The organism is Bacteroides sp. ET489, assembly GCF_030518095.1.
GTDB classification, from domain to species: domain Bacteria; phylum Bacteroidota; class Bacteroidia; order Bacteroidales; family Bacteroidaceae; genus Bacteroides; species Bacteroides ndongoniae.
This window is the reverse complement of sequence record NZ_JAULLJ010000007.1, coordinates 1-57,671: the sequence shown is the minus strand read 5'-3', so window position 1 is coordinate 57,671 and position 57,671 is coordinate 1. Positions and strand designations below refer to the sequence as shown.

Genomic DNA, 57,671 nt, shown 5'->3' with positions numbered 1-57,671 from the left:
GTACTCCAAATGTTTCCTGCGAATAGGGGAGAGTGACCGTAAGTTCATTCTCTTCGCCAATTCTTTTGTCGGCCTCCAACAAAGTAATCAATTCTCCGAATATTTTGGAGATATTGCCGCGGTTGATTTCGTCGATGATGAGAAGGTAGGGTCGAATTTGATTATTTGTTCTTTCTACTCTATCTTTTTTTATATCTGAAATAAATCGTTGTATCAGATTCTCTTGTTCGTCTTCTTTTAAATTTTTAATATCAATATCAAATGATTGTACTGATGAATTATGGGAAAAAAGGTAATTCAATATAGCCCAATAACCAGAACAATTACATCCTCCAATAATATCTCTAAATTCATTGTTAATATTCTTTATTTGATAGAATGCGTCAGGCGTTTTATAATGGTCATAAAGTTTAGTTAGCCTTTCTTTTGAAATGATATATTGTTTATTACAACCTTTGTGCCTGAATATAATATTTTTATTTTTTGATATATTTATAACTTCTATTGGAGTTGATGTCGATTTTTGTTGGAATTCTGTTATTTTTCCTGTTTTAATGGCAGAAATTAGTAATTCATAATTGTCTTCAAATTCTAATTCTGTATAGCAATTTGGAGTTAACTTGATGTTTTCTAGAAGGGCTTTTTGAGAAATATCTTTGAATATACCTTTACTTATTATATATTCTGTTTGTTTTTCAAAATTGACTATAGGTTTGATGCCTTCTACGAACTCTTCATAGTCCATGGACTGGTGAAACGTAGTAAAGCTAACTCTACCTTCATCATATAGTTCACGATAACGTTCCATGATTTTTTCTCTATTCATGGAAAGTGTATCTACACCATCACAAAGAGCAACAGCTAATTCTGCCGTTTTATATGTTTTACCTGTTCCGGGAGCACCTTGCAAGATGATTTGCTTCTTTTGTTTAAGAAGTTTTATTTGTTTCATATCAACAGGAGCATTATTGTTATCTGTATCTATACCAAGTAATTTTTTCATTTTATCCACATAATTGGCATATGGAGTTATGTTTGTTAAAGTCTTTAGAACAATAGAACCCATTTCGTCGTGACTCTTTGTTTCTGTATCAATCCACTTAACATTTCTCAATGATGGATATTCTGGATATTTGCTAGAGTCATAATAATAATCGGAAGTTATTACTCCCCAACCCAATATGCTATTTCGTCCTTGTTTTGCAATAACAATATCCCCAATATTCATTTCATTGCAGAATTCCCAATTTGCTTTTGTATCGTTTGTCGGATTATTCGTTTTATTATACGTTTTTTTTATAGCTTCTTTTATTTCAGAGGCCGTTTTATATTGTTTTAAATCACCTATATCCCAACCCAGTCCCATAACATGATTGTTATAGAATGTTGGCCACATATTGGCATTCTCACCAGGAGCATATAACCAATATTTTATGGAAGGAGTATTGTAAATTCTCTCACAAAAACTAAATACGTCTTCTCCCACTTTTCTTTTTTCTAAGATTTTAGCTTGAAATAGAGTCGTGGAAGCTTTATGGTTTAATTCCGGACATATATTAAATAATAGTTCTCGTTTAAAAAAATGTGCAATAATAGGATTAGCTATATCTGATTGATAATGAAAAGCTATTTTCCATTTATAGGCATGCCCTAAGTCCGCTTCTTCAATAGCTTTTAAATCTCCTCTATTTGCACTTTCTGCAACTTTTATAATTATACTTCTGATTTGATCAAAGGCTTGAGATTCATTACTCCCATATTTAGAGTTCCATGCGTATTTATCTGAATAACAAGCACCAGTATCTTTTCTTTTAGGCGTTTGTTCATTTCGATTGAATATTCCAAATTTAAATGAAGACCCTCCCCATATTGAGCCTAATTGGTCGAGACGGGATTCAAGCCAATAAGTAAAAGTGTGTTTATCCCCAATCTTAGAATATTCATCTAAAGTCATAGTGTATAAACGACTTATTGGCCATTCTTGTCTGAATGAATTGTATAATTCAATTTTTTCTTGGATATTCATTTTCAAAGTATAAATATGTATTCCTTATTTTATTACCCCTTCCGGATACTGCATCGTCACACAGTGTAGCGACCCGTGCTGGCGGATGAGTGCCTGGCAGTCGATGCCTACGATTTCGTAGCCGGGGAAGGCTTCTTGCAAGACCTCGGCGGCACGGCGGTCGTTGGCCGGTTGGTTGTAGGTAGGGTAGAGCACAGCATCGTTCATGATGAGGAAGTTGGCATAAGTGGCAGGCAGGCGTTCGCCGTCGTCAATAACGGCATCGGCCATGGGCAAAGGAAGCAGGCGGTAAGGCTTTCCTTGCAGGGTGCGGAACGTCTTCAGCTGTTCTTCCATCAGGCGGAGGGCTTCGTAGTGCTCGTCCTGAGAGTCGGTGCAACGTACATAGGCAATGGTATCGTTCGGACAGAGACGGGCTAGGGTATCAATGTGGCTGTCGGTGTCGTCGCCAGCCAAGTAGCCGTGGTCGAGCCAGAGAACCTGTTGCACGTGGAAGGTGTTGCGGAGGTATTCCTCTATCTCCGTTTGCGACATCTGCCCGTTGCGGTTGGGCGAAAGCAGGCACTCGGAGGTAGTGAGCAGTGTGCCACAACCGTCGCTTTCGATGGAACCACCTTCGAGGACGAAGCCCAGACGATTGACGTACTTGCCGCAGAGTGCTCCGGCTTCTGTCAGACGGCGGGTAATAAGATTGTCTTTGTCCGATGCAAACTTCAGACCCCAACCGTTGAACTTGAAGTCGAGCAGGGCAGGACCGTCTGTGTCGAGCAAGGTGATGGCACCGTGGTCGCGTGCCCACGTATCGTTGGTAGGGCACTGCACCAGACGAACATTGTTCATGTTGACACGGTCGGCTATCTGTTTGCTGACGGCTTCGGGTTCGGGGGTGACAATCAGCAACTGTTCGCGGGCTGCTATTTCGCGGGCGATGCAGATGAAGCATTCCTGTACTTCGTCGAGCATGTATGCCCAGTCGGTAGCAGCGTGTGGCCAAGTCAGTTGTACACCGCTTTGCGGAGCCCATTCGGCAGGCAGATATGGTTTCTGTATTTTAGAGTGATTGGTTTCGGATTTCATACTGTTTTCAGTTGACATGTAGTGATGGATAATGATGAATGGATGCACGACAGGGGAACCCGTGTGAATCCTGCATGATACGCGTTATGCCTTCGGCTTGCGGTCGAAGAACGGATTTTTGGACGATGCGCTGACGGGGATGGCGAACACGGTGGCACAATCTTTCAGCCATCCCAGCTGCTGGGCGGCCAGACCGGCAGAGAACATGACACGTGTATCGACCCGCAAATCGGCGGCTGTGGCACAAGCCGATCCGACGGCAATGCCTACGTCTACCGTATTCAGGGCACAGGGTACGCCTTCGGGGCGCGAAGCACAGGTCGGAAATCCGCAGTGACCACAGTTAAGTCCTTGCGCGCACGCGCGCGTACCTATTATTATTATACACTCGGCTTGCAGGATATTGTCGGCATCGCGCAGGAAGAACTTCATACCGTTCTCTTCGGCCATGGCAATCATCTTGTCGGAAAGTTTCCGGATGTCATCGTCGGTAACCAAAGCTATTTCGATAACGTCGATGCCTTTCCCTTTAGGGGCGGTGCGGGCGGCGGTCATCATCTGTCGGGCCACGTGGAGTATGTGTTCGTGGCGGCAGTCACGTTCGTTCTGTATCATAATCTGTTGTTTGTTGAATTAATTAGTTCAGGACAAAGATAGCATAAAAAAATATTAGTATTATCTTTGTGCAATAAGAAAGATGAGTTTAGAACATGTTACAGATCGAAAATGCCAGCATAGCTTATGGTGACAGAGTGCTCTTTTCAGGTTTCAACTTGGAGTTGGGTTGTGGAGAAATGGCAAGTATTTCAGGACCTTCGGGTTGTGGGAAAACGTCGTTGCTGAATGCTGTGCTGGGTTTCGTACCCTTGCGGGAAGGGCGTATAACGGTGAATGGCATGCTGCTGGAGAGAAATACGATCGATCATATCCGTAAGCATACGGCATGGATTCCGCAAGAACTGGCTCTGCCGTCAGAATGGGTCAGGGAGATGGTGAGGCTGCCGTTCGATTTGAAGGCAAACCGGGTGGCACCTTTCTCGGAAGAACGTCTGTTTGCCTGCTTTGAGGAACTGGGACTGGAACGCAGACTGTACGAAAAACGGGTGAACGAGATATCGGGCGGACAACGGCAACGGATGATGATAGCTGTAGCCGCCCTGATGAACAAGCCGCTGATGGTGGTGGATGAACCGACGTCGGCTCTTGATGCGGAAGCAACAGGCAGAGTGCTCGGTTTTCTGCATCGGCAGGCAGAGAAGGGAAGTGCTATATTGGCAGTTTCGCACGATGAAGTGTTTACGGCCGGATGTCAGAAACAGATAGTAATGAAGTAAAAAGATAGTGAAGAAAAAGAAATGATGGAAGTAGGGACGATTGATATTTCATATTCCAGTCTGTGTATCGGGCTTTTGCTGCTTTTGATTCCTTTGTTTTATATCTGGAAATTCAAGACGGGACTGTTGCGTGCTACTGTTGTAGGTACGGCACGGATGATTGTGCAGCTGTTTCTTATTGGCATGTATCTGAAATATCTTTTTTTATGGGATAATCCGTGGATTAATTTCTTGTGGGCTGTTGTCATGATTCTGGTGGCATCGCAAACAGCCTTGGCACGTACCGGGCTGAAGAAAAAAGTTCTGTTGATGCCTATATCCGTAGGGTTTCTGTGTAGCGTAGTGTGCGTAGGCATGTACTTCATCTGTATCGTTCTGCGTCCGGACAATGTGTTCAGCGCCCGTTATTTTGTTCCGATATTCGGAATATTGATGGGCAACATGCTGTCGAGCAATGTAATAGCTTTGAATACTTATTATAGCGGACTGAAACGGGAGGAGCAGTTGTACCGCTATCTGCTGGGCAATGGCGCTACCCGGGCCGAGGCACAGGCTCCGTTTATCCGTCAGGCCATAATCAAGTCGTTCAGTCCGCTGATTGCCAACATTGCCGTGATGGGACTGGTGGCCTTTCCGGGAACGATGAGCGGACAGATTCTGGGAGGAAGCAGTCCGAACGTAGCCATTAAATATCAGATGATGATTATGGTGATCACTTTCACTGCTTCGATGCTTTCGCTGATGATTACTGTTTCGCTGGCTTCACGCAGATCGTTCGACGCATACGGCAAACTGCTGGACGTGATGAACCGGAAGTGAAATGCTTACCAGTTACGGATTTATCTTCCTTCTCTTTTGACTTTGGACTGTGCTGGTGCAACGGCCGGTATGGCAATGGAATCGTTTGTCGCCTGCTTTTTCTGTTTTCTTCTTTGCAGCCATTTGTTCCAGAAGAAAAGTTCGTTCCATTTATTGAAGTCCTTTTTGAAGATGATGCCGATGCCCTGTGTTGTCAGGTTGGTTTTGGTGTAATAACGGTCGTTTGTCTCGTTGTAGGCTTTCAGACGGATATCGCCTGAACGGTTGACAAGCCATTCGGCATCAAAGTCGCCGACAAAGTTGGTATTGGCCAAAGGATTGTCGCGATAACCGAAGTTACCGTTGATGAGCAACCGGTTATTCAGCAATTGTCCCGAAAGCATGGTTTCGAACTCAACATCCGTCCAGCCCTTTTCTCCGGTACTGAAGTTGGTACCGAAGTTCCAGTTGTTGCTGTTGATGATGTGTGACAGGGCATTGTTCAGCTGTCCCGACAGGGTTGAGGAGAGCACACTGGACATCATATCGGAATTCTGGGTTCCATCGACATTTTCAGGAGAAAACTTTCCGATGCTGAGAAGATAAAGAATCTGCATGTTCATTTGTTCGTCGGTAGGAATGTAGTTGCGTACCAATGCCTGGACTTCGTCGCGTTCGTTGGGCAACTCCAGTCCCAGTTTGATGTCGGGAGAAGTAAGCTGGCCGGTCAGGTTCATGAGGCAGTTTACTTTGACATTGGTCTGGTCGACATAGGCACTTGCGTTTGAAATCAGATCGTTCAGTGAAGCAGAGTTGACAGTATAGCTGGCGCTGATGTCAAGCGTCGCATTCAGCGGTGAACCGTTGAAAGTGATGGTGCTTCCGTCTTTAATGATAAAGTCTTTTCGGATGACTTCCTGAAGACTGAACTTATATATTCCCTGATTGATCCGGTAACTGCCAAACATCCGGACATCGCCTTTATTATAGAATTCGGTCCGTATGTTTCCACTTCCTCTGCCACTGATGTAATCTCCGGCAACCGGGTCCATAATAATTTTCATAGTGGCTTCCGGAGTCGCGTCTACCAGAAGGTTCAAGTGAATATCGGTTTCGTTTTCTTCCTCTTCCTGCTCCATTTCTTTTTGAGCCAGTTCGTAGGCCGAAAGAAGCAGGGTATCCTGCAAAACAGCACGCCGTGGAGTTTTGTCCACAAACTTGATGAACTGGCTGCTGGCAGCAGACGAAACATAGTCCTTTATGTAGGTAAAGCTGGAATTCCGGTTGGTAGTCATGGCTACGTCAATATTGACTCCGTCCAGCTGATTGCCCGATATGGTAGCGTTGCCGGTTCCATAAATAGTACCATAGAAAGGAAAGTCATGCGATTCACGCGTATTCATGACCAGCATGTTGTTGACAGAAAAATTGAACCTGTATCTCAGATTCTTGAAATGCTCGTAGCGCAACTCTCCACTCATGCGACCTTCATGTCCCTGAGTATCGTAAATCCGGTTGTTGTTGAAAGTCAATCCGTCGGGAGTGATCAGAATACTGTCTTTCAGCGAGAATGTAGTATTAAGAACTTCTACCTTCATGGATGCGTCGCCAGTCACACGGCCGTCCATCGTGAGAGCCTTGAATTTCCCATAGAAATGCACGTTTCCGCTGACACGTCCGTTGAATTCGGGCGTAATGCTATTCATATAATGATGGACGAACTTCAGGTTTGTGTTATGAGCTTCTATTTGGAGGTCAAGGGCACTAGTAGGCTTTAGCGGATATATGAATCCGTATACATGGCTTTGTGCTATCTCTTGTTCGCGGATATGTGCATCCAGATAAATACCCTTTATGTCGTGGTGCCATTTGCCCTGAATATCAGCATCTCCAAGCAGACCGTCGTTTAATCCGAAATTTCGGATATGAAGGTTGGTACTCATAACCGGCTGTTTCAGTACGCCATTGGCGTAAGCCTGGCCAGTGGCTTCTCCTTTGAAGTTGACGTTCAGTGCGGCAATGTCGAAGACATAGCCAATATTGATTTTCTTCAGGTCGAGGCGGACGGTATCCTGAGGCGAGTCGGACAGTATGCCATTGATGCGCAGATAGCGTTCTTTATGGGTGAAGCGGAATTCGTTGATGTGCACTTTCCCTGAATCAACTACAATCTGTGACGGATGTATTTTCCAAAGTGTATCGTTGAGAATGATATCAGTGGGCTGTACATTTATAATAGTAGTAAGAGGCGATGCAGCTTGAGGCTTTCTTGACCTGGAACGGCGCTGTTTAGTGCTTGCAGGAGTTTCGCTTTTTTGCTGTCGGATGAATTGGGCTATGGCTGAAAGTTGTCCACTGTAAGTCACTTTGCTGCTGTTTCCCCAATTTAAAATAGCTTGTATACTATCGTTTTGGGCTTTGGCGTCGACAGACAGATTGACCGAGCCGGCAGACTTACGATTGGTAAACCTGATTCTGGTGTGGAACTGGTCGCCTGGGTTTTCACACAATATCATACCCGATTCGAAGAACTTGTCTTCATAGCGAAAGCGTGGGAAATAGCCTTCTATACGTATGCGTTGTGCTTTGTCGTTAAAATACCCTTTTAATGTAGAGTGCGTATATAGTTTTAGGGGGATTTGAAATACAGTAGATAATAGCTCGGTATCGAACAGATGCAGATCGAAATAGAAATTGTTTTCGGTTTCAATCGTTTTTCTGTCAGGCAGAATAAGAGCTGGTACATACTTGCGCATGATGTTGAGCACACTGGCCGGTAGTGTGCGATATGAGTAATCGCCTTCAATGTTGCCTTTGAGGAAACTGGATGTTATGTTTAGACTTTTGTTATGTTCGTCTTTTTGAGTAGCTGTCAGTTTCAGGTTTTGCATGAAATAGTTTTTGTCAGGACTGACAAAAGTCAAGCTGTCTACATTGATTTCTCCCTTCATTTCATCGATAGATCCTCCCGTAAAATCAGCTTTTACCTTTACGGCAACTTCAGTGTCCTTATATTTCGAGGTTAAATGAAGGTTGTTGGGACGGAAGTTGCTGATATCTGCACTGAAGTTGAATGTTGGATTTTTGCTGGCAATATTGACATTTCCGTTTAGTTGGAGAAATATGTTAGGGTCGTCCAACGCAATTTTACCATTAAATCCTCCTTGTTTGTATTCTCCGTCTAATGTTATATTTTCGTAGGTATATCCGCTATAATCGGCAGATGCGATCAGCCCTTGCATATTGACAGACGGATAGAGCTGGTTACGGTGATTACCATTAACTTTTAAGTCGAGAGTAATTTTTCCCATTTTATTATTTCCTATCATTTTGCCGAGTTCGAAATTTTTTGTTTTTACAGAACCGGAATAGGAAATGTTGTTTTGTTCTTTATTGAGTGTAAGTTTTAAGTCGCTGTGGATGGTACCTAAATTGGTCCGTACTTGTCCGTAGGTTACTAGGTCTGTAAAGTAGCCGGATATTTCGCCTTGAAATGCAACAAACCCCATGTTTTTGAATATAGGACTGAGATTGAGCTCTTTCTTATTAAAATTTCTGGTGAAAAAGTTGAGTCCCTCTGAATCGGCATATAGGTTGGTAAGATGACCGAAAACTAATGCATTGTGTGGCTGAGACAGGTTTTGTAATGACAAGTCTCCTTTAAGGTAGAAATGATTGCCCGATGAAATAGATATATATGGACACTCTAATTGATTGATACTCCCGTTAATATCTAATTCTAACTGAAGCTTTTCTTTAAACTCTTTAAACGCTGGAACAAAAGGTGCGATATCTTGCAATGTTATGCTAGAAGGCAGAATACGAAAAGAGAAATCAACTTCATCCGCAAAGTTTTTAAATGCACTGAGACTATCGTATTGCATTTGTATGGTGTCCATGGCCAAGGCTGTGTTAGGCAAATCGACATGAAAATCTTCAATGCTCATTTTATGGTCATTGGCAATCAACTTCAGACTTAACTTTTTCAATTCGAAGCCAGAGTTGGCTTCTTCTACACTCATGCGCTTGATTGCGGCATTGATAGAATCGTTCTGTATGGCTTTTAATGAAATATTGGCTATGATATTTTGCAATTGGATACGTTGTGGATTAAATTTTCCCGGTGTGTCCTGTGCGGAAAGTACATTATAGGATAATTTCCCTCGCCGTATCAGCACTGAGTTGATACGAAGGTTCAAGTTGGATTCTTTTTTGATACTGTCCTTGGGGGCAAAAGCATCTAATACAAACTGAAAATTAGGTTTGGCATCAGGGGTTTCTTTTTCCAAGGAAATGTTGAATCCAAAGAGTTGTACGTTGCTGATGGATATTTTCCCTTTCAGCAAAGGAATTATGTCGAATTTGGCGGAAAGACGTGCCACTTTTAACATTTCCTTTCCAGATTGGTCATTTAAAAGAAGATCTTCGATAATGATACGATTAAGTAGTCCGATGTCTATCTTCTTGATAGTCATTTTACTACCCAATTGGGACGAAAGCTCTTTTGCAACAATAGACGACAACTCCTGCTGAATAGAAGGCAGATTCAGCAAGAGAATAGTCCCGATATACAAAGTTAATATGATACCAAGAACCCAACGTACTATCCTTTTAACTTTCTTGATGAGCGGTTAATTTTTCTGTTCGGCCAACAAAAATATAAAATAAAACGTTATCCTTCCTACTTTTATCATTACTTTTGCAAGGTTTAAACGTAAATAAACACTATGAGTACAGTAATTTTAGGAATAGAATCTTCGTGTGACGATACATCGGCTGCGGTTATCAAAGATGGTTATTTACTTTCGAATGTAATAGCCAGTCAGGCTGTCCATGAAGCTTATGGAGGAGTAGTTCCGGAATTGGCTTCGCGCGCACATCAGCAAAATATTGTTCCAGTGGTGCATGAGGCATTAAAGCGGGCTGGAGTGACAAAAGAAGAATTAAGTGCTATCGCCTTTACGAGAGGGCCGGGCTTGATGGGCTCTTTATTGGTGGGGGTATCTTTTGCAAAAGGATTTGCCGCTTCGTTAGGAATTCCAATGATAGATGTTAATCATTTGACAGGACATGTTTTGGCTCATTTTATTAAAGTTGAAGGTGAAGAATCGGAGCAACCTGATTATCCCTTCTTGTGCTTGTTGGTATCTGGAGGAAACTCGCAGATTATTTTAGTAAAAGCCTATAATGACATGGAAATATTGGGGCAGACTATTGACGATGCTGCCGGTGAAGCTATTGATAAATGTTCGAAAGTGATGGGTCTGGGTTATCCGGGCGGTCCTATTATTGATAAACTGGCACGCCAAGGAAATCCGAAAGCATTTAGTTTCAGCAAACCTCATATACCAGGGTTGGATTACAGTTTCAGCGGACTGAAAACGTCTTTCCTCTATTCTTTGCGCGACTGGATTAAGGATGATCCGGATTTTATAGAACATCATAAGACAGACCTGGCCGCTTCATTGGAGGCTACTATTGTAGATATATTGATGGATAAGTTGCGTAAGGCTGCTAAACAATATAATATAAAGGAAGTTGCTGTTGCCGGTGGAGTGTCGGCTAATAATGGTTTGCGGAATGCTTTTCGTGAACATGCTTCAAAATATGGATGGAAGATATTTATTCCAAAATTCAGTTATACGACAGATAATGCAGCGATGATTGCCATTACAGGCTATTTTAAATACCAGGATAAGGATTTCTGTCCGATGGAAGCGCCTGCATATTCGCGTGTAACATTGAAATGACAAGAAAAAGAACTGTATAATTAGTAAGATATGAAACTGGAGGAGGAAATAGGAAAGCTGTTGATTGCGAATAATCTCTCCCTTTCCACCGCAGAAAGTTGTACGGGAGGAGGAGTTGCGGCACTGATCACATCAGTACCAGGCAGTTCTGGATATTTTAAAGGAGGTATTGTGGCTTATGACAATGAGGTAAAAAAGAATCTGCTTGGAGTATCTCCTGAGACATTGTCTGCGTATGGTGCAGTAAGTCGTGAAACAGTGATTGAAATGGCAAAAGGTGCGATGAATAGGCTGAAAACTGACTGTGCAATTGCTACTTCGGGGATTGCCGGTCCGGGAGGCGGAACCTTAGAAAAGCCTGTTGGTACGGTGTGGATAGCAGTTGCATATAAAAATGAAATTGTTACCATGAAACAGGAAGGCGACGATGGAAGAGCGGGAAATGTGGAAAAAGCCATTAAAAATGCCCTTATCATGCTTAGAAACGGTTTGGAATAAAGAAAAATACTATTAGACAGTGAATTATTTTAAGAAATACTTGTTTTGTAACGATAAAAGTGCTTACTTTGCGCTCTGTTTGAAATAAGCAAGATAAAAACTATAAAAATAGAGATAGAAATGTCGAAGATTTGTCAAATTACCGGAAAGAAAGCCATGATTGGCAACAATGTTTCACACTCAAAAAGAAGAACTAAAAGAACTTTTGACGTGAACTTGTTTAACAAAAAGTTCTATTATGTAGAACAAGATTGTTGGATCAGCCTTAGTATTTGTGCTAACGGGCTGCGTATTATTAATAAAAAAGGATTGGATGCTGCTTTGACCGAAGCTGTTGCTAAGGGATATTGCGATTGGAAAAGCATCAAGGTTATTGGCTAAAAAGTAAGAGGAGATACTGATTATGGCAAAGAAAACAAAAGGTAACAGAGTGCAAGTAATTTTGGAATGCACAGAGCAGAAGGATAGCGGTATGCCGGGTACTTCTCGCTATATTACAACAAAAAATAGAAAGAATACTACTGAAAGATTGGAGTTGAAAAAATATAACCCCATTCTGAAAAGAGTAACAGTTCATAAGGAAATTAAATAAAATAGTATAATCCATGGCAAAGAAAACAGTAGCAAGTTTGCACGAAGGTTCTAAAGAAGGTCGTGCTTATACGAAAGTTATTAAAATGGTGAAGTCTCCGAAGACGGGTGCTTACATCTTTGATGAACAAATGGTTCCTAACGAGAAAGTACAGGATTTCTTTAAGAAATAAGTATAAGAGTGCTTAGTTTTGTTGGAGCGCTGATAAAGAATAAAAATCCTCTCATTGATTTTTTCGATGAGAGGATTTCTTTTTTTAAAAAAGGGTGGAAGTGTTTATTATTTGTCAGTTTTATTATATCTTTGTAGCATAATGTTGTCGTACAAATATTTAAATTATGGGATTTTTTAGTTTTTTCTCAAAGGAAAAGAAAGAAACCTTGGATAAGGGTTTGTCTAAAACCAAAGAAAGTGTGTTTGGAAAAATAGCCCGTGCTGTGGCTGGAAAATCGAAGGTTGATGATGAAGTTTTAGATAATCTGGAAGAAGTTCTGATAACATCGGATGTGGGAGTGGAAACTACGTTGAAGATTATAGAACGTATTGAGAAGCGTGCTGCAACCGATAAATATATGAATGCGACAGAATTGAACCATATTTTGCGCGATGAAATTGCAGCTTTGCTGACAGAAAATAATTCGGATGATGTGGACGACTTCGAAGCTCCTATTTCGAATAAGCCATACGTTATTATGGTAGTAGGAGTAAACGGAGTGGGTAAGACTACGACAATTGGAAAATTGGCTTATCAGTTTAAAAAAGCTGGTAAAACTGTATATCTCGGGGCCGCTGATACATTTAGAGCTGCTGCTGTAGAACAACTGGTGATCTGGGGAGAACGTGTGGGAGTGCCTGTCGTCAAACAAAAAATGGGTGCTGATCCGGCCTCAGTTGCTTTTGATACACTAAGCTCTGCCGTTGCCAATCATGCAGATGTGGTGATTATTGATACGGCAGGACGTCTTCATAACAAAGTTGGTTTGATGAATGAATTGACCAAGATAAAGAATGTTATGAAAAAAGTTGTTGCTGATGCTCCGAATGAAGTCTTATTGGTTTTGGACGGATCTACAGGACAAAATGCTTTTGAACAGGCCAAGCAATTTACATTGGCTACTGAGGTAACTGCTATGGCTGTTACAAAGTTGGATGGTACAGCTAAGGGTGGTGTTGTTATTGGTATTTCAGATCAGTTTAAAATCCCCGTAAAATATATTGGATTAGGAGAGGGAATGGAAGATTTGCAGGTTTTCCGTAAAAAGGAATTTGTAGATTCTTTGTTTGGAGGAAATGCATGAGACGGAAAACAATAGATATTATTACGTTAGGATGTTCTAAAAACCTGGTGGATTCGGAACATTTAATGCGTCAGTTAGAAGCTGTTGGTTATAAGGTTACTCATGATGCCGAACATCCGAATGGGCAGATTGCTGTTATTAATACGTGCGGCTTTATTGGCGATGCAAAAGAAGAGTCTATCAATATGATTCTTGAATTTGCCCAAGCCAAAGAGCAGGGAGACCTTGAACGGTTGTATGTTATGGGATGTCTTTCGGAACGTTATCTGAAAGAACTTTCTGTGGAAATTCCACAAGTAGATAAGTTCTATGGTAAATTTGACTGGAAAAATCTGCTTGCTGATTTAGGAAAGGTGTACCATGAAGAGTTGCGGAATGAGCGAACCCTTACAACCCCGAAACATTATGCATATCTGAAAATCTCCGAAGGATGTGATCGTAAATGTTCCTATTGTGCAATACCTATAATAACAGGACGTCATGTATCACGTCCGATGGAAGAAATATTGGACGAAGTTAAATATCTTGTAGCAAAAGGAGTAAAGGAATTACAGATAATTGCTCAGGAATTGACGTATTATGGGGTTGATTTGTACAAAAAGCAAATGCTTCCTGAATTGATTGAGCGTATTGCAGAGATTGACGGTGTCGAATGGATCCGTCTGCATTATGCATATCCGGCTCATTTCCCTAAGGAACTGTTTAGGGTTATGCGTGAACATGATAATGTCTGTAAATATATGGATATTGCTTTGCAGCATATTAGCGATAATATGTTGGAAAAGATGCGGCGTCATGTTACAAAAGAAGATACTTATAAGTTAATAGAAGAATTTCGAAAAGAAGTGCCTGGCATTCACTTGCGTACGACACTTATGGTCGGGCACCCAGGAGAAACGGAAGCGGATTTTGAAGAACTGAAGGATTTTGTCCGTAAGGCTCGTTTTGACAGAATGGGGGCTTTTGCCTATTCGGAAGAAGAAGGGACATATTCGGCTGCGAATTACGAGGATTCCATTCCACAGGAAGTGAAGGAAAAACGTTTGGACGAACTGATGGCTATTCAGCAGGGAATATCTGCAGAGTTGAGTGCAGCCAAAGTCGGGCAAATAATGAAGGTTATAATCGATCGCATTGAAGGTGATTATTATATAGGAAGAACGGAATTTGATTCACCTGAAGTGGATCCGGAGGTTTTGATTGAAAAGCAAGATAGAGAATTAGAAATCGGATGTTTTTATAATGTTCGTATTTTAAGCTCAGATGATTTTGACCTTTTTGGAGAAATTGTTTAGGGTATAAGTGGGTGTGGATATTATTATGTGATATTTAAAAGTAGAAGCTTTGAATAATAAAGAGTTTGTAACAGAATTGTCTTCTAGACTGGGATATACATTAAAAGATACTTCGGAATTGGTATCTTCGCTGTTATCGTCAATGTCACAACAGTGGCAGGAGGGAAATGTTATTTCTATACAAGGCTTCGGTACATTTGAAGTAAAAAAGAAAATAGAACGTATTTCTGTGAATCCTGTAACTAAACAACGTATGTTGATACCTCCCAAGCTGATATTGACTTACAAACCAAGTTCTTCTTTAAAGGATAAATTCAAATAATAATTCCCTTCTATCATAAAATATGTCGGATAAACTGAATATACAGGATTTGATTGATCTGCTGGCTGAAAAACATAGTATGAACAGATCGGATGCAGAAAGTTTTGTGAGGGAGTTTTTTGCTTTGATTGAAGAATCTTTGGAGAAAGATAAATATGTGAAAATAAGGGGATTGGGAACCTTTAAATTGATAAATGTAGAAAGTCGGGAAAGCATCAATATTAATACGGGTGAACGTTTTGAGATTCTGGGGCATGCCAAAATATCATTTACTCCTGAAACCTTGCTAAAGGAGGCTATTAATAAACCTTTTGCTCATTTTGAATCGGTTTTATTGAATGACAATGTGGTGTTTGATGATATGTCTGCGACAGACAGTAGTACAGATGATGATGACAATGAGAGTAAAACGGTAACAGAGGATTCTGTTATGCAATGTCAGGAGGAGGAGACTGCAACTGTGGTTTCAACTAATAATATTTCTGAACCAGAAAGAACGTTGGTGGAATCGGAGGAAGAAAATCATTCAATAAGTATAGAACAAACAGAATTGCCTGAAGAAGAGAAGATGCCTGTGGAGGAAGAGGACATAGAGGAAAATATTGAAAATCTGAAAAACGAGACCTCTTCTGAACATCAAGAAGGAGGAGGTACGGCGTTTATGAAGTATTTGGTGAGCACGGCTATTATTGTTGTATTAATATGTATAGCTGTTGTGGGGGCGATGTACTGGCCAGACCTGATGCAACATAAAGAAAATGAGGTAAGAATATCGGATAGAGATACAATTCGGGTAGAGGATACGGATAAAAATAGGTCTCAGTTAGATTCTACGACTTCGGTTGTCTTAGGAAATAATGAAGATTGCAGAAAAGCTATTGCTGATACAATCAAAGCAACAACTCAGGACACAGTTAATTCGGAAACACTAAAAAAGAAGGTTGCGCCGAAGGCTTCATCTACACCTCAAAAAGATGTAAAGAAGGCTGTTAAAGCCTCTAAAGACTTGTTTATTCCAGATTCTACAGATTATGAGATTGTTGGTACAAAAGCCACTTATACGATGAAAGAGGGGGAAACATTAACAAAAATATCCCTGCGATTCTACGGGACAAAAGCTTTATGGCCTTATATAGTGAAATATAATCGGGAACTTATTAAGAATCCGGACAACGTGCCTTCGGGAGTAACAATAAAAATACCAGATTTGATCAGGAAATAGTAAAAAAGTGCTGTTTTTTTGTGTTAAATACTAAACTCTATGAAAGTAGTTTAATCTGAAGACTGCACAATGCTTTTTTAATAAAAATTAATTGGTATGGTTGATTTATTCCCGTACTTTTGAAAGCGGAAAGAAAAATACCGGTTGATTCCGGATTATAATGAATGAATGTGAAAATATAAAAATAGCTTAATTTATGACTGGAACAGTTGATATTCGCGAGTTGAACGAGCGAATTGAAAGACAAAGTGCTTTCATTACTAATCTTACTACGGGTATGGACCAAGTGATTGTTGGTCAGAAACATTTGATAGAGTCATTGTTAATAGGTTTGTTGTCTGATGGACATGTATTGTTGGAAGGTGTCCCTGGACTTGCAAAAACTTTGGCCATAAAGACATTGGCTTCTTTGATTGATGCCCAATATAGCCGTATTCAGTTTACGCCAGACTTATTGCCGGCGGATGTAATCGGTACCATGGTATATAGCCAGAAAGATGAAGCTTTCCAAGTTAAAAAAGGTCCGGTATTTGCTAATTTTGTATTGGCTGATGAAATTAACCGTGCACCAGCCAAAGTACAAAGTGCTTTGTTGGAAGCAATGCAGGAACGTCAAGTTACTATAGGTAAGGATACATTTAGACTGCCAGAGCCTTTTTTGGTGCTTGCAACACAGAATCCTATAGAACAGGAAGGTACTTATCCATTGCCTGAAGCTCAGGTAGACCGTTTTATGCTGAAAGTGATTATTGATTATCCAAAACTGGAGGAAGAAAAATTAATAATCCGTCAGAATATTAGTGGGGATAAAGTTTCTGTTAAACCTATTCTGAAGGCGGAAGAAATAATCGAGGCACGTAAAGTAGTGCGTCAGGTATATCTGGATGAGAAAATCGAAAAATATATTGTAGACATTGTCTTTGCTACACGTTATCCTGAGAAATATGATTTGAAGGAATTGAAAGAAATGATTGGTTTTGGTGGCTCTCCGCGTGCTTCTATTAATTTGGCATTGGCTGCAAGAAGTTATGCCTTTATTAAGCGCCGTGGATATGTGATTCCTGAGGATGTACGTGCTGTAGCACATGATGTATTGCGTCACCGTATAGGATTGACTTATGAAGCAGAGGCAAGTAATTTAACATCGGATGAGATTGTAAGCAAGATCTTGAATAAAGTAGAAGTACCCTAATGAATGTAACAGGTATTATGCTTTAGAAAGAAAATGATTGTTTAGATTGGATCAATGGAAACAACAGATATATTAAAGAAAGTTCGTCAGATTGAAATCAAGACCCGAGGATTGTCCAATAATATCTTTGCAGGCCAGTATCATTCGGCTTTTAAAGGTAGAGGTATGGCCTTTTCGGAAGTCCGTGAATATCAGTTTGGTGACGATATTCGCGACATCGATTGGAATGTTACTGCTCGTTTCAATAAACCTTTTGTGAAGGTTTTTGAAGAAGAGCGTGAACTTACAGTGATGTTGTTGGTTGATGTTTCCGGAAGTTTGGAATTTGGTACGGTAAAGCAAATGAAGAAAGATATGGTAACAGAAATAGCTGCAACTTTGGCTTTCTCAGCCATACAAAATAATGATAAAATTGGAGTCATTTTCTTTTCGGATCAGATAGAAAAATTTATCCCTCCTAAAAAGGGACGTAAGCATATACTTTACATCATTCGTGAACTGATAGATTTTCATGCCGAAAGTAGAAGAACTAATATCAGGCTTGGGTTGGAATATCTGACAAATGTGATGAAACGTCGTTGCACAGCTTTTATCCTATCTGATTTTATTGATCAGGAGAGTTTTAGAAATGCAATGACAATTGCTAACCGGAAGCATGATGTGGTAGCTATACAAGTGTATGATAAACGTGTTGAAGAATTACCGGCGATAGGAATGATGAAAATAAAGGATGCAGAAACCGGACATGAACAATGGATTGATACTTCTTCGCGTGCGGTTCGCCGTGCTCATCATGACTGGTGGGTAAATAGGCAGGCTGAACTGAATGAAACATTTACTAAAAGCAATGTGGACAACGTGTCAGTGCGGACTGATCAGGATTATGTCAAGGCATTGATGAGTTTATTCGCAAAACGAAATTGATCGGGAAATGAGAAAAATTATATTTCTGATAACGCTGTTAGGACTGTTGACTGGCAGAATGGCAGCTCAGTCGGTGACGGTAGATGCCAAAATAGATTCTTTGCAGATTCTTATAGGAGAGCAGACTAAAATCACTTTAGAGGTTTCGACGGATGCCGATAAACGTGCGATTTTTCCAGTTTATACAGATACAATTGTAAAAGGAGTTGAAATTATAGACATAGCTAAACCGGATACTCAATACCTGAATGACAGGAAACGTTTGTTGATAAAGCAGGAATATACCATTACTTCTTTTGATTCCGCTCTTTATTATTTGCCTCCAATGCAGGTTTTGGTTGACAATAAACCGTACCTGTCAAAAGCATTGGCTTTGAAAGTATATTCCGTTCCATTGGATACATTACGTTTTTATGGTCCGAAGCCTGTAATGGCTGCACCTTTTGTTTGGAAAGACTGGTATGGAGTTATGGCATGTGGTATTTTGCTGATTCCGTTCGGTTTTCTCCTTGTATACTTAATCATGCGAATTTTTGATAATAAACCAATTATTCGAAAAGTGAAGGTAGAGCCTAAATTGCCTCCACATCAGTTGGCTTTGCAAGAGATTGAACGAATCAAGGCCGAGAAGGTTTGGCAGAAAGGTATGCAGAAGGAGTATTATACAGAGTTGACAGATGCACTTCGTGGATATATAAAAGATCGTTTTGGATTTAATGCATTGGAAATGACTTCTTCGGAAATCATTGCTAAATTATTGGAAGTTAATGATAAAGATGCAATTGCAGATTTGCGCTCTTTATTTGAAACAGCTGATTTGGTGAAATTTGCCAAGCATAATCCGTTAATGAATGAAAACGATGCAAATCTGATTAATGCTATAGATTTTATTAATGAAACAAAGGTTCAGGAGGATGATAATGCTAAGCCGCAACCTACAGAGATTACGGTTATTGAAAAACGTTCATTGCGTATGAAAATATTGCTTGGCGCTGGAATTGTAGTATTGTCGATTGCTGTTATTGCTTCATTAATATATATAGGTACAGAATTGTATTCATATTTTGCATGAAGATCATTGTAGAGGTTGAATTTTGTAATTTGTAAAAGTTATAAGTATCATGGTTTTTGCCAATATTGAATATTTATTTTTATTGATACTGATTATACCTTATGTGTTATGGTATATTATAAAGAGGAAGAAATCTGAGGCTACGCTTCAGATTTCAGATGCTCATGTCTATGCTCATACACCTAAGAGTTATAAGAATTATTTGTTGCACGTTCCATTTGTGCTTCGGATCATTTCTTTGGTATTGATTATTCTTGTTTTAGCACGTCCACAAACAACTAATAGTTGGCAAAATAGTGAAATAGAGGGTATCGATATAATGTTGGCTATTGATGTGTCTACCAGTATGTTGGCTGAAGACTTGAAGCCGAATCGTCTGGAAGCAGCAAAAGATGTAGCTGCTGAATTCATTAACGGACGTCCTAATGACAATATCGGTATAACTTTGTTCGCAGGTGAGAGTTTTACACAATGTCCGTTGACGGTTGATCATGCAGTGTTGCTAAATTTGATCAAGGATGTGAAATGTGGGCTTATAGAGGATGGAACGGCAGTCGGAATGGGAATTGCCAATGCGGTTACTCGCTTGAAAGACAGCAAGGCAAAATCAAAAGTTGTTATATTGTTGACGGATGGAACAAATAATAGAGGAGAAATTTCTCCGTTGACTGCTGCTGAAATAGCAAAAAGTTTTGGAATTAGGGTTTATACCATTGGTGTAGGTACTAATGGAATGGCACCTTATCCTTATCCGGTAGGAGGAACAGTGCAATATGTGAATATGCCTGTAGAAATTGATGAAAAGACATTGACGCAAATTGCTGGAACAACCGATGGTAACTATTTTCGCGCAACGAGTAATTCAAAGTTGAAGGAAGTATATGAAGAAATCGATAAGTTGGAGAAGACAAAACTTAATGTAAAAGAGTATAGTAAACGACAAGAAGAATACCGTTGGTTTGCGTTGGCAGCTTTCTTATGTGTATTATTGGAGGTACTGTTAAGAAATACCATTCTAAAGAAAATTCCATAGGTTTGTTTTTGGGATGTGTATTTTGTATGTTGTAGAATTTAAATCTTAGTAAAAATGTTTCGATTTGAAGAGCCTGCATATTTATATTTACTGTTATTGTTGCCTGTTTTAGCACTGCTTTATTGGTATTCCAATTATAGGAGAAGACGAGCTATACGTAAATTTGGTGATCCAGAACTGATGGCAATGTTGATGCCAGATGTCTCAAAGTATCGTCCAGATGTGAAATTCGGAATAATATGGCTTGTGGTAGCTTTATTTTCTTTGTTATTGGCACGCCCGCAGTTTGGTTCAAAACTTGAAACGGTAAAACGGCAGGGAGTAGAAGTAATGATTGCGTTGGACATATCTAATTCGATGTTGGCTCAAGATGTGCAGCCTAGTCGTTTGGCTAAAGCAAAGCGATTGGTTGCTCAGTTGGTTGATAAAATGGAAAATGACAAAGTTGGTATGATTGTTTTTGCGGGAGATGCTTTTACACAGCTGCCTATTACCAGCGATTATATTTCTGCAAAAATGTTTTTGGAATCTATCGACCCGTCATTGATATCGAAGCAAGGAACAGCTATTGGTGCTGCCATAAACTTGGCTACGCGTAGTTTTACTCCGCAAGAAGGAGTTGGGCGTGCGGTAATTGTGATTACAGATGGTGAAAACCATGAAGGAGGTGCTGTGGAAGCTGCGACAGAAGCTGCCAAAAAAGGAATTCAGGTAAATGTGCTTGGTGTAGGATTGCCTGATGGAGCACCAATACCTATGGAGGGTACCAATGATTATCGTAAAGACCGTGAAGGTAATGTGATTGTGACACGTCTCAATGAAGCAATGTGCCAGGAAATCGCAAAAGCAGGAAATGGACTTTATGTACGTGTTGATAATACCAACAATGCACAAAAGGCTATTGGACAGGAAATTAATAAAATGGCTAAGGCTGATGTCGAGACTCAAGTTTACACGGAATTTAATGAGCAGTTTCAGGCTGTAGCGTGGTTTATATTGATATTATTATTGGTTGAAATGTTGATTTTGGAACGTAAAAATTTATTGTTCCGAAATATTCATCTATTTTCAAATAAGAAATGATTATTATGTTACAGAAAAGATGCATAGGGCTAGTTCTGATGATGTTTGCAGCTATATTTTCTGCTTCAGCCCAAAAAGCTGAACGTGATTATATACGTAAAGGAAATCGGGCTTTTAAAGACAGTGTATTTGTTGATGCTGAAGTAAATTATAGAAAAGCGTTGGAAGTAAATCCAAAATCTTCTATATCAATGTATAATTTGGGAAATACGTTGGTCAGACAAAATAAGGTGCAGGAGGCTATGGAACAGTATAGTGCTGCTGCAAAAATAGAAAAGGATAAATCAAAACTGGCCTATATATTTCATAATATAGGGGATATCTTTCAGACACAAAAAGATTATGCAAAAGCAGTGGAAGCTTATAAAGAATCATTGCGCAATAATCCCAAAGATGATGAAACTCGTTATAATCTGGCTTTAGCACAGAAACTATTAAAAGACCAAGAGCAAAATCAGCAGAATCAGGACCAAAATCAAGATCAAAATAAGGAACAAGAGAAAAAGGAACAGGAAAAGAAAGATCAGGAGAATAAGCAGGATCAACAGAATAATCAACAACAGCAACCTCCACAGTCACAGAAACAAAATGAACAGATGTCTAAAGAAAATGCAGAACAATTATTGAAGTCTGTGATGCAGGACGAGAAAGATGTTCAGGACAAAGTAAAGAAGCAGCAACAAGTCATCCAAGGAGGACGTTTAGAGAAAGATTGGTAATAAAAAAGAGATGATATATGAGAAAATTTGTTTTTATATGGATAGCTTTAATGGCTGTTTTTGTACATACTGCTATTGCCGATGACAAAATTACTTTTTCGGCATCAGCACCGGAGGCAGTGGCTGTAGGAGACCAATTTAGGCTATCTTATACAGTGAATACACAAGATGTAAGAGATTTCCGGGTGCCTTCTATTAAGGATTTCGAAGTACTTATGGGACCGAGCCGTTCTTATAGCATGCAGAGCATTAACGGGAAAAGAAGTGAAAATCTGACTTTTACTTATATATTAATGGCGAATAAGGAAGGTACATTCACTATTCCAGGTGCTTCTATTACCGCAGGGGGCAACCAAATGATTTCTAATTCTGTAAAAGTCAAGGTTTTGCCAGCTGATCAGCAGTCATCTTCTGGAAATCAAAGTAGAGGTGGTAGATCTGGACAGGCATCTTCCGGCTCTTCTGTTTCAAAGGATGATTTAATTATAACGGCTACGGCCAGTAAAGTGAATGTGTATGAGCAGGAAGCCTTTTTGCTGACTTATAAAATATATACATTAGTTGATTTACGTGGCTTTGATAATGTAAAACTGCCAGATTTTAAAGGCTTTCATTCCCAAGAAGTAGAATTGCCCAACGATCGCCGATGGAGTTTGGAACATTATAAAGGCCGGAATTATCAGACAACTGTTTATCGTCAGTTTGTACTTTTCCCCCAACAATCTGGTAAATTGACGATAGAACCGGCTCGTTTTGATGCATCAATAGCTAAAGCAGTGCAGGTGAACGATCCGTTTGAAGCATTTTTGAATGGGGGTAGCAACTATGTAGAAGTGAAGAAAACGCTGATAACACCTCAAGTAACGATTAATGCAAAGCCTCTGCCTTCGGGTAAACCTGAAGGTTTTTCTGGCGGGGTAGGTGAATTTAGTATTTCTTCTTCTATCAATGAAACCAAATTGAAGACTAATGATGCCGTTACCTTAAAAGTGGTTATTTCTGGAACGGGAAATCTGAAATTGCTTTCTACTCCAGAAGTGAAATTTCCTGAAGATTTTGAGGTCTATGATCCGAAGGTTGAAAATAATTTCCGTTTGACTAATGCCGGACTGTCTGGAAGTCAGGTTATTGAATATTTGGCTATTCCGCGTAATGCGGGTACTTTTAAGATTCCATCTATAAAGTTTAGTTATTTTGATATTCATTCTCAGTCTTATAAAGTGTTGACTACGGATGAATATACGTTACAAGTTGAGAAGGGAGCTGGTAATGCGGCACAGACGATAGCTAACTTTACCAATAAGGAAGACTTGAAAGTTTTGAATGAAGATATTCGTTTTATCAAGCAGAACGATGTTGTATTAACTCCAAAAGGAGATTTCTTCTTTGGTTCAATGGGATATTATTTGTTCTATTTGGTACCGGGAATAGCATTTATAGTATTCTTTATTGTGTATCGTAAGCAAATAGCTGCTAATGCCAATGTAGCTAAAATGCGTACCAAGAAGGCAAATAAAGTAGCTGTAAAACGAATGAAGCTGGCAGGTAAGTTATTGCAGGAGAATAAGAAAGAGGATTTCTATGATGAGGTTTTAAAGGCACTTTGGGGTTATATAAGTGATAAGTTGAGTATTCCTGTATCGCGTTTGTCAAAAGATAATATAGAGGAAGAACTTCGCAAGTATGGTGTTGATGATACTCTGATAAAAGACTTTTTAGATGCATTGAATGATTGTGAGTTTGCACGTTTTGCTCCAGGAAGTGATAATCAAGCAATGGATAAGGTCTATACTGCATCTTTGAACGTGATTACCAAAATGGAAAATTCAATTAAACATTAATCAAGGAGGAAAGAGTAATGAAAAAGATCTTGTTTTTTGCCTTTAACTTATTAATTGCAATGTCTTTATGGGCAGAAGAAATTTCCTTGGATTCAATACAGTCAGGGAAAGATTCTGTTTCAATAGGATCGCATACCGAATTTTCTACAGAAAAGAGCGGTAAAAACATAACCAAATCAGGAGGTGATAGTGCCTATATCAAGAATGATTATAAATCAGCCATTCAGATATACGAAGCGCTTTTGGAAAAAGGAGAAGCAGCTGAGGTATATTATAATTTAGGTAATTGCTATTATAAGACCAATGATATTGCAAAGTCTATATTAAATTATGAGCGTGCTTTGTTACTTGATCCAGGAAATACAGATATACGTGTGAATTTGGAAATGGCTCGTGCTAAGACTGTTGATAAAATAACTTCCATTCCTGATATTTTCTTTGTTGCTTGGATTAAGTCATTGATTAATTGTTTAAGTGTGGATGCATGGGCCAAATGCGGTATATTATTCTTTATACTTTTTTTGGTTGCTGTTGCTCTTTTCTTTTTCTCAAAACAGGCAAGTCTGAAAAAGGGAGGATTTATTGGCGGTATTGTATTTTTAATATTAGTGGTATTAAGTAATGTTTTTGCATCTCAGCAAAAGGCTGTACTAGTGAATCGTAATGCGGCTATTGTCCTTGTGCCAAGTGTCACGGTACGAAGTACTCCCAGTGAAAGTGGAACAAGCTTATTTATCCTCCATGAAGGTAGTAAGGTAGAACTTAAAGACAATTCTATGCGTGAATGGAAGGAAATACGTTTGGAGGATGGTAAAGTAGGATGGGTACCTACTTCTTCTATTGAAGTTATTTAATTTTTTGAGAAATAAACTTGAGGAATAGTTCGTGTAGGAGAAAGCTTACACGAACTATTTTTTTGCAAAAAGATAGGGATTTTGTTTGTTTTCTCTTATTTTTTCCTTAAGTTTATACCGCGATATTAAATAAAACAGAGTATTAACCATTAAATTTATGAATATGAGAACAATAACATTTAATGAACTTCGTAAAATAAAAGACTCATTGCCCAATGGCAGTATGCATCGTATTGCAGATGAATTAGGATTGAATGTTGATACGGTGCGTAATTTCTTTGGAGGACATAATTTTAAAGAAGGAAAAAGTGTAGGTATTCATTTAGAGCCGGGTCCTGATGGTGGTTTAGTGATGATTGATGATACAACGGTTTTGGATCGAGCTTTAAAGATCCTAGATGAAATAGCTAATAATAGTAATTCAACACCTGAGGAATCTTGAATTTGCGAGTAGAGATTTGTTGATCACTAGTTTTTAGAAGCACAAATTTCACGGATTTTTGCGGAATAGTATTTCCGTGAAATCGTTATCTATGAAATTTGTGCTTTTTGTTCTTTTATTTTCAATAAAATACTTGAATTATGGAGGATAAGTTAGTAACATTAGCTATTTTGACATACGCAAAGGCCCAAATACTAAAAACTATTTTAGAAGATGAAGGTATTGAAACCTATATACATAATGTCAATCAGATACAACCTGTTATTTCTTCTGGAGTACGTGTGCGTATAAAAGAAAGCGATTTGCCTCATGCTTTGAAAATTATAGAAAGTTCAGCTTGGCTATCAGAAGATGTAGTAGGAGGGAAGTTTTCTCAGACTAAATCTACAAGCAATAAAGTCTTAATACCGGTAGATTTCTCAGGGTATTCGATGAAAGCCTGTGAATTTGGCTTTAATTATGCTCAAAATACAGGTGCAGAGGTTGTTTTATTGCATGTGTATTTTACACCTATTTATTCAACATCATTACCGTATGGCGATATATTCAATTATCAGCTTTCAGATGATGAAAATGTAAAAACAATCTTGCAAAAGGTACATGCAGAGCTTAATGGCTTATTGGATAAGGTAAAAGAGAAGATTGCTTCTGGACAATTTCCAAATGTCAAGTATATGTGCGTGCTTCGTGAGGGTATTCCAGAGGAAGAGATCTTACGTTATGTGAAGGATTGCTGTCCGCGTATTGTTATTATGGGTACACGAGGTAAGAATCAAAAGGATTTGGATTTAATAGGTAGTGTAACGGCTGAAGTTATTGAACGGAGCCGAGTGCCGGTTTTAGCTATTCCAGAAAATACTCCTTTCCGACAATTCTCTGAAGTTAAGCACATTGCATTTATTACAAATTTTGATCAACGTGACTTAATAGCTTTTGATTCTTTGATTGCTAGTTTTAAATCCTTCCGGTTTTCTGTTTCGTTAATTCATCTTTCTGGGATTAAGGACACTTGGGATGAAATTAAGTTAGGAGGGATTAAAGAATATTTTCATAAGCAATATCCTCAACTAGACATTCATTATGATGTTGTACAGGATGATGATTTATTAAATAATCTGGAGCAGTATATCGAAAAGGAAAATATTGATATTATTGCTTTGACGTCGTATAGACGTAACATATTTTATAGGCTTTTTAATCCGAGTATTGCACGGAAAATGATTTTTCATTCAGATACACCAATGTTGGTTCTTACTAATAGATCCTAATAACATTTGTTGCAAGCTTTTTTCTAGGCAATAAGGCGTGTGAAATGATAGAAAGGGGATTGCTTTCAATTCTATATTAAACATAATACTGATATTAAAGTTTAATATTCCGTGTATAATGTGCCAATTTTAAGTATGTAAATACAAGAATCTAGAGTATTATTAAAAATATAGCCCAAGAAAATATTTCCTGGGCTATATTGTATGATTGTTATTTCAATTCTATGATTACGGCATCATATCTTCGATTTCTTTGAATTCCGGTCCCATATCCAAGTTATAGTATACGCGATACAAACCGTTCAACCATAAGTCTTTTTGGTCAGGTTTCAAAGCTCTTGCTTTTTCGTAGCAAGGTCTTGCTTTTTCATAGAATGTTTTCAGTGTTTCCTGATCTTCTTTGTATTTCGGATCGTTAACATCTGTAGTTGTCTTTTCTGAGAAGTCTTGAGCTTGCAGACAGTAAATCAGACCTAAATTAGAATATGCTTCTGCATAATTAGGATCTACTTCTACTGTTTTTTGGTAGTATTCGATTCCTTTATTCAGGGCATCGCTAGCTTCTTGATCTTTTTTCTGCTCTTTGAGGACATTGTACATATTATGATACAAATACCCTTTCACATACAGATAGAATGTATTATTAGGATCTTTAGCCAACATTTCATCTGCAAATTGCATTGCTTCATCGTACTTGTTATGACTGCTGTAATAATCAATCAAATGGCCGAAAAAGAACGGATGATCAGGATATTTTTGTATACCTTCTTTCAGTGATGCTACCCATTTTACAGTATCTCCTTGAGCTTTCAAAGCTGTAGAAATGAACTCCATAGCATATTTACCTACTTCTTTGTCATCCTGAGCATACGGTGCATATTTTAATACGCTCGGATAATCTTCGTTCTTTGTTGCAGCCAAACTTGCATAATATGCGATTTGAGGCAGAACGGTATCTGTCTGAAGAAGGTTTTCTTTTTCAAACATCGGGCTGGCTGCAAGATCAATATAGGTGGCAAAGAAATCTAATGCTTTTTGATTGTATTCCTTTGCTTCAGCTCCTTCTTTTCCTGTTGCCATGTTGAAGTATTGAATACCACCATTGATCAGGTTGTTTCTTTCAGTCAACATAGTAGCGGCATTCGATTTTCTATACTTGTTCTTGATCTTTCCTTTTTCGTTAGGAATCTGAGCAAGTTCGTCGCATTTGAAGAAGTATCTGCACATATTCAATGCGCTATTGTAGATTTGGAGTGTGTCGTATGGCTTTCTCAAATAGGCATTCTCCATTTCTTTTTCACTTCTCCGGCGTTGGATGAATCCAGCAACGTTCCATGTTTCGGGATCGTCTTTGGTTTCCGGATTGGTCAAAGCTCCCTGAATCAGCTGTTCAGCTTTAGCAAAATCGGGGTTTGTTCCATTAGCGATGCTTTTGGCTTCTTTCACGGCTTTTTCCTGTGCGAAAGCTGAGCCAGCGGCAAGCAATAAAACCACTGAAAATAAAACTTTTTTCATGATTGTAGAAAAATTAAAATTAATATTATGTCTATTCTTCATTTTCATCGGTTGTTGGTTCGTTATCGTTTTGCTCCTCCTGAAGACCGTTTTCAAAAAGATCTCCATTATTAGCTATTCTGTTTTCCTCTATATTTTCACCTTCCAGCGTTTCTGCTACGTTGGTTTCTTCACTTTCGGAAGTAACCTTACATACCGAACCTATCTCGTCGTTGCGTTTTTCGAGGTTAATCAGACGGACTCCTTGTGTGGCACGTCCCATGATACGTACATCGGCGACTTTCAGACGAATAGTGATACCGGATTTGTTGATAATCATCAGGTCGTTTTCATCAGTTACCGACTTGATAGCTACCAGCTTACCAGTCTTTTCGGTGATGTTCAGTGTTTTTACACCTTTTCCTCCACGGTTGGTCTTGCGGTAGTCTTCGATATCGGAGCGCTTGCCGTAACCTTGTTCGGATACTACCATAATGGTTTCTTCTTCCGGGTTCTTGATGCAAATCATACCGATAACTTCGTCCTGGCCGTCTTCATCAAGCGTGATGCCTCGTACGCCAGTAGCTGTACGTCCCATGACTCTGACTGCACTTTCGTGGAAGCGGATGGCACGTCCGTTACGGTTGGCTATGATAATTTCGTTGTTGCCATTGGTCATACGTACTTCGATGACGCGGTCGTCTTCGCGAATGGTGATGGCATTGACACCGTTCTGACGCGGACGCGAATATTGTTCGAGCAACGTCTTCTTGATGACACCTTTCTTGGTGCAGAACAGCACGTAATGACTGTTTATAAACTCCTGATCGTTCAGGTTCTTGACACGCAGGTATGCATTTACCGCATCGTCGGCATCGATGTTCAGCAAGTTCTGGATGGCGCGACCCTTGGAATTCTTCGTTCCTTCGGGGATTTCGTACACTTTCAGCCAATAGCACTTACCTTTTTGGGTAAAGAACATCATGGTGTTGTGCATCGTAGCCGGATAGATGTGCTCTACAAAGTCTTCGTCGCGGGTTTCTGTTCCCTTGGAACCTACCCCACCGCGGTTTTGTGCACGGAATTCGCTCAATGGTGTACGTTTGATGTAGCCCAAGTGCGAGATGGTGATAATCATCGAATCGTCGGCATAGAAGTCTTCAGGATTGAATTCTTCGGATGAGTAAACGATTTCTGAACGTCGTTCGTCACCGTATTTCTCTTTAACTTCGAGCAATTCATCTTTGATAACTTTGCGGCATAGCTCGTCGTTTACGAGGATTTCTTCCAGATAGGCTATCTGTTTCTTGATTTCTTCGTATTCAGTGTGGAGTTGGTCTTGCATAAGTCCGGTCAGCTGGCGCAGACGCATTTCGACGATGGCTCGGCTCTGAATTTCAGTCAGTTGGAAGCGATCCATCAATCCTGTGATGGCATCAGCCGGTGTTTTGGCAGCACGGATAATGCGGATAACTTCGTCGATGTTATCCGAAGCAATGATCAGACCTTCCAGGATGTGTGCGCGTTCTTTGGCTTTGCGCAGGTCGTATTGTGTACGGCGTATAACTACCTCGTGGCGATGCTCGATGAAGTACTTGATAAGGTCTTTCAGGTTGAGCAGGCGCGGGCGTCCGTGAACAAGTGCTACGTTGTTTACTCCGAACGAGGTCTGCAGCTGAGTCATCTTGTACAACTTGTTCAGTACTACGCTGGCATTGGCGTCGCGTTTCACATCGATGACGATGCGCATGCCTTCGCGGTCGGATTCGTCGTTGGCGTTGGAGATGCCGTCTATTTTCTTTTCGTTGGCCAGGTCGGCAATCGATTTGATGAGTTCGGCTTTGTTTACTCCGTAAGGAATTTCGGTTACAACGATTTTATCGTGAGTCGAGCCGGTTTCTATCTCAGCTTTGGCACGCATAACTACGCGTCCGCGTCCGGTTAAGTAGGCTTCGCGTACGCCGCTCATGCCGTAGATGTATCCGCCAGTAGGGAAATCGGGGGCTTTGACATAGTTCATCAGCTCTTCGATTTCGATGTCGTTGTTGTCAATGTAAGCCACGCAAGCATCGATTACTTCCGACAGGTTGTGGGTAGGCATATTGGTTGCCATACCTACGGCGATACCCGACGCACCATTCACCAGCAAGTTAGGAATGCGTGTAGGCATGACGGTAGGTTCCTGCAAGGAGTCGTCGAAGTTGTTCTGCATGTCGACAGTTTCCTTGTCGATGTCCTGCATCATGTCTTCGCCGATCTTCTGAAGGCGGCATTCGGTGTAACGCATAGCTGCTGCGCTATCGCCGTCTACCGAACCGTAGTTTCCTTGTCCGTCCACCAGCATGTAGCGCATGGCCCACGGCTGTGCCATACGGACGAGTGCTCCGTAAACGGACGAGTCACCGTGCGGGTGGTACTTACCTAATACTTCACCCACGACTCTGGCTGATTTCTTATAAGGTTTGTCTGATGTATTTCCTAAGCCCATCATACCGAAAAGAATTCTTCGGTGAACGGGCTTAAAACCGTCTCTAACATCCGGAAGGGCACGCGAAACAATGACCGACATGGAGTAGTCAATGTACGATGACTTCATTTCCTCCTCGATGTTAATCTTTATAATTCTGTCTTGTTCAAGCATTTAAAAAGATTATTAATTATACATTGCGTGGTTTGTGAAAAACCACGCTAAAGTACTGCTTTTTTACGACATACGAAAACATTTCGAAAAGAAAGTTTCGGCGAGAAAGTTGGCAGGAAGCAAGCGGAGTGAATATTACTATATAAATAAAGGTATACTCCCCTCTTCGAAAAAGGAATCTGTCCGTTAGCAAAATGACACTTTGCTTTTCTGACTGCCTGAGAATCGCGTATTTCGGACGGATGTTGGGAGTGATGGAAAAAAATGAAGCGGTAAACGTCTTACTATCTTGTATTCAGTGGAATAGCGAAATGTTTACATTTGAAATAGAAGAGAATTAGACCGAAAACGGTGTTTTCGGAGGGTTTTCTTATTCGTTTGAGGGTTTTCTTCCCTCTTTTGCTCGACGAAAGTGCCTCTTTGCGGTGAGAAAGTCGATGTTTGGGTGCGCCAAAAGCAATGTTTTTCTGTCCGAAAAGTAATGTTATCCTTTGCAAGAAGCAATCTGAAGCCGGCTTACATACGTTTTTCTCCTCTGCGAGGATGCTTTTCCTCTTCTTTTTCATTCTATTTGGCGAGTTATGAATAATACTCATGATGGCTAAAGTAGAAAATCTGTGCCCAAATGAAATCAATTCTTTCGTTTTGGTGACACCTTGTCTGGTGGTTCTCCGTGAGACTGTTTGTCACACAATTCTTGGCATGAGATTTGTAGAATATTAAGCAACGGCGATGTGCACACGCTAAAAATGTGTATCTTTGTCCCGGATATAACCTAATATAAAGGAGATAATCAATGAACAGTCAATTTTCACAAAGAGTTTCAGACGTACTGACTTATAGCAAAGAAGAAGCCAATCGGCTGGGAAACAGCATCATCGGACCCGAACATCTGCTGCTCGGCATCTTGCGTGACGGCGGCGGAAAGGCTGTAGAAGTGCTGGAGAAACTCGATGCAAATCTGAATCAAATCAAGAAGCGTCTCGAAGACGAACTGAGAGATGTCGAAGACGATAATTTGCTGTCCGAAGGCGATATGTCCTTTTCGCCCACAGCAACACGCATACTTAAGATGAGTATGCTCGAAGCCCGTCTGCTGAAAAGCGAACAGGCCGATACGGAGCACTTGTTGCTGGCTATCCTGAAAGACGAGAGCAACATGGCTGCGACGGTGCTTAATGACGACTATGTAAGCTACCAGTCAGTATACGAAGTGCTTACTAAGAAGTCGACCAACCCTAATGCGGGTATGGGCTTTACCGAAGACGACGATGATGAGGAAGAAATGGACATGCCCCGTTCCGGACAAGACAACGGTCGCAATGCAGGTAGTTCGTCGTCGACGGCGCAAACCACGGCACGGAAGTCGGCTAACGATACTCCCGTACTTGATAATTTTGGTACGGACATTACCCGTGCTGCTGCCGAAGGCAAACTCGATCCCGTCGTAGGTCGTGAGCGCGAGATTGAACGTCTGGCCCAGATTTTAAGCCGTCGTAAGAAAAACAATCCCGTGCTGATAGGCGAACCAGGTGTGGGCAAGTCGGCCATTGTCGAAGGCCTGGCGTTGCGCATCAATCAGAAGAAGGTGTCGCGTGTCCTCTTCGATAAGCGTGTCGTTATGCTCGACATGTCTAGCGTGGTGGCCGGTACCAAATACCGCGGTCAGTTTGAAGAGCGCATCCGTTCCATTATCAACGAGTTGCAGAAGAATCCGGATGTCATCCTCTTCATCGACGAGATCCACACCATTGTCGGTGCGGGAGCTGCCGCAGGAAGCATGGATGCCGCCAATATGCTGAAGCCGGCACTGGCTCGTGGCGAGATACAGTGCATCGGCGCTACTACGTTGGACGAATACCGCAAGAGCATCGAGAAAGACGGAGCTTTGGAGCGTCGTTTCCAGAAAGTAATGGTAGAGCCTACCACAGCCGAGGAAACCCTTCAGATATTGAAGAACATCAAGGATAAGTACGAAGACCATCACAACGTCACCTATACTGACGAAGCCTTGGAAGCATGTGTCAAGTTGACAGCCCGCTATATCAGCGACCGCAATTTCCCTGACAAGGCCATCGATGCCCTCGACGAAGCCGGTTCGCGTGTGCATCTGACCAATATCAACGCTCCAAAGGAGATTGAAGAACAGGAAAAACTGATAGAAGAAGCCCGCATACAGAAAGGCGAAGCCGTGAAGTCGCAGAACTTTGAGCTGGCTGCCAGCTATCGCGATCGCGAGAAAGAGCTTTCGGCTCAACTGGAGTCGATGAAAGCCGACTGGGAAGCTCATCTGAAAGATCACCGTCAGACGGTGGGCGAAGAAGAGATAGCCAACGTCGTGTCAATGATGTCGGGCGTGCCCGTGCAACGTATGGCGCAGGCCGAAGGATTGAAACTGGCTGGTATGAAGGAAGCTCTTCAGTCGAAAGTCATTGCGCAAGACGTCGCCATCGACAAACTGGTGAAGGCTATCCTGCGTAGCCGTGTAGGCCTGAAAGATCCTAACCGTCCCATTGGTACCTTCATGTTCCTAGGACCTACAGGTGTGGGTAAAACTCACTTGGCCAAGCAGTTGGCACGTTATATGTTCGGCTCGGACGATGCACTGATACGTATCGACATGAGCGAATATATGGAGAAGTATACCGTGTCGCGCATGATTGGTGCCGCTCCCGGATATGTAGGCTACGAGGAAGGCGGGCAGCTGACCGAAAAGGTGCGTCGCAAACCCTACTCCATCATCCTGCTGGATGAAATCGAGAAGGCACATCCCGATGTGTTCAATATTCTGTTGCAAGTGCTCGACGAAGGACGCTTGACCGATAATGTAGGCCGTACGATCGACTTCAAGAATACCGTTATCATCCTGACTTCCAACATTGGAACCCGTCAGCTGAAGGAGTTTGGCCGTGGTGTCGGATTTGCCGCACAGAATCGTACCGACGATAAGGAATACTCACGTGGCGTTATTCAGAAGGCGTTGAACAAGACCTTCTCGCCCGAGTTCCTGAACCGTCTTGACGAGATTATAACTTTCGACCAACTGTCGCTCGATGCCATCACACGCATCGTAGATATAGAGCTGAAGGGCCTCTACGAACGGTTGGAAGCCATTGGATACCACCTTGACGTGGACGACGAAGCCAAGAAATTCCTGGCCAAGAAAGGCTACGACGTACAGTTCGGAGCCCGTCCGTTGAAGCGTGCCATTCAGACTTATCTGGAAGACAGTTTGTCCGAGCTGATTGTTTCGGGCGAAGCACAGACTGGTGATACTATCCGTGTCACATGGGATGCCGGCAAAGATGAGCTGAAGATGCAAAAGGCTTGACAGAATTTCTATCTCATACAGACAAAATGTCAGTTCCTGCGGGACTGGCATTTTTTTTGTTTTCATTTGGGCAAAGAATAAAAAGTAAAACCTAAAATATCCTATTATTATGCAGAAAGGAAACATTGGGGTAACAACCGAAAACATATTCCCCGTTATTAAAAAGTTCTTGTACAGCGATCACGAGATATTCTTGCGTGAATTAGTATCCAATGCGGTAGATGCTACCCAAAAGCTGAAAACCCTCGCATCCATCGGCGAATATAAAGGCGAACTGGGCGATTTGACCATTCACGTCACACTGGGTAAAGATACTATTACCGTGTCCGACCGTGGCTTGGGACTTACTGCCGAAGAGATAGACAAATATATCAATCAGATAGCCTTTTCAGGAGCCAACGACTTCCTTGAGAAATACAAGAACGACGCCAATGCCATTATTGGTCACTTCGGACTTGGATTTTACTCGGCTTTCATGGTAGCCAAAAAGGTGGAAATCATTACCAAGTCGTGCAAGGAAGGAGCTCAGGCGGTGAAGTGGACTTGCGACGGAAGTCCTGAGTTTACCATTGAAGATTGCGACAAGGCCGACCGTGGTACCGACATCGTGCTCTATATCGACGATGATTGCAAGGAATTCCTCGAAGAGTCACGCATCTCTACCCTGCTGAAGAAATACTGTAGCTTCTTGCCCGTACCCGTTGCTTTTGGCAAAAAGAAAGAATGGAAAGATGGCAAGCAGGTAGAAACTGCCGAGGATAACATTATCAACGAGACTACTCCGCTGTGGACGCGTAAGCCCAGCGAACTGAAGGACGAAGATTATAAGGCGTTCTATCGCGATCTTTATCCGATGTCCGATGAACCGTTGTTCTGGATTCACCTGAATGTAGATTATCCGTTCCATCTGACCGGTGTGCTCTACTTCCCGAAGGTAAAGAGCAATATCGAACTGACTAAGAATAAGATACAGCTCTATTGCAATCAGGTGTATGTAACCGATTCTGTCGAAGGCATCGTGCCCGACTTCCTGACTCTGCTTCATGGTGTGCTTGATTCGCCGGATATTCCGTTGAACGTATCGCGTTCGTACCTGCAGAGCGATTCCAATGTGAAGAAGATCTCTACCTATATCACCAAGAAGGTATCCGACCGTCTGCAATCTATCTTCAAGAACGACCGCAAGCAGTTCGAAGAAAAGTGGAACGACCTGAAGATCTTCATCAACTACGGTATGCTGACTCAGGAAGATTTCTACGACAGAGCCAAAGATTTCGCCCTTTTCATCGACACCGATTCCAAGTACTATACGTTCGATGAGTATAAGACGTTGATCAAGGATAATCAGACAGACAAGGACGGCAATCTGATCTATCTATATGCCAACAACAAGGACGAGCAATACAGCTACATTGAAGCCGCTAAGAACAAAGGCTATAATGTGCTGTTGATGGACGGTCAGTTGGACATTGCCGTAGTAGGTATGTTGGAGCAAAAACTGGAAAAAGCACGCTTCACCCGTGTAGACAGCGACGTGATTGACAATCTGATTGTGAAGGAAGACAAGAAAACCGAAGTGCTCGAAGGAGCTAAGCAGGAGGCGCTTGCACACTTGTTCAAGAGTCAGCTGCCTACGATTGAGAAGGCTGACTTCCACGTTTCCGCTCAGGCGTTGGGCGAAAATGTAGCACCGGTGATGATCACACAGAGCGAATATATGCGCCGTATGAAGGAAATGGCTAATATCCAAGCTGGAATGAGCTTCTATGGAGAAATGCCTGACATGTTCAATCTGGTGCTCAATGCTGATCATCCGCTGGTTAAGGAAGTGTTGGCTGGTGAAGAAGCTGCCTGTGGTGCAGAAATCGCTCCGGTTCAGAAGGAAATGGACGAAGTTCATAACCGCCGGACAGAGTTGAAGAAAGCTCAGGAAGGTAAGAAGGATGAGGAAATTCCTACAGCAGAGAAAGACGAAGTGAACGAACTCGATAAAAAGTGGGAAGAACTGAAGAAGCAGAAAGAGAATATTTGGGCCGGATATGCTTCAACGAACAAAGTTATCCGCCAGCTTATCGATTTGGCTTTGCTTCAGAATGGTATGCTGAAAGGTGCTTCGCTGAACGACTTTGTCAAGAGAAGCCTGGAACTCATTAAGTAATCATTCTTTTTCTACCAGATATATGGAGGATGTGTTTCCTATGGAAATGCATCCTCTTTTTTGTGTATGGAGTTTGCTGCTCATACCAGTGGAAAATATGGTCTACAGATCTCCTTTTGTGCGCTTTATTGAAAAACGTGGTTGTATAGTTTTGAGTGTTATCAGAGTTTTTTATATGTTTGTATATGATTTGCCGGATGTTGCGTATCTGTTTGTAGGTAAGGTTTTCCGGATGCATCCTGAAACAGTCGGACTATCGGTATGAAAGAATGTATGAATAACTATAAATTTGTTGTATATGAAGTTTATATCATGGAATGTAAACGGGCTGCGTGCCTGTAACGATAAAGGGTTTGGAGATGCTTTCAAGCGGTTGGATGCCGATTTCTTCTGTCTGCAGGAAACCAAAATGCAGGAAGGACAATTGGACTTGCAGTTCGAGGGTTATACTTCCTATTGGAATTATGCAGAAAAGAAAGGCTATTCGGGAACGGCTATCTTTACCCGCCATACTCCGATACAGGTTACGAAAGGCATTGATATTGAGCATCATGACAAGGAAGGACGTGTCATCACGCTTGAAATGCCCGATTTTTATCTGGTTACCGTGTATACTCCCAATTCGCAGGACGAACTCCGGCGGCTTGATTATCGTATGACGTGGGAAGATGATTTCCGGAATTACCTTCTTTCGCTTGATGCCCGTAAGCCGGTTGTCGTATGTGGTGATTTGAATGTGGCCCACAAGGAAATAGACCTTAAAAATCCGAAGACCAATCGCCGCAATGCAGGTTTCACTGACGAAGAACGGGAAAAATTTTCCGTTTTGCTGGAATCTGGCTTTACCGATACGTTCCGCTATTTCTATCCGGAGCAAAAAGATATCTATTCGTGGTGGTCTTACCGTTTTCGTGCCCGTGAAAAGAATGCGGGGTGGCGTATTGACTATTTTCTGACTTCCAACCGTCTGCAACCGTTGCTGAAAGATGCAAAAATACATACCGATATATATGGTTCCGATCATTGTCCGGTAGAAGTTGATATTGATTTTTAGTATCTTTTTTCGGGTGCATTGCTAAAAAGCGCGATGAAATCGTGCTTTTTAGTAGACTATTTTTTATATTTGAGCATTAATCTCATATCTATGAACTCATTAGTCGGTTGTAAACCATGAAAAGATATTTGTTGCTTTTGGTATTGGCATTGTGCTGTTTTTACATAGCGCAGGCTCAGAAAGTTGGGCTTGTGTTAAGTGGTGGTGGTGCTAAAGGCATGACTCATATCGGTATTATCCGAGCTTTGGAAGAAAACAATATTCCCATCGACTATATCGCAGGAACTTCCATGGGAGCTATTGTCGGTTCTTTATATGCCATGGGATATTCGCCCGATGACATGGAGGCGCTTTTGCGTTCTCCCGACTTTAAACGCTGGTATTCCGGGCAGGTGGAACCTCAGTATGAATATTATTTTAAGAAAGGACGGCCTACGCCGGAGTTTCTTAATATCCGTTTTGCTTTTAGGGATTCATTGCGTGCCAAGTCGTTAAGACTGCCTACCAGTATGGTCAATCCTATACAGATGAACTTGGTCTTCGTAGAGCTTTTTGCACGTTCTACGGCGGCGTGTCATGGCAATTTTGACGATTTGTTTGTTCCTTTCCGCTGTATAGCTTCCGATGTATACAATAAGAAGCCTCTGGTGATGCGTAATGGAGATTTGGGCGATGCTGTCAGGGCCTCTATGAGCTTTCCGTTTGTGTTCAAGCCGATCGAAATAGACAGCATACTGGCTTATGATGGCGGTATTTATAATAATTTCCCTACAGATGTGATGCGTGAGGATTTCCATCCTGATGTGATCATCGGCAGCGTGGTAGCTGCGAATCCCAGTAAACCGAATGAAAACGATCTGATGAGCCAGATTGAAAATATGGTGATGCAAAAGACCGACTATTCCATTCCGGATTCGTTGGGCATAGTGATGACTTTCAAATACGATGATGTCAGTTTACTGGACTTTGACCGCTTGGACGAGTTGCATGATATCGGCTATAACCGTACGATGAGTATCATGGACTCCATAAAAAGCCGCATTCATCGACGGGCAAATGCTGACAACGTGCGTCTGCGGCGAATGGTATATCGGAGTAATCTTCCGCAATTTCGTTTCCGTGACATTTATATTGAAGGTGCCAATGCGCAGCAGCAGGCCTATATAAAAAAGGAATTTCATGACGATCCTCATGAAGTGTTTACTTATGAGGATTTGAAACGGGGATATTTCCGCTTGCTGGCCGATAACATGATTTCGGAAATTATCCCTCATGCGGTTTATGACCCGCAAACAGACCTTTATTCCCTCCGGTTAAAGGTAAAGATGGAAGATAATTTTTCGGTGCGCATTGGTGGAAGCGTATCTACTACCAGTTCCAATCAGATTTATTTGGGAGTGGGTTATCAGAACTTGAATTATTATTCGAAGGAAGTGACGATTGACGGGCAGATAGGAAAAATCTACAATAATGCCCAGTTTATGGCTCGGTTCGATTTGCCGACACGTGTGCCTACTTCTTACCGTCTGATCGGTTCGATCAGTACATTTGATTATTATAAAAAGGATAAACTGTTTTCGAGGCACGATATTCCTTCATTTAATTCGAAAGACGAGCGTTTCCTGAAACTGATGGTTTCCTTGCCCTTTCTTGCCAACAAACGGGCTGAATTTAGCTTTGGAATAGGAAAACTGGAGGATAATTACTTCCAGTCGAATGTGATCGATTTTGAGAAGGATCGTTCGGATCAAAGTATGTATCGTTTGTTGGGAGGGGCTATAGGCTTTTATGGGAGTACGCTTAATGCCAGACAATATGCTACGAAAGGCTATTATGAAAAATTGATTGCACAGATTTTCACCGGAAAGGAAAAGTTCATTCCTGGAAATTCTCCGGAAACGGCTACGTGGAAAGAAAGGCAGTCGTGGCTTCAGATTTCTTATATGAAAGAAGCCTACCATACCATGAGCCCGAAGTTTACCTTAGGCTGGATGGCCGAGGCTGTTTATTCTTCGAAGAATTTTTCGGAGAACTATACGGCCACCATGATGCAGGCATGCGATTTTTCGCCTACTCCACACAGCGAATTGATGTATAACGAAGCTTTTCGCGCCAATCAGTACATAGCGGCAGGTATTAAGCCGATATATGTATTGAATGATATGTTTCAGGTTCGCACCGAATTTTATGGATTTGTGCCAATTTTCCCCATTAAGAAGAACTCTTTTAATAAGGCATATTATGGAAAAGTATTCAGTCGCTTCGAATATTTGGGAGAATTGTCCGTCGTATGCCATTTGCCCTTTGGAGCTATTTCAGCATACGTAAATCACTATAGTTCACCGAGAAAGGAGTGGAATGTAGGTATTACGTTAGGATGGCAGTTATTCAATTATAGGTTTATTGAATGATTTTTTTCAAAAAAATAGGAGAATTGTTTGCTAATTCAAAAATATGCTGTATCTTTGCACCCGTTAAACAAAGAGGCCGCGTAGCTCAACTGAATAGAGTAGCTGACTACGGATCAGCCGGTTACAGGTTTGAATCCTGTCGCGGTCACAAGTTTTCATAATAATAGAAGGTCGCGTAGCTCAACTGAATAGAGTAGCTGACTACGGATCAGCCGGTTACAGGTTTGAATCCTGTCGCGATCACAGAGAACCCCTGCAAGAGATTTGTCGGGGTTTTTTGTTTATACCCACAGATCCCCACTTATGCGTGATTTTTTTCCTAGTTAGCTAATATTTTTTTCCTAACTGGGAAAAAATATTTTCCTAACTGGGCAGAATTTGCTGGACTATTTGTTTGAGGATTATGAGGTGAGATAAAATAAAAAATGGAGTAGAAAGCTATCCACATTCTTTCTACTCCATTTTTTTGTTTTCTTTGCTATTGTGATATCAGCATTTGATGTTTAACTCATTCAAGATGTTGCGTATGGCTTCGAACGTGGTGATTCGCGTTGGAACTAGCGGGAGACGCAATTTGTTTTCGATCATGCCCATGGCGTTTAGCATCGCTTTTACTCCTGCAGGATTACCGTCGACAAACAACAACTTGAAAAGTTCGGCAAATTTATGATGAATCGTCAGTGCATTGGCATAATCACCCTGCAAGGCCAGGCGTACCATGCGGCTGAATTCGCGCGGAAAGGCATTTCCGATGACCGATATGATGCCGACAGCCCCTAAGGTGATCAGGGGGAAGGTCATGCCGTCATCGCCCGAAATAACGTCAAAATTTGCGGGTTTGTTCTTGATGATGTCGTCCATTTGGGTGATGTCGCCCGAAGCTTCTTTTATGGCGATGACATTCTTGAAATCGCGTGCAATGCGCAAAGTCGTTTCGGCTTTCATGTTGACTCCTGTACGTCCGGGTACGTTATAAAGTACAATCGGGAGCTCTGTAGCTTCGGCGATGGCTTTATAATGCTGATATATGCCTTCCTGCGATGGCTTGTTGTAGTATGGTACCACAGACAAAATAGCATCTACACCTGTAAAATCGTCGTTTTTCAACGTTTCTATCACGGCGCGTGTATTATTTCCGCCTACTCCCAGCAAGATTGGGATTCGGCCGTTCACGCGTTCGATGACTTTTTTCTTAATGGTTCTTTTTTCGTCTTCGGTCAGCGTGGGAGTTTCAGCCGTTGTGCCGAGTACGCACAGAAAATCGGCATTGTTTTGCAGCAAGTAATCTACCATACGCATCAGTGCGTCGTAGTCTACGCTTTCATCCTCTTTGAACGGAGTAATCAGTGCTACTCCCATTCCTTTCAATCTTGTCTGTATCATGAGTTTTATAAGTATGTCTTAATGATTCGCAAAAGTACGATTTTTTTCGATTTAGCCTACAAATATAACCATTAAAAAAGTTTTCACTAGAAAAATGTTAGGAAATAAGTTCCAAAAACTCGTCTTCGTTCATTATCTTTATACCTAGTTTCTGGGCTTTTTCGAGTTTGGCAGGCCCCATATTGTCGCCAGCCAAGATAAAGGAAGTCTTCGAAGAGATGCTTCCGGAATTTTTTCCTCCGTTTTTCTCGATCAGAGCTTTGTATTCATCGCGCGAGTGATGCTGGAATACTCCGCTGATCACGATGGATTGTCCGCTCAGCTTATCGGTATATCCGCTCAGGTCTTCTTCGCTTCTCGAAAACTGGAGTCCGGCCTCTTTCAGCCGTTCTACCAGCTGACGGTTCGAAGCGTTGGCAAAGTAGCTGACGATGCTTTGCGCTATTTTTTCTCCGATTTCATCGATATTTGTCAGAGTGGCCATATCGGCTTGTTCCAGTTCTTCGATATTGGCAAACGACTTGGCAATCTTTTTGGCTACGGTTTCGCCGACAAATCGGATACCCAAAGCGAAAAGTACCCTTTCGAAAGGCACATCTTTACTGCTGGCAATTCCTTTGATTATGTTATCGGCAGACTTTTCTCCCATTCGTTCCAGGTCTTTTATGTCGTCGGCTGTAAGTGTATACAGGTCGGCAGCATTCGCTATCAGTCCTTTACGATAGAACATGTCTACTGTTTCAGGTCCCAGTCCGTCAATGTTCATGGCCCGGCGGCTGATGAAATGCTCTATTTTTCCTTTGATTTGCGGAGGACATGCCGTTTCGTTCGGGCAGTAATGGGCGGCTTCTCCTTCGTAGCGTATCAGCTGGCTTCCACACTCCGGACAGCGGGTGATGAATTTGACCTTTTCGCCTATCAGCATAGTACGGGCTTCTTTGTCTACCCCGGTTATTTTAGGGATGATTTCTCCTCCTTTTTCTACATAGACCATGTCGCCTATGTGCAGGTCCAGGCCTTCGATGATGTCAGCGTTGTGGAGGGAGGCACGTTTGACGATGGTACCGGACAGCTGAACGGGGTCCAGGTTGGCAACAGGAGTGATGGCTCCGGTTCTTCCTACCTGATAAGTCACTTTGTTCAGTCGGGTCAGGGCACGCTCTGCCTGAAATTTGTATGCAATGGCCCATCGGGGTGACTTGGCGGTATATCCCAAATTCTTTTGCTGTCTCAGACTGTTTACTTTCAGCACAATGCCATCTGTCGCTACGGGCAGGTTTTTACGTTCCGTATCCCAATAGTTGATATAGTCCATAACCTCTTGTAAGGTATGTGCTTTTTTCATGTGTTCCGATATCTTGAACCCCCATTGCGCGGCAGTTTGCAGGTTTTCGTAATGCCCGTCGCACGGCAGATTCTCGCCAAGCAGGTAATATAAGTACGAATCGAGTTTGCGCGAGGCTACGATAGCGGAGTTTTGCAGTTTTAAAGTGCCCGAAGCCGCATTTCTCGGATTGGCAAATAGCGGCTCTTCGCGCGCTTCTTTTTCCCGGTTCAGCTCTTCAAAAACAACCCAAGGCATCAATATCTCACCTCTGATTTCGAAAGAAGGAGGATAATTGCCGTGTAATACCAGAGGTATACAGCGTATGGTCTTTACATTGTCCGTTACGTCATCTCCTTTTTCTCCGTCTCCCCGGGTGACTGCGCGTATCAGTTTTCCATCCTCGTAAGTCAGCGATATGGAAGTGCCGTCATATTTAAGTTCGCAGCAGATCTCGAAATCTTCATTCAGGGCTTTCTTAACCCGTTCGTAGAATTCGGCAACTTCGCTTTCCGAATAGGTGTTCCCCAAAGAAAGCATAGGGTATTTGTGGGCTACCTGGGTAAAGTTTTTGTTGATATCGCTTCCGACGCGCATGGTAGGAGAATTTTCATCCTGATATTCAGGGTGTTCTTTCTCAAGATCCTGTAATTCGCGCATCATGTCGTCGAATTGTTTATCTGATATTTCGGGAGCGTTCAGCACGTAGTAATTGTAATTGTGCCTGTGCAGCTCGGCACGCAGTTCCTCTATTCTTTCTTTTATATTCATAATATATCTGGTTCAATTGTCTGAATGCAAAAATAGCGGTTTCTCTGCGAATATTCTTACTTTTGTTGCGTGAAAATAGAACTTGCTGTATTTTTGCAAAAAATCAAGTAATATGCGTATAGACATTATCACAGTTCTGCCGGAAATGATTGAAGGATTCTTCAATTGTTCGATTATGAAGCGTGCTCAGAACAAGGGACTCGCGGAAATATGTATTCATAATCTGCGTGATTATACTGAAGACAAATATCGCCGTGTGGATGATTATCCTTTCGGAGGATTTGCTGGAATGGTTATGAAGATAGAGCCTATTGAGCGTTGCATCAACAGCCTGAAAGCAGAACGAAACTATGATGAAGTAATATTTACCACCCCGGATGGGGAAAAGTTTTGTCAGCCTATGGCTAATACGCTGTCGCTGGCGCAAAACCTCATTATTCTTTGCGGTCACTTTAAGGGCATCGACTATCGTATCCGTGAGCACCTTATTACGAAGGAGGTCAGCATAGGAGATTATGTGCTTACCGGAGGCGAACTGGCTGCGGCTGTTATGGCCGATGCAATTGTGCGTATTATTCCCGGTGTTATATCAGACGAACAATCTGCTCTGTCCGATTCGTTTCAGGACAATTTGCTGGCTGCGCCTGTGTATACTCGCCCTGCTGATTATAAAGGATGGAAGGTTCCTGAAATTTTACTTTCGGGCCATGAGGCTAAAATAAAGGAATGGGAGCTACAACAGTCCTTGGAACGTACCAGAAGACTTCGTCCTGACTTGTTGGGGGAATAGAGAATCAACCTGGAAACAGAAATAAAAGTTGTATGAAAACAAGAAAAGAGGACTTTCGTTGAAATGTCCTCTTTTCTTGTTTTTGTATGCGAAGGATGTGCTGTTGTAATCTATTACACCTCAAGCGCACCGATAATATCGCGTACGGAACTGAATTTATGTCTTTCCAAGTAGTCGTTGATACCTTCGGCAACTTTGATGGTGACAGTAGGATCAATGAAGTTTGCAGTACCGATTTGTATAGCAGAGGCTCCAGCTAGCATAAATTCTACTGCGTCTTTCCAGTTCATGATTCCTCCTAAACCAATGACAGGTATTTTTACTGCTTTGGCAACTTGCCATACCATGCGCAGGGCAATGGGTTTGACTGCTGCTCCTGACATACCGCCTGTAATGGTAGAGAGTATGGGGCGTCTTTTTTCGGCATCGATAGCCATTCCAAGCAGAGTATTGATCAATGAAACGCTGTCGGCACCTGCTCCTTCGGCAGCTCGGGCTATTTCGGTAATGTCGGTGACATTGGGAGACAGTTTCACAATAAGCGTTTTTTTATAGACCGAGCGTACGGCTTTTACTACTTCTTCAGCGCCTTTGCTTGTTACGCCAAAAGACATTCCTCCTTGTTTTACGTTCGGGCAGGAGATGTTTAATTCAATGGCAGGAATTTTGTCAAGTTCGTTAATGATAGAAGCGGTTTCGGCATAATCTTCGACAGTTGCTCCCGACACATTAACAATCATATTGGTCTGGATATCTTTTATTCTGGGATAGATGTGTTCAACAAAGTAATGGACACCCTTATTTTGCAGTCCCACAGCGTTTAACATGCCTGAAGGGGTTTCTGCCATACGGGGATATGGGTTTCCTTCACGTTTGTGAAGAGTGGTTCCTTTTACAATAATACCCCCTATTCGCGCTATATCTATAAAGTCTGCAAACTCCTCACCGTATCCAAATGTTCCGGATGCTGTCATTACCGGATTTTTCATTTGTAATTCACCGATATTTACACTTAAATCTGCCATAATAATCTATTTATATTAAAAACCGGACCTTCTTTACATACGCATAAATGCCCTTCTGTGGTGTTTTCTACACAGCACAGGCAGGCGCCTAAACCACAAGCCATCATGTTTTCCAATGAGACTTCGCAGTTGACACCTTTGCTTTTGGCATATTTGGCTACAGCCATCATCATTGGCTTGGGCCCGCAAGTATAAATCTGTTCAAAGTCTATTTGGTTTAAAATGGAATGCTGTGTTACATATCCCTTTTCGCCATGGCTGCCATCTTCTGTAGTGGTATAGACTGGACCGTATTGGGCAAATTGCTCCAGTTGGAGCAGATCTTTACTGCTTCTGGCACCTAAAAGGAAGGTGGGTTTGTGGCCGTTTTTAGCCAGTTGCTCTCCCAGGTAAAGCATGGGGGCAGTTCCTACACCTCCACCTACCAATAACAGCTTGTCAGAAGCTTTTTGAGGCATTGTAAAGCCATTTCCCAAGGGAAGTACAACATTGATCGTATCACCTGTTTTTGCCTCTCCCAAGCGCTTAGTTCCGTCTCCGACTAATTGAACCAGGAACCATACTTCGTTGCGGGAAGTATCTACATAATTGATGGATATTGGCCGGCGCAAAAAAGTAGTGGGTGATCCGTCTACTCGAATTTCTGCAAATTGCCCAGGGCGCATCTCCGGAAGAGGAGAAGATGAGGTCAATTTTAGTAAAGCGTAATTTGTATGCAGTCTGATGTTTTCTGCTACAATAAGATCTAAAATGTATTTTTTCATATTCAATTAAGAGATATTTATCTTCGTGTGGCAAAGATACGCCAATTTATGGAAATAGGCATTTTTACAGATTATTTTTCGGGTTTGAATATTTCGTAAGTATTATCGTCGAAGAAAATTCTTATTTCCGTTATTTTCTTTGCAGGCTTTTCTTTATAGATAACTTCTTGTCTAACAATGCTATTAGGACTGTTCTGAGGCGTTCCTAATGCGATTTCCTTGCGATTTTCAGTTTTGTCTGTCCCATTGGACGGATTTTCTGCATTCTCAGCAAATAAGGGATAGTCGAAATCCGGGCAACTAGCAGTGGAGTAAGATGAGTCTTTGCTCATTTCTCCATTACCTGTCAGTAGCCACTCTAAATTAATATCGCTATAACGTTGGTGAAGGCGAAGGATAACTTCGGTACTTGGATATTTGTTGCGTTCTCCCAATATGTGTGAAATGGTGGCTTGGGCTACGCCGATGCTCTCGGCAAAGGCACCAGCCGTTAATTTCTCACGGTCCATAATCATTTTTAATCGGTCCTTTATGCTCATACCATATATTATTATGAATGTATTTTTGTATTTTATGGATTACAAAGATAAAGTATTAAAATTACAATAGCAAATATATTTTTGTAAATACAGTATTATACATAAGTAATGGAATTATTTCGTTTGTTATATATACGATTGTAATAACCCTGTTTATATGTTAATCTTTTAGTTTATAATTCATATATAAATAAATGATATGCAGTTGATTATCGTATCGTATTATGGCTTATTTATTCTATTAACTGGTTATTATTATATATCAGTTATATTTTATTTAAATTTTCACAATAGATAATCCTTCTAATCTACTGATTCTATTGATATTGATTTTATTATAGATATGAATATGTATTCTATTGACTCATACATATTATATTTGTGATTAAGTGCTATACTTTTGGAATGGTATGTACGATGATTAAGATTTATGTATTTTGGGAATATTATTTATAGTATTTAAGTATTATTATAAATGTAATATTCGTGATTTACTTTATTGAATATTACAATTGAAAAGAATCTGTGAAGTTAAACCTTCTCTAATTATGCTAACACCTAGGTTTAAACAAAGAAAATCTGGTTAAACCTAAAATTTGGGGCTTAATTTTACCGGATATGTGATCGGGGTGCAAATTTGTGATTCTAAAAAGCTTTATTTGGCTATAATCTGTTGAAAAACAGAATAATATATCCGATTTCCTATTTATAAATAACTTCGCTTCTAGAAAATAATGGCTTTGAGCATGAATTAATAATAGGAATGAATGGTAGAAGAGGAAAAAGTGAAGTTGCCGTTAATGAATCTTGTGAATAGTCGGAAAAAACTATTATAAAGAAATAGATCCCCTAAGGGGACTTATAAGCTTTGCCGACTATTCACTTCTTATTTGCAGCTTGCTGATTGTAAGTAGTGCAGATAATATGTAAACGAAAGATGTTACAGACTATTGTTATAGCAAATAAGTATAAGGATATTTTATTCTTTTTAGTGTAGTATTTTGAAAACTAATTCTCGAAGAAGCTCACTATCTGTCAATGATGAGTTACCAATACCTTTTGATTTGGCATCAGTATACCTGATCTCCCCTATGATTTGCATTGTCTTTACACCACTGTATCGTTTCATGGCAGTTTGGTATTCCCTGGCTTGCCATGGACTTTTCAATCCCAGGAAAGAGGCAATTCCCTGTTCTGATTTTTCTGGTGCATAATAGGCTAACATGAGGTTTGAATAAAAGCCAAAAAGTAAAGATAAGGTCATCTGTAAAGGATTGGTTTTAGGATTTTTCTCAAAATAGTTTATTATCTGATTAGCTTTTAGAACATTCCTTTCTACCAATGCACTTCGAAGCTCAAAGTTATTATAGTCTTTGCTTATACCTATGTTACGTTCAATTTGTTCTGGGGTGACACGAGTCTGCCCCTTAGGAAGTGTAATGATTAATTTTTCCAACTCTCCAGTCAGCCGACTAAGGTCTGTGCCCACAAAGTCGGCTAACATAGAAGTGGCTTTAGGCTCCAGATCTACCCCTTTACGTTTCATATAGGAAGTGATAAATGCCGGAAGTTGGGCCTCTTTTAGCTTCTTTGATTCGAATAAGATGCCCACTTTCTCTATTTCAGCAGCTAATTTTTTCCTTCGGTCCAGTACTCCATGTTTGTGGCACATGACCAGTATGGTGGATCTGAGAGGCTTTTGCAGGTAATAGGAAAGTTCGTCTATATTGCGAATCGATTGAGCTTCTTTCACTATAACGACCTGGTGTTCGGACATCATAGGATATCGCTTGGCTGCATTGATGACTGTAGCGATATCTACGTCTGCACCATAAACTACAGAAAGGTTGAATTCCTTTTCCGTATCAGTCAGAACATTGTCCATGATATAATCAGAGATGAGGTCAATATAGTATGCCTCTTCCCCCATCAGATAGTAGATAGGACGATACTGTTTCGAGCGTAGTTCTCTTAAAATATCATCACATGTTATCTCTTGTTTTGTCATATAAATGGAGTGGTTTTACCAGTCGAATTTCAGATGTTTTACGGTTTTTTTCTCATCGATAATCATACGTAAAGACTCTATTCCGATACCTACATGTTCTGCTACGTAGTTTTGGGTTACGAGATTGTCGCTTTTTTCTGTTTTGACACCTTCCGGAATCATAGGCTGATCGGAAACCAGAAGCAGAGCACCAGTAGGAATGTGGTTAGCAAATCCACAGCTGAATAAGGTGGCGGTTTCCATATCGACAGCCATTGCTCTAGTTTTCTTCAGATACTCCTTGAAGGCGTCGTCGTGCTCCCAGATTCGTCGGTTAGTAGTATAAACGGTACCGGTCCAGTAATCGCGGCCATAGTCACGAATAGCAGATGAAACGGCACGCTGTAGCATAAATGCAGGCAGTGACGGCACTTCTGGAGGAAAATAATCATTGGAGGTACCTTCTCCACGAATTGCGGCAATGGGAAGAATAAGATCCCCTATTTTATTTTTACGGTCAATTCCTCCGCATTTCCCCAAAAACAGGCATGCTTTGGGATGAATAGCACTTAATAAATCCATGATAATTGCCGCATTGGGACTTCCCATTCCAAAGTTTACTATCGTTATGCCTTCAGCTCTTGCTGATATCATATTGGCATCTCTTCCTAAGATTGGTACATTAAACTTTTCGGCAAAGATTTCTACATACTTATTGAAATTAGTCAGCAATATATACTCATCAAAATCTTCCAGACTACGTTTTGTGTAACGAGGTAACCAATTAGCTACAATTTCTTCCTTTGTTTTCATAAGATTTCATTATTTTTGCACCTTCTAAAAAGGATGCATCTATTATTAAATTCACAAATGTAGTAAATGTTATCGTTAAATTTGCCAGCATTCGATGCTAAAATTATCGTAAAAGATGGGAAAAAGGCTATTTTCGACATAATACGTCGCCGATATGTAGCATTGACACCAGAAGAATGGGTTCGCCAGCATTTTGTTCACTTCCTGTTGACTTATAAAGGATATCCGCAGGCTTTAATGGCTAATGAAGTACAGTTGCAATTGAATGGGACAAGAAAACGCTGTGATACTGTGCTTTATCGTCGCGATCTTAGTGCACAGATGATTGTAGAATACAAAGCACCGGATGTAGTGATTACACAAGCTGTATTCAATCAGATAACGCGCTATAATATGGTGCTTAAGGTAGATTATCTGGTGGTAAGCAACGGTATACAACATTATTGTTGTCGTATGGATTACGAGCGGAATACTTATACCTTTTTGCAGGACATACCGGATTACCGGTTGTTATAGCGTGTATTCAGTTCGTCGTAAATCAGTCTTGAGATGAATGCAATGATAGAAGCGTTTTCTTGATCGGTTTCGTATGAGTTCATCACAAAGATTGCAATGTAATATTTCACCCCGCAAGGTAGCGTGACGAAGCCCAGATCATTGTCTGCAAGCTTCATTCCGTTTGGGGTCCGATCGGACGAACCGGTCTTATGCCCTACTTGAGTGCAGGGAGGTAATAGGCCTTTTAACTTATCTGTGCCAGTAGTTGTACCCAGCATGATTTCTGTGAGAAACTCTTTGTAATTGTTGGCAAACAGCGTTTTTGTATCTGCAATGAAAAGCAGCCGGGTTGCTTCTGACGGGTAACTCCAATTGTTATAAGGCGCCTTTTCCGGATCCTGATGCATGGTGTTTTCTGTTTCCGAAAGATGGAAATTCTTGATACCCAGCTTTCTTATGTAGCTATCTACTTTTGAGATGCCTCCTGCATAATCTATTAAAATGTCACAGGCGTTGTTGTCACTGAGTGAGACACTGTATTTCAATAAGTCACGTAGTGAGATATTGATGTCTTGATTGGGGTATTTGTCTCGTAAGGGACTATAGGTATTCTTCTGTAGCTGAGACGAGCTGATGTGCAAAATACTATCCAAAGATGTGCCGGCATGATCCATTTTATCTAAAACGGCCAATGCTATATGAAATTTGAAAACACTAAGGAGCGGATAACGTAAATTGTTGTTATAGAGTATCGTATCTCCCCTTTCCGTCAGAACGGAGACTCCTACCGTAGCTTTTTTGTTTTTCAGGAAGTCTGAAATTCTGGATTGTAATGTTGTGTTTTGTGCACAGAGAGTTGTTACACTAAACAAATAACTTACTAAAATGAATGTAGTTCTCAGTTTCATGGCGTTTCCTCATGAAAAAAAGTCCGATCTGTCTTTTGCAAAGTAATGCGGACAAATCGGACTTTTTTTATTCTTTTTTAATCAGCGTCAGCTATTTTTCTTCTGCTTCTTGTCGGCTTTTCCTTTACTGGCTCTTCTTTATGTTCAGGAGTTACTCCAGCCAGTTCGGGGTCTATCATGATGCGTCCGCAATATTCACATACAATGACTTTTTTGCGTGAGCGAATATCCAGTTGTCTCTGAGGCGGAATCTTATTGAAGCAACCGCCACATGCGTCACGTTGTACATAGACGATGCCCAGACCGTTGCGTGAATTCTTACGGATTCGTTTGAACGACTGAAGCAGACGAGGCTCTATTTTGGTTTCAAGGTCTTTAGCCTTATCTCTCAGTTTTTCTTCTTCCTGCTTGGTTTCAGAAATAATTTCGTCCAGCTCGTTCTTCTTTACTTCCAAGTCTTTCTTTCTTTCTTCCAGGGTGTTTGAGCTTTCTGCCTCTTCAGCAGTCTTTGCCTGTTCCTGTGCAGTAAACTCTTTGATTCTTTTTTCGCAGAGTTCGATTTCCAGTGTCTGGAATTCAATTTCTTTGGTCAGGAAATCATATTCCCGGTTATTGCGGACATTATCCTGTTGTTCTTTGTATTTTGCAACAGAAGCTTTAGCTGCCTCTATCTCAACTTTTTTGCCTGCTATAGAAGTCTTCAGTTCTGCAATTTCAGATTTAATTCTTTCGATACGAGTACTTAAACCTGCTATTTCATCCTCCAGATCCTGCACTTCTAACGGCAGTTCGCCTCTTAATGTTTTAATTTCGTCGATTTTGGACAAGGTTGTCTGTAGTTGGTACAACGTTTTCAACTTTTGTTCCACGGTCAGTTCTTGTGGATCTTTTTTTGCTTCTTTAGCCATTGCTTTACATGTATTTTATGGGATTTGTATTTACTTTAGTCATTTGTATGTCCAAAGTGGGAAACAAATCCCTGATTATTGTATAAAATATTTCTTTCGTATATTGTTCGCTCTCATAATGCCCTATTTCGGCCAGCAGTATTTCTGTGTCAAGGCCAAAATAGTCATGGTATTTTATTTCACCGGTAATGAAGACATCTGCCTGATTGCGTATGGCATGAGGGATTAAAAAGGATCCCGCACCACCACATAAAGCTACAGTCTGTATTTCCCTTCCTGTCAGTTTATTGTGTTTCAGACATCCCACTTCGAACGTTTTCTTTATCCTTTTCAGGAATTCCAGCTCTGTTTCAGGATGTTCCAGTTCTCCAATCAGACCTGAGCCAGCCTGTCCCCATGAGTTTTGCAGCGGGTACAGGTCGTAAGCAGGCTCTTCGTAAGGGTGTGCGTGAAGCAGCGCTTTGATTGCTTCTGCCTTTTTGTATGCAGGCAGCACAGTTTCTATCCGCACTTCCTTTTCGGTATGCAACTCTCCAATGTTTCCACAAAAGGGATGTGTACCCTCCGATGCACGGAAGGTGCCCTCTCCTACTACATTGTAACTGCATGAATCATAGTTGCCTATGCAGCCGCAACCTGCATCGAATAAAGCCTTTCGGACCGATTCTGCTTGCATCAGCGGTACGAATGTTACCAGCTTCAACAGAGAGTTTTCTTTCGGCAGCAGAATACGGGTGTTTTTTAATCCGATTTTCTCTGCTATTTTAAAATTGACTCCTTGCTGCAGATTATCCAGATTGGTATGGGCTGCATAGATGACAAGGTCGTTTTTGATAGCCTTCAGAATGCAACGTTCTACATAATCCTTTCCTGTAATGGATTTGTATCCTTTAAAAATAAGCGGATGATGCGCAATGATCAGGTTATATCCTAAAGCAATTGCTTCATCCAGAACGGATTCGGTAACGTCAAGACACAACAAAGCCCCTGTTGCTTCCGCATCTGTCAATCCTATTTGCAAACCGGCATTGTCAAATCCGTCTTGCAATGGCAGAGGCGCGAACCGTTCAAGGGCGCATACTACTTCCTTTATCTTCATATAAATGGAAAAAATTGTCTGCAAATATACGAAAAAAGCATGTACGCAACTCTGATTTTTGTTTTTTTTAGAAATAGAGCAGAGTATTGGGGAATAAATTAGGACTAAAAAGAATGGGAAAAAACAAGGAAAGTGCGTTATGCTTTCTCGCAGGATATGGATTATTGCGGATAAAATCCGACAAGCTTATCCGGAGAGAGGCATGACACACTTTCCTTATTCTTGTATATTGCTTTGGGGTATGGGTGCAGGTTTATTCTTTACTTAGCTGCTTGGAATACAGACTGTCGATAATTCCGTCTGCCAGTCCTATTACAGGTACATGGATGTATTCGGCCTTTACGATATTGGCTATGGTCAGGAATATTTCGGCGGCCGGTACAATGACATCTGCGCGGTCGGCTTTCAGACTGAATTCATTCATGCGCTGTTCGGGTGTCAGCGGTTTGAGTTCATCGTATAATCCTTGCAAAGAAGCGATAGGCATCCTCATCTTCTTTTTATCCTTTTTCTCGGCCAGACGATACAGTTTATTGATGTTTCCTCCCGATCCGATGATGTTGATACCTTGGAAGTCGGCCGTAAGCCGTGTCAGGTCGTCTTTCATCTGTGCCCAGGTTTCATCTTTTACGGCTCCGCTCAGGATGCGTACGGTTCCTATATTGTACGAAAGCGACTGAACCAATTCACCATTGGTCAGCAGGTTGATTTCTGTACTTCCACCGCCGACATCTACATAAATATAGTTTCCGGTACGGTCTTCCATACATTCTATATGATTGTTGTAGATCATATGTGCTTCTTCCTGGCCATCAATTACTTCGATGTTGATGCCTGTGTCTTTCAGAATCTTCTTGATGACACTTTTCCCGTTTTTGGCATCGCGCATGGCAGAGGTAGCACATGCACGGTAGTCGGTCACTTCGTATATCTTCATCAGTTGGCGGAAAGCTTTCATCAGTCTTCTCAGCTTGACGAGTTTTATTTCAGAAACTTCTCCTAAAGAAAAGACATCGAATCCCAACCGCAGGGGAACTCGTAGCAACATGACTTTTGACAGTCGCTTGCTGATTAGGTTTTCGTCTTCTTTTTCTTTTTTGATTAGCAACCGCACTGCATTCGAACCGATGTCGATGGCGGCATAGCATTTATTACTCATTGTTATTCTTGTTTTTGATTGTCTGGTGTGGTATTGCAATAGCTGTAATATAATTCTTCTTGCGAGCGGAATGGAGTTCCTTCTTCAGAAGTCCATGGCTGGTTGTCCCCTTTCCCATCTACTACGCGTCCCTGGCAGGTATCACGCAGCCCATACTCTATTACTTTTCGTAAGTCTGCTTTGATTTGCGGGTCATACACAGGCGTAACTACCTCTACCCGATTGTCCAGATTGCGTGGCATCCAGTCGGCCGAACCGATGAATGTCTTGTCTTCTCCGCCGGCAGCGAAGATGAAGATGCGCGAGTGTTCCAGATAGCGGTCGATTATACCATTGATGTGTATCGTATCGCTCAGTCCCGGAATGCCGGTTATCAGCGAACAGTTACCTCTTACCAATAAACGGATGGGAACACCGTTGGACGATGCTTCGTACAGTTTCCGCACCATTGTAGTGTCGGTTATGTGGTTTATTTTGATCAGTATGTAAGCCGGTTTGCCAGCCTGCTTGTTCTTGATTTCGTCGTTGATCAGTTTGATAAACTTGTTTTTCATTTCATTGGGCGATACCAGTAACTCTTTGAAGTGTACAGGCGAATAAGGCTTCTCAATGAACGTGAAGACCGAATTTACGTCGTTGACGATGTTGCGTGCAGCAGTCATCACCATGTAGTCCGTATACATTCGTGCGTTTCCTTCATGGAAATTTCCCGTACTGATGCAGGCTATGTTATTACCTGTCTTCATGGTAATGTGAGTGATCTTGGAATGAACTTTCAGGCCTTCTACGCCGAATATCACGTGTATACCCGCATCCTGCATCTTCTTTGACCAGCCAATGTTGGAAGCTTCGTCGAAGCGTGCCAGCAGTTCGATGACAACCGTTACTTTCTTGCCGTTGCGTGCTGCGCAAATCAGGGCCTTTACTACTTTGGAATCTTTGGCCAGTCGGTAAAGGGTGGTTTTGATGCTTTTCACCTCTTTGCTGACTGCAGCTTCCTGCAACACACGGATGTAATAGTCAAAACTGTGGTAGGGAACGTGGATAAACCGGTCTTTTTCCTGTATCAGCTTAAGCAGGCTTTTTCCGCTGTCCAGTTCGGGCTTGATGACAGGAGCCCATACCGGGTATTTCAGGTCCTTGCGTCCGCAGTCGGGGAAAGACATCAGGTCTTTATGGTTGTGGTAGCGTCCTCCACTCAATACGGTGTCCAGCTTGTCCAGATTCAGTTTGTTCATTACCCGTTTCAGCATGTCCTTGGGCATCTGGCTGTCGTATATCACTCGTAGCGCATCACCTTTCTTGCGGCTTTTTACTCCTTTGGATATCTTTTGCAGCATGCCGTTGCGAAGGTCGTTGTCAATCTCCATTTCGGCATCCTTGGTGAATTTAAAGGCGTATGCGTTGAACGAGCTATATCCCAGTCCGGCGAAAATCATCGGCAGGCAATAGCGGATTACATCATCCAGATACATCAGATAGCTTTTTCCATCTTTGTCCGGCAGACGGACAAAACGTCCACATTCGGCTACGGGAAGGGCTATGAGCGCGTAGTCGAATGTTTTCTTGCCATTGGCCTGCATCTTCACAGCCAGGTAAATGTTTTCGTCGGTTTCGTCGGTCAGCTGTTTTACGGCCGAAAGCCAGATGGCACTTACAAAACCGCTTAACTTTTGCCGATAGAACTGGCGGACATAGTTTTGCTGTTCTTCGTCCAGTTCGTCTTCTTTGACGATGAATATGTTTTCGTGTCGCAATTGGCCGGTAACGTCCCGAATGGCCGACTCGTACTCTTTGACATATTTGTTGTTCAGCTTGTTGATCTGTTTGATGAGTCGTTGCGCATGTTCACGTTCCGAGCGCACTCCTTTGTCATCGCATTCGGCTATACGGCTAAGGGTGGCCATACGTACACGGAAGAATTCATCAAGGTTGTTCGAATAGATTCCAAGGAAGCTTAGTCTCTCCAGCAATGGGATATGGGGTTTCATTGCTTCTTGCAGGATGCGTCGGTTAAAATACATCCAGCTTAAGTCTCGGTCGACGTATGCGTCAGACAACTCTTTTTTACTGATCATATTTTGTTACGATGAATAGATTATTTTCTGACTTGCAAAAGTATCCCACTGATGTTACAAATGTGTGTCAGAAATGTTACAATAAGGATAAGGACGGATGGTGACGGGCAGACGAGTCGGTGAAAGCGAATTCTCGATGCAGCGTAAGATGCGCCAGTCGCAAGTGTGCACCCAGTCGATGAACGCTTGATTGGGCCGGTAGCCTTTTGAAAATTCCAACAATTCTTCCAGGTTGAATTCGGTGGAGGTGATTCCTGCTCCATTGCGGACAGCGTCGTAAGCATTGCAGTCTTGTTCGATGTGAGCGGGAACCATCAATAAAGGTTTGCCCAGATACATGGCCTCGCACACCGACTCGAAGCCTGCCGTGGTGGCGTATGCCTTGCATCCGGCCATGTAGCGCAGAAACTCTACGTCGTTTATCTGGTGGAAACTCAGCGTTTCGTCTATCTGGCATATTTCTTCTTCATCCTGTTTGTCCCAGAAGAAGTGCAGGGGTACTTCTTTATGCCGCGCGTGCCAGTTCATGATGCTTTCTCCGAAACCGGCGTTCACCATGTAGCCGTGTATGTAGTTTCCCTGGCTGCTTTCGCATGCCAATACTTCTTTTCGCAACAAGGGCGGCACTACTTTTATGCGGGTCGAAGGGTTGTAGGCCATGTCGCGGAACGATAGTGCCAATATTTCTTTGGCTCCTATGCAGGTCAGTCGGGTAAAGAGCCGTAGCAGCGTCAGGCTGACGGACTGCCGGGGAGGAAATTCGAAGTCGGGATGCAGAAAGAGGTACTGGTGTCCGATGCTGATCTGTGGGACGGAGGGACGCATAAAGCAGTAGGTCAGCCCGGTCAGTAGTTCGTAGAAGTTGATGACAAGGTCGGCCCCGCTCTCCTCAATGCGCTGGCGGATGTAGTGCATGCTTTTGATGTATGCCGGTATTTTCAGCAGGTTGTATGCGATGCTGCGGGGCAGGTTGATTCGTTTGTTGGCCGGAGTCGGGAGAAAGTTGGGACTGATGAACCGTTTTACCGGTGCCTGTATGGTGCGGTTGAAAAATCCGGGAAGCCTTCGCGAATTGCTTTTTCCTACCAGCACTTCTACTACTTCGTGTCCGTTGCGGCGCAACAGTTCTTCCATGGTGATGGCTTGTGTCAGGTGTCCGCGTCCTTCTCCTTGAACGATAAAGATAACTTTCATCTGTTTGCTGATTTAATGGTTTACAAAAAACATCTTCTCTTTTTTCATCTTTACAAAGGTCATGTTTTCATGTTACGTCAGGATGTAGAAGGTGTGACAATTGGGTTATAAAATAAGTCATGCCGGCATCACGCCGACATGACCCTAAGAGAATTTATGGATTTACTTTCGTGTGTGAAAAGTTACTGCTGCCGTTGTGCAGGCAGTTCAATATCAAACAAATTCTTCAACCATATACATGTCGCTGACAAAGTCGTCTACAGTCTGTTCCAGGTTCAGGTAAGCTTCGTCCGGAGTTTCTCCGTAGGCGCTGCATAGTGTATTGTTTACGATGTAAGCATAAAAGCCACCGCCTGCTGCGGCCTCGATAGCGTATTCGTTTCTGTTCAGTTTCATAATTAGTCCTCCTTTTTTTGACATTGCAAAGATGCCCTAACTTTGTTTCAAACGTGTGTAGGCGGGATTACAAAACGGTAAATATCGGGATTCCCTTTATGGATCAGTCCGGCTTCATTGTTTTTTTATTTTGCGGTGTGTGTGACTTTTTGACTTAATCCTTTCTTTTATTCAGAATTTTCTTTATCTTTGGCCTATCGCAATGCATCTTAAGTTAGATATTTATGGCAGAATACGGCTTCGCAATAATTCATAATCCATCCAATAAGTTGGCTGAGAATTTGGATATGTGTGAAACTTGTGTAA

At 41.6% G+C, this 57,671-nt stretch carries 46 protein-coding genes, 2 tRNA genes and 1 pseudogene (1 of these 49 running past the window's edge); 29 read left to right on the top strand and 20 right to left on the bottom strand.

Annotated features, from left to right (window positions below; all coding sequences use genetic code 11):
• The 3 genes from Q3C19_RS05700 to Q3C19_RS05690 form a co-directional block, all read right to left on the bottom strand.
• Window positions 1–1,954 carry the 5' portion of an AAA family ATPase gene (locus Q3C19_RS05700; RefSeq protein WP_302727794.1) on the bottom strand. Its footprint begins 389 nt before the window's first position, so 1,954 of the gene's 2,343 nt are visible here — the first part of the coding sequence; its start codon is at window positions 1,952–1,954; its stop codon lies beyond the left edge, outside the window.
• A 96-nt stretch (window positions 1,955–2,050) separates the two neighbouring features.
• Complete coding sequence (locus Q3C19_RS05695) at window positions 2,051–3,103, bottom strand: agmatine deiminase family protein (protein ID WP_302727792.1); 1,053 nt, start codon at window positions 3,101–3,103, stop codon at window positions 2,051–2,053.
• An 84-nt stretch (window positions 3,104–3,187) separates the two neighbouring features.
• On the bottom strand, window positions 3,188–3,718 hold the full coding sequence (locus Q3C19_RS05690) for a ferredoxin domain-containing protein (protein ID WP_022162724.1): 531 nt from the start codon (window positions 3,716–3,718) through the stop codon (window positions 3,188–3,190).
• 95 nt (window positions 3,719–3,813) lie between these two features.
• On the opposite strand from Q3C19_RS05690, the gene Q3C19_RS05685 reads away from it, so the two are divergent.
• Both Q3C19_RS05685 and Q3C19_RS05680 read left to right on the top strand, forming a co-directional pair.
• A complete protein-coding gene (locus Q3C19_RS05685; RefSeq protein ID WP_302727789.1) occupies window positions 3,814–4,437 on the top strand; it encodes an ATP-binding cassette domain-containing protein in 624 nt (207 codons plus the stop codon).
• Between the two features lie 24 nt (window positions 4,438–4,461).
• Complete coding sequence (locus Q3C19_RS05680; RefSeq protein ID WP_022162722.1) at window positions 4,462–5,256, top strand: ABC transporter permease; 795 nt, start codon at window positions 4,462–4,464, stop codon at window positions 5,254–5,256.
• Window positions 5,257–5,276: 20 nt separating this feature from the next.
• On the opposite strand, the gene Q3C19_RS05675 is transcribed toward Q3C19_RS05680, so the two are convergent.
• Window positions 5,277–9,758, bottom strand: coding sequence for a translocation/assembly module TamB (locus Q3C19_RS05675; protein WP_302727982.1), 4,482 nt, complete (start codon window positions 9,756–9,758; stop codon window positions 5,277–5,279).
• A gap of 204 nt (window positions 9,759–9,962) precedes the next feature.
• On the opposite strand from Q3C19_RS05675, the gene tsaD reads away from it, so the two are divergent.
• The 19 genes from tsaD (at window position 9,963) to Q3C19_RS05580 (ending at window position 26,640) form a co-directional block, all read left to right on the top strand.
• A complete protein-coding gene (tsaD, locus tag Q3C19_RS05670; protein WP_022162720.1) occupies window positions 9,963–10,985 on the top strand; it encodes a tRNA (adenosine(37)-N6)-threonylcarbamoyltransferase complex transferase subunit TsaD in 1,023 nt (340 codons plus the stop codon).
• Between the two features lie 30 nt (window positions 10,986–11,015).
• On the top strand, window positions 11,016–11,483 hold the full coding sequence (locus Q3C19_RS05665; protein ID WP_022162719.1) for a CinA family protein: 468 nt from the start codon (window positions 11,016–11,018) through the stop codon (window positions 11,481–11,483).
• 120 nt (window positions 11,484–11,603) lie between these two features.
• Entirely contained in the window at window positions 11,604–11,864 is a 261-nt protein-coding gene (gene rpmB, locus Q3C19_RS05660) for a 50S ribosomal protein L28 (RefSeq protein WP_022162718.1), read from the top strand.
• A 22-nt stretch (window positions 11,865–11,886) separates the two neighbouring features.
• The gene (gene rpmG, locus Q3C19_RS05655; protein ID WP_022162717.1) at window positions 11,887–12,075 is read left to right on the top strand and encodes a 50S ribosomal protein L33; all 189 of its coding nucleotides are present in this window, start codon (window positions 11,887–11,889) and stop codon (window positions 12,073–12,075) included.
• Between the two features lie 13 nt (window positions 12,076–12,088).
• Complete coding sequence (locus Q3C19_RS05650) at window positions 12,089–12,247, top strand: DUF4295 domain-containing protein (protein WP_005777897.1); 159 nt, start codon at window positions 12,089–12,091, stop codon at window positions 12,245–12,247.
• A gap of 166 nt (window positions 12,248–12,413) precedes the next feature.
• Window positions 12,414–13,373, top strand: a complete 960-nt coding sequence (ftsY, locus tag Q3C19_RS05645) for a signal recognition particle-docking protein FtsY (protein WP_022162716.1) — start codon at window positions 12,414–12,416, stop codon at window positions 13,371–13,373.
• Complete coding sequence (gene rimO / locus Q3C19_RS05640) at window positions 13,370–14,668, top strand: 30S ribosomal protein S12 methylthiotransferase RimO (protein WP_302727785.1); 1,299 nt, start codon at window positions 13,370–13,372, stop codon at window positions 14,666–14,668. The genes ftsY and rimO overlap by 4 nt, the downstream gene beginning before the upstream one ends.
• Window positions 14,669–14,717: 49 nt before the next feature.
• Entirely contained in the window at window positions 14,718–14,990 is a 273-nt protein-coding gene (locus Q3C19_RS05635; RefSeq protein ID WP_022162714.1) for an HU family DNA-binding protein, read from the top strand.
• Window positions 14,991–15,012: 22 nt separating this feature from the next.
• Window positions 15,013–16,212 carry an HU family DNA-binding protein gene (locus Q3C19_RS05630; protein WP_302727783.1) on the top strand — a complete coding sequence of 400 codons (1,200 nt, stop codon included), beginning with the start codon at window positions 15,013–15,015 and terminating at the stop codon, window positions 16,210–16,212.
• Between the two features lie 196 nt (window positions 16,213–16,408).
• Entirely contained in the window at window positions 16,409–17,404 is a 996-nt protein-coding gene (locus Q3C19_RS05625) for a MoxR family ATPase (protein WP_022162712.1), read from the top strand.
• A gap of 54 nt (window positions 17,405–17,458) precedes the next feature.
• Complete coding sequence (locus Q3C19_RS05620; RefSeq protein WP_022162711.1) at window positions 17,459–18,328, top strand: DUF58 domain-containing protein; 870 nt, start codon at window positions 17,459–17,461, stop codon at window positions 18,326–18,328.
• A gap of 7 nt (window positions 18,329–18,335) precedes the next feature.
• Window positions 18,336–19,400 (top strand): hypothetical protein, encoded by a 1,065-nt coding sequence (locus tag Q3C19_RS05615; protein WP_277120924.1) that lies wholly within the window; start codon window positions 18,336–18,338, stop codon window positions 19,398–19,400.
• 49 nt (window positions 19,401–19,449) lie between these two features.
• The gene (locus Q3C19_RS05610) at window positions 19,450–20,433 is read left to right on the top strand and encodes a VWA domain-containing protein (protein ID WP_302727778.1); all 984 of its coding nucleotides are present in this window, start codon (window positions 19,450–19,452) and stop codon (window positions 20,431–20,433) included.
• Window positions 20,434–20,487: 54 nt separating this feature from the next.
• On the top strand, window positions 20,488–21,516 hold the full coding sequence (locus tag Q3C19_RS05605) for a VWA domain-containing protein (protein WP_302727776.1): 1,029 nt from the start codon (window positions 20,488–20,490) through the stop codon (window positions 21,514–21,516).
• Complete coding sequence (locus Q3C19_RS05600; RefSeq protein WP_071149620.1) at window positions 21,513–22,235, top strand: tetratricopeptide repeat protein; 723 nt, start codon at window positions 21,513–21,515, stop codon at window positions 22,233–22,235. Before Q3C19_RS05605 ends, Q3C19_RS05600 begins: the two co-directional genes overlap by 4 nt.
• Window positions 22,236–22,252: 17 nt before the next feature.
• Complete coding sequence (locus Q3C19_RS05595) at window positions 22,253–24,076, top strand: BatD family protein (RefSeq protein ID WP_071149621.1); 1,824 nt, start codon at window positions 22,253–22,255, stop codon at window positions 24,074–24,076.
• A 17-nt stretch (window positions 24,077–24,093) separates the two neighbouring features.
• Complete coding sequence (locus Q3C19_RS05590; protein WP_302727772.1) at window positions 24,094–24,930, top strand: tetratricopeptide repeat protein; 837 nt, start codon at window positions 24,094–24,096, stop codon at window positions 24,928–24,930.
• Between the two features lie 157 nt (window positions 24,931–25,087).
• The gene (locus Q3C19_RS05585) at window positions 25,088–25,372 is read left to right on the top strand and encodes a hypothetical protein (protein WP_022162704.1); all 285 of its coding nucleotides are present in this window, start codon (window positions 25,088–25,090) and stop codon (window positions 25,370–25,372) included.
• Window positions 25,373–25,512: 140 nt separating this feature from the next.
• Complete coding sequence (locus tag Q3C19_RS05580) at window positions 25,513–26,640, top strand: universal stress protein (protein ID WP_302727770.1); 1,128 nt, start codon at window positions 25,513–25,515, stop codon at window positions 26,638–26,640.
• A gap of 228 nt (window positions 26,641–26,868) precedes the next feature.
• Here the strand turns inward: Q3C19_RS05580 and Q3C19_RS05575 are convergent, their stop codons facing one another.
• Both Q3C19_RS05575 and gyrA read right to left on the bottom strand, forming a co-directional pair.
• Window positions 26,869–28,203: a tetratricopeptide repeat protein gene (locus tag Q3C19_RS05575; RefSeq protein WP_277120919.1), complete on the bottom strand. Its 1,335-nt coding sequence runs from the start codon at window positions 28,201–28,203 to the stop codon at window positions 26,869–26,871.
• Between the two features lie 118 nt (window positions 28,204–28,321).
• A pseudogene (gene gyrA, locus Q3C19_RS05570) lies at window positions 28,322–30,775 on the bottom strand (DNA gyrase subunit A); the annotation flags it as partial.
• A gap of 796 nt (window positions 30,776–31,571) precedes the next feature.
• Between gyrA and Q3C19_RS05565 the strand changes: the two are divergent.
• The 6 genes from Q3C19_RS05565 (at window position 31,572) to Q3C19_RS05540 (ending at window position 39,972) form a co-directional block, all read left to right on the top strand.
• Window positions 31,572–34,106: an ATP-dependent Clp protease ATP-binding subunit gene (locus Q3C19_RS05565; RefSeq protein ID WP_071149625.1), complete on the top strand. Its 2,535-nt coding sequence runs from the start codon at window positions 31,572–31,574 to the stop codon at window positions 34,104–34,106.
• A 109-nt stretch (window positions 34,107–34,215) separates the two neighbouring features.
• A complete protein-coding gene (gene htpG / locus Q3C19_RS05560) occupies window positions 34,216–36,264 on the top strand; it encodes a molecular chaperone HtpG (RefSeq protein ID WP_277120916.1) in 2,049 nt (682 codons plus the stop codon).
• A gap of 298 nt (window positions 36,265–36,562) precedes the next feature.
• On the top strand, window positions 36,563–37,318 hold the full coding sequence (locus Q3C19_RS05555) for an exodeoxyribonuclease III (RefSeq protein WP_022162697.1): 756 nt from the start codon (window positions 36,563–36,565) through the stop codon (window positions 37,316–37,318).
• A gap of 116 nt (window positions 37,319–37,434) precedes the next feature.
• The gene (locus tag Q3C19_RS05550) at window positions 37,435–39,729 is read left to right on the top strand and encodes a patatin-like phospholipase family protein (RefSeq protein WP_302727764.1); all 2,295 of its coding nucleotides are present in this window, start codon (window positions 37,435–37,437) and stop codon (window positions 39,727–39,729) included.
• Between the two features lie 74 nt (window positions 39,730–39,803).
• Window positions 39,804–39,877 (top strand) — tRNA-Arg (locus tag Q3C19_RS05545).
• 21 nt (window positions 39,878–39,898) lie between these two features.
• Window positions 39,899–39,972, top strand: a tRNA-Arg gene (locus Q3C19_RS05540).
• A gap of 246 nt (window positions 39,973–40,218) precedes the next feature.
• Here Q3C19_RS05540 and dapA read toward each other — a convergent pair.
• Both dapA and ligA read right to left on the bottom strand, forming a co-directional pair.
• Entirely contained in the window at window positions 40,219–41,112 is an 894-nt protein-coding gene (dapA, locus tag Q3C19_RS05535) for a 4-hydroxy-tetrahydrodipicolinate synthase (RefSeq protein ID WP_302727762.1), read from the bottom strand.
• Window positions 41,113–41,209: 97 nt separating this feature from the next.
• On the bottom strand, window positions 41,210–43,207 hold the full coding sequence (ligA, locus tag Q3C19_RS05530) for an NAD-dependent DNA ligase LigA (protein WP_302727760.1): 1,998 nt from the start codon (window positions 43,205–43,207) through the stop codon (window positions 41,210–41,212).
• 112 nt (window positions 43,208–43,319) lie between these two features.
• On the opposite strand from ligA, the gene trmD reads away from it, so the two are divergent.
• Window positions 43,320–43,997 carry a tRNA (guanosine(37)-N1)-methyltransferase TrmD gene (gene trmD / locus Q3C19_RS05525; RefSeq protein ID WP_022162693.1) on the top strand — a complete coding sequence of 226 codons (678 nt, stop codon included), beginning with the start codon at window positions 43,320–43,322 and terminating at the stop codon, window positions 43,995–43,997.
• 113 nt (window positions 43,998–44,110) lie between these two features.
• Here the strand turns inward: trmD and Q3C19_RS05520 are convergent, their stop codons facing one another.
• From Q3C19_RS05520 to Q3C19_RS05500, 5 genes are all read right to left on the bottom strand, one after another.
• Entirely contained in the window at window positions 44,111–45,022 is a 912-nt protein-coding gene (locus Q3C19_RS05520) for a dihydroorotate dehydrogenase (RefSeq protein ID WP_022162692.1), read from the bottom strand.
• Entirely contained in the window at window positions 45,010–45,786 is a 777-nt protein-coding gene (locus Q3C19_RS05515) for a dihydroorotate dehydrogenase electron transfer subunit (RefSeq protein WP_277120912.1), read from the bottom strand. The genes Q3C19_RS05520 and Q3C19_RS05515 overlap by 13 nt, the downstream gene beginning before the upstream one ends.
• Before the next feature lie 71 nt (window positions 45,787–45,857).
• Window positions 45,858–46,325 (bottom strand): helix-turn-helix domain-containing protein, encoded by a 468-nt coding sequence (locus Q3C19_RS05510; protein WP_071149631.1) that lies wholly within the window; start codon window positions 46,323–46,325, stop codon window positions 45,858–45,860.
• A gap of 988 nt (window positions 46,326–47,313) precedes the next feature.
• Window positions 47,314–48,333 carry a DNA polymerase III subunit delta gene (holA, locus tag Q3C19_RS05505; RefSeq protein WP_071149632.1) on the bottom strand — a complete coding sequence of 340 codons (1,020 nt, stop codon included), beginning with the start codon at window positions 48,331–48,333 and terminating at the stop codon, window positions 47,314–47,316.
• Between the two features lie 15 nt (window positions 48,334–48,348).
• Window positions 48,349–49,125, bottom strand: a complete 777-nt coding sequence (locus Q3C19_RS05500) for an AMP nucleosidase (RefSeq protein ID WP_022162688.1) — start codon at window positions 49,123–49,125, stop codon at window positions 48,349–48,351.
• Between the two features lie 66 nt (window positions 49,126–49,191).
• Between Q3C19_RS05500 and Q3C19_RS05495 the strand changes: the two genes are divergently transcribed.
• A complete protein-coding gene (locus tag Q3C19_RS05495; RefSeq protein WP_022162687.1) occupies window positions 49,192–49,641 on the top strand; it encodes a type I restriction enzyme HsdR N-terminal domain-containing protein in 450 nt (149 codons plus the stop codon).
• On the opposite strand, the gene bla is transcribed toward Q3C19_RS05495, so the two are convergent.
• From bla to Q3C19_RS05460, 7 genes are all read right to left on the bottom strand, one after another.
• Complete coding sequence (gene bla / locus Q3C19_RS05490) at window positions 49,626–50,525, bottom strand: class A beta-lactamase, subclass A2 (RefSeq protein ID WP_302727980.1); 900 nt, start codon at window positions 50,523–50,525, stop codon at window positions 49,626–49,628. The two genes, Q3C19_RS05495 and bla, sit on opposite strands and share 16 nt — an antisense overlap.
• A gap of 83 nt (window positions 50,526–50,608) precedes the next feature.
• Window positions 50,609–51,439 (bottom strand): zinc ribbon domain-containing protein, encoded by an 831-nt coding sequence (locus tag Q3C19_RS05485; protein ID WP_022162685.1) that lies wholly within the window; start codon window positions 51,437–51,439, stop codon window positions 50,609–50,611.
• 4 nt (window positions 51,440–51,443) lie between these two features.
• Window positions 51,444–52,538: a Nif3-like dinuclear metal center hexameric protein gene (locus Q3C19_RS05480; RefSeq protein WP_071150704.1), complete on the bottom strand. Its 1,095-nt coding sequence runs from the start codon at window positions 52,536–52,538 to the stop codon at window positions 51,444–51,446.
• 253 nt (window positions 52,539–52,791) lie between these two features.
• On the bottom strand, window positions 52,792–53,697 hold the full coding sequence (locus Q3C19_RS05475) for a ppx/GppA phosphatase (RefSeq protein WP_022163333.1): 906 nt from the start codon (window positions 53,695–53,697) through the stop codon (window positions 52,792–52,794).
• 2 nt (window positions 53,698–53,699) lie between these two features.
• Window positions 53,700–55,775 (bottom strand): RNA degradosome polyphosphate kinase, encoded by a 2,076-nt coding sequence (locus Q3C19_RS05470; RefSeq protein ID WP_022163334.1) that lies wholly within the window; start codon window positions 55,773–55,775, stop codon window positions 53,700–53,702.
• A gap of 54 nt (window positions 55,776–55,829) precedes the next feature.
• A complete protein-coding gene (locus Q3C19_RS05465) occupies window positions 55,830–56,969 on the bottom strand; it encodes a glycosyltransferase family protein (RefSeq protein ID WP_022163335.1) in 1,140 nt (379 codons plus the stop codon).
• A 213-nt stretch (window positions 56,970–57,182) separates the two neighbouring features.
• A complete protein-coding gene (locus Q3C19_RS05460) occupies window positions 57,183–57,365 on the bottom strand; it encodes a hypothetical protein (protein ID WP_022163336.1) in 183 nt (60 codons plus the stop codon).
• Window positions 57,366–57,671: the final 306 nt, after the last annotated feature.

Bases quoted from the DNA above. Each gene is read 5' to 3' on its own strand.
- dapA (WP_302727762.1), bottom strand. From the start codon at position 41,112: ATGATACAGACAAGATTGAAAGGAATGGGAGTAGCACTGATTACTCCG.
- Q3C19_RS05510 (WP_071149631.1), bottom strand. From the start codon at position 46,325: ATGAGCATAAAGGACCGATTAAAAATGATTATGGACCGTGAGAAATTA.
- Q3C19_RS05630 (WP_302727783.1), top strand. From the start codon at position 15,013: ATGTCGGATAAACTGAATATACAGGATTTGATTGATCTGCTGGCTGAA.
- Q3C19_RS05565 (WP_071149625.1), top strand. From the start codon at position 31,572: ATGAACAGTCAATTTTCACAAAGAGTTTCAGACGTACTGACTTATAGC.
- trmD (WP_022162693.1), top strand. From the start codon at position 43,320: ATGCGTATAGACATTATCACAGTTCTGCCGGAAATGATTGAAGGATTC.
- Q3C19_RS05590 (WP_302727772.1), top strand. From the start codon at position 24,094: ATGAAAAAGATCTTGTTTTTTGCCTTTAACTTATTAATTGCAATGTCT.
- Q3C19_RS05625 (WP_022162712.1), top strand. From the start codon at position 16,409: ATGACTGGAACAGTTGATATTCGCGAGTTGAACGAGCGAATTGAAAGA.
- Q3C19_RS05555 (WP_022162697.1), top strand. From the start codon at position 36,563: ATGAAGTTTATATCATGGAATGTAAACGGGCTGCGTGCCTGTAACGAT.
- Q3C19_RS05520 (WP_022162692.1), bottom strand. From the start codon at position 45,022: ATGGCAGATTTAAGTGTAAATATCGGTGAATTACAAATGAAAAATCCG.
- Q3C19_RS05595 (WP_071149621.1), top strand. From the start codon at position 22,253: ATGAGAAAATTTGTTTTTATATGGATAGCTTTAATGGCTGTTTTTGTA.
- Q3C19_RS05605 (WP_302727776.1), top strand. From the start codon at position 20,488: ATGTTTCGATTTGAAGAGCCTGCATATTTATATTTACTGTTATTGTTG.
- Q3C19_RS05680 (WP_022162722.1), top strand. From the start codon at position 4,462: ATGGAAGTAGGGACGATTGATATTTCATATTCCAGTCTGTGTATCGGG.
- Q3C19_RS05695 (WP_302727792.1), bottom strand. From the start codon at position 3,103: ATGAAATCCGAAACCAATCACTCTAAAATACAGAAACCATATCTGCCT.
- Q3C19_RS05615 (WP_277120924.1), top strand. From the start codon at position 18,336: ATGAGAAAAATTATATTTCTGATAACGCTGTTAGGACTGTTGACTGGC.
- Q3C19_RS05585 (WP_022162704.1), top strand. From the start codon at position 25,088: ATGAATATGAGAACAATAACATTTAATGAACTTCGTAAAATAAAAGAC.
- Q3C19_RS05650 (WP_005777897.1), top strand. From the start codon at position 12,089: ATGGCAAAGAAAACAGTAGCAAGTTTGCACGAAGGTTCTAAAGAAGGT.
- Q3C19_RS05480 (WP_071150704.1), bottom strand. From the start codon at position 52,538: ATGAAGATAAAGGAAGTAGTATGCGCCCTTGAACGGTTCGCGCCTCTG.
- Q3C19_RS05685 (WP_302727789.1), top strand. From the start codon at position 3,814: ATGTTACAGATCGAAAATGCCAGCATAGCTTATGGTGACAGAGTGCTC.
- Q3C19_RS05575 (WP_277120919.1), bottom strand. From the start codon at position 28,203: ATGAAAATGAAGAATAGACATAATATTAATTTTAATTTTTCTACAATC.
- rpmB (WP_022162718.1), top strand. From the start codon at position 11,604: ATGTCGAAGATTTGTCAAATTACCGGAAAGAAAGCCATGATTGGCAAC.
- Q3C19_RS05600 (WP_071149620.1), top strand. From the start codon at position 21,513: ATGATTATTATGTTACAGAAAAGATGCATAGGGCTAGTTCTGATGATG.
- Q3C19_RS05460 (WP_022163336.1), bottom strand. From the start codon at position 57,365: ATGAAACTGAACAGAAACGAATACGCTATCGAGGCCGCAGCAGGCGGT.
- rimO (WP_302727785.1), top strand. From the start codon at position 13,370: ATGAGACGGAAAACAATAGATATTATTACGTTAGGATGTTCTAAAAAC.
- Q3C19_RS05665 (WP_022162719.1), top strand. From the start codon at position 11,016: ATGAAACTGGAGGAGGAAATAGGAAAGCTGTTGATTGCGAATAATCTC.
- Q3C19_RS05470 (WP_022163334.1), bottom strand. From the start codon at position 55,775: ATGATCAGTAAAAAAGAGTTGTCTGACGCATACGTCGACCGAGACTTA.
- Q3C19_RS05550 (WP_302727764.1), top strand. From the start codon at position 37,435: ATGAAAAGATATTTGTTGCTTTTGGTATTGGCATTGTGCTGTTTTTAC.
- Q3C19_RS05485 (WP_022162685.1), bottom strand. From the start codon at position 51,439: ATGGCTAAAGAAGCAAAAAAAGATCCACAAGAACTGACCGTGGAACAA.
- Q3C19_RS05500 (WP_022162688.1), bottom strand. From the start codon at position 49,125: ATGAAAACAAAGGAAGAAATTGTAGCTAATTGGTTACCTCGTTACACA.
- Q3C19_RS05475 (WP_022163333.1), bottom strand. From the start codon at position 53,697: ATGAGTAATAAATGCTATGCCGCCATCGACATCGGTTCGAATGCAGTG.
- ligA (WP_302727760.1), bottom strand. From the start codon at position 43,207: ATGAATATAAAAGAAAGAATAGAGGAACTGCGTGCCGAGCTGCACAGG.
- Q3C19_RS05495 (WP_022162687.1), top strand. From the start codon at position 49,192: ATGTTATCGTTAAATTTGCCAGCATTCGATGCTAAAATTATCGTAAAA.
- Q3C19_RS05515 (WP_277120912.1), bottom strand. From the start codon at position 45,786: ATGAAAAAATACATTTTAGATCTTATTGTAGCAGAAAACATCAGACTG.
- htpG (WP_277120916.1), top strand. From the start codon at position 34,216: ATGCAGAAAGGAAACATTGGGGTAACAACCGAAAACATATTCCCCGTT.
- tsaD (WP_022162720.1), top strand. From the start codon at position 9,963: ATGAGTACAGTAATTTTAGGAATAGAATCTTCGTGTGACGATACATCG.
- Q3C19_RS05620 (WP_022162711.1), top strand. From the start codon at position 17,459: ATGGAAACAACAGATATATTAAAGAAAGTTCGTCAGATTGAAATCAAG.
- Q3C19_RS05610 (WP_302727778.1), top strand. From the start codon at position 19,450: ATGGTTTTTGCCAATATTGAATATTTATTTTTATTGATACTGATTATA.
- rpmG (WP_022162717.1), top strand. From the start codon at position 11,887: ATGGCAAAGAAAACAAAAGGTAACAGAGTGCAAGTAATTTTGGAATGC.
- Q3C19_RS05465 (WP_022163335.1), bottom strand. From the start codon at position 56,969: ATGAAAGTTATCTTTATCGTTCAAGGAGAAGGACGCGGACACCTGACA.
- ftsY (WP_022162716.1), top strand. From the start codon at position 12,414: ATGGGATTTTTTAGTTTTTTCTCAAAGGAAAAGAAAGAAACCTTGGAT.
- holA (WP_071149632.1), bottom strand. From the start codon at position 48,333: ATGACAAAACAAGAGATAACATGTGATGATATTTTAAGAGAACTACGC.
- Q3C19_RS05690 (WP_022162724.1), bottom strand. From the start codon at position 3,718: ATGATACAGAACGAACGTGACTGCCGCCACGAACACATACTCCACGTG.
- Q3C19_RS05580 (WP_302727770.1), top strand. From the start codon at position 25,513: ATGGAGGATAAGTTAGTAACATTAGCTATTTTGACATACGCAAAGGCC.